At 37.6% G+C, this 57,671-nt stretch carries 54 protein-coding genes and 2 tRNA genes (1 of these 56 running past the window's edge); 25 read left to right on the top strand and 31 right to left on the bottom strand.

Annotated features, from left to right (window positions below; all coding sequences use genetic code 11):
* The 10 genes from FNN09_RS01065 to recO all read right to left on the bottom strand — a co-directional run.
* Positions 1-603 carry the beginning of a DEAD/DEAH box helicase family protein gene (locus FNN09_RS01065; protein ID WP_143299615.1) on the bottom strand. It extends 2,211 nt beyond the left edge of the window, so the window shows 603 of its 2,814 coding nt (coding positions 1-603); its start codon is at positions 601-603; its stop codon lies beyond the left edge, outside the window.
* 151 nt (positions 604-754) lie between these two features.
* Positions 755-1,069, bottom strand: coding sequence for a hypothetical protein (locus FNN09_RS01060; RefSeq protein ID WP_143299614.1), 315 nt, complete (start codon positions 1,067-1,069; stop codon positions 755-757).
* A gap of 92 nt (positions 1,070-1,161) precedes the next feature.
* Positions 1,162-1,809: an ATPase gene (locus FNN09_RS01055; RefSeq protein ID WP_143299613.1), complete on the bottom strand. Its 648-nt coding sequence runs from the start codon at positions 1,807-1,809 to the stop codon at positions 1,162-1,164.
* Positions 1,810-1,943: 134 nt separating this feature from the next.
* Positions 1,944-2,711, bottom strand: coding sequence for a transcriptional regulator (locus FNN09_RS01050; protein ID WP_143299612.1), 768 nt, complete (start codon positions 2,709-2,711; stop codon positions 1,944-1,946).
* Between the two features lie 312 nt (positions 2,712-3,023).
* Positions 3,024-3,320 (bottom strand): helix-turn-helix domain-containing protein, encoded by a 297-nt coding sequence (locus tag FNN09_RS01045; RefSeq protein ID WP_143299611.1) that lies wholly within the window; start codon positions 3,318-3,320, stop codon positions 3,024-3,026.
* Positions 3,321-3,474: 154 nt separating this feature from the next.
* On the bottom strand, positions 3,475-4,662 hold the full coding sequence (locus FNN09_RS01040; protein WP_143299610.1) for a hypothetical protein: 1,188 nt from the start codon (positions 4,660-4,662) through the stop codon (positions 3,475-3,477).
* Between the two features lie 146 nt (positions 4,663-4,808).
* Positions 4,809-6,068: a site-specific integrase gene (locus FNN09_RS01035; RefSeq protein ID WP_143299609.1), complete on the bottom strand. Its 1,260-nt coding sequence runs from the start codon at positions 6,066-6,068 to the stop codon at positions 4,809-4,811.
* Positions 6,069-6,389: 321 nt separating this feature from the next.
* Positions 6,390-6,461, bottom strand: a tRNA-Arg gene (locus FNN09_RS01030).
* A gap of 132 nt (positions 6,462-6,593) precedes the next feature.
* Positions 6,594-7,736, bottom strand: coding sequence for a methionine aminotransferase (locus tag FNN09_RS01025; RefSeq protein WP_143299608.1), 1,143 nt, complete (start codon positions 7,734-7,736; stop codon positions 6,594-6,596).
* A gap of 176 nt (positions 7,737-7,912) precedes the next feature.
* Positions 7,913-8,641 (bottom strand): DNA repair protein RecO, encoded by a 729-nt coding sequence (gene recO, locus FNN09_RS01020; protein WP_143299607.1) that lies wholly within the window; start codon positions 8,639-8,641, stop codon positions 7,913-7,915.
* A gap of 213 nt (positions 8,642-8,854) precedes the next feature.
* Here recO and FNN09_RS01015 point away from each other — a divergent pair, with 213 nt between their 5' ends.
* The 9 genes from FNN09_RS01015 to FNN09_RS00975 all read left to right on the top strand — a co-directional run bounded on the left by FNN09_RS01015 (position 8,855) and on the right by FNN09_RS00975 (position 16,235).
* Positions 8,855-10,252, top strand: a complete 1,398-nt coding sequence (locus FNN09_RS01015; protein WP_143299606.1) for an MFS transporter — start codon at positions 8,855-8,857, stop codon at positions 10,250-10,252.
* Between the two features lie 87 nt (positions 10,253-10,339).
* Positions 10,340-10,423: transfer RNA gene (locus FNN09_RS01010), tRNA-Leu, on the top strand.
* Between the two features lie 307 nt (positions 10,424-10,730).
* Positions 10,731-11,933 carry a site-specific integrase gene (locus FNN09_RS01005; RefSeq protein WP_143299605.1) on the top strand — a complete coding sequence of 401 codons (1,203 nt, stop codon included), beginning with the start codon at positions 10,731-10,733 and terminating at the stop codon, positions 11,931-11,933.
* A gap of 921 nt (positions 11,934-12,854) precedes the next feature.
* Positions 12,855-13,190: a MobC family plasmid mobilization relaxosome protein gene (locus tag FNN09_RS01000; protein WP_221932393.1), complete on the top strand. Its 336-nt coding sequence runs from the start codon at positions 12,855-12,857 to the stop codon at positions 13,188-13,190.
* Between the two features lies 1 nt (position 13,191).
* A complete protein-coding gene (locus FNN09_RS00995; RefSeq protein WP_143299603.1) occupies positions 13,192-13,713 on the top strand; it encodes a relaxase/mobilization nuclease domain-containing protein in 522 nt (173 codons plus the stop codon).
* Between the two features lie 395 nt (positions 13,714-14,108).
* Complete coding sequence (locus FNN09_RS00990; RefSeq protein ID WP_143299602.1) at positions 14,109-14,660, top strand: hypothetical protein; 552 nt, start codon at positions 14,109-14,111, stop codon at positions 14,658-14,660.
* 99 nt (positions 14,661-14,759) lie between these two features.
* The gene (locus FNN09_RS00985; protein ID WP_143299601.1) at positions 14,760-14,975 is read left to right on the top strand and encodes a type II toxin-antitoxin system Y4mF family antitoxin; all 216 of its coding nucleotides are present in this window, start codon (positions 14,760-14,762) and stop codon (positions 14,973-14,975) included.
* On the top strand, positions 14,975-15,307 hold the full coding sequence (locus FNN09_RS00980; protein WP_143299600.1) for a HipA N-terminal domain-containing protein: 333 nt from the start codon (positions 14,975-14,977) through the stop codon (positions 15,305-15,307). The genes FNN09_RS00985 and FNN09_RS00980 overlap by 1 nt, the downstream gene beginning before the upstream one ends.
* Entirely contained in the window at positions 15,300-16,235 is a 936-nt protein-coding gene (locus tag FNN09_RS00975) for a HipA domain-containing protein (RefSeq protein WP_143299599.1), read from the top strand. The genes FNN09_RS00980 and FNN09_RS00975 overlap by 8 nt, the downstream gene beginning before the upstream one ends.
* 227 nt (positions 16,236-16,462) lie before the next feature.
* On the opposite strand, the gene FNN09_RS00970 is transcribed toward FNN09_RS00975, so the two are convergent.
* The 15 genes from FNN09_RS00970 to FNN09_RS00900 form a co-directional block, all read right to left on the bottom strand.
* Complete coding sequence (locus FNN09_RS00970; RefSeq protein WP_143299598.1) at positions 16,463-17,578, bottom strand: serine hydrolase; 1,116 nt, start codon at positions 17,576-17,578, stop codon at positions 16,463-16,465.
* A 382-nt stretch (positions 17,579-17,960) separates the two neighbouring features.
* On the bottom strand, positions 17,961-18,425 hold the full coding sequence (locus FNN09_RS00965; RefSeq protein WP_143299597.1) for a nuclear transport factor 2 family protein: 465 nt from the start codon (positions 18,423-18,425) through the stop codon (positions 17,961-17,963).
* A gap of 219 nt (positions 18,426-18,644) precedes the next feature.
* Positions 18,645-19,175, bottom strand: a complete 531-nt coding sequence (locus tag FNN09_RS00960; RefSeq protein WP_185968806.1) for a nuclear transport factor 2 family protein — start codon at positions 19,173-19,175, stop codon at positions 18,645-18,647.
* 177 nt (positions 19,176-19,352) lie between these two features.
* Complete coding sequence (locus tag FNN09_RS00955) at positions 19,353-20,111, bottom strand: nuclear transport factor 2 family protein (protein WP_143299595.1); 759 nt, start codon at positions 20,109-20,111, stop codon at positions 19,353-19,355.
* 24 nt (positions 20,112-20,135) lie between these two features.
* The gene (locus tag FNN09_RS00950) at positions 20,136-20,432 is read right to left on the bottom strand and encodes a hypothetical protein (protein WP_143299594.1); all 297 of its coding nucleotides are present in this window, start codon (positions 20,430-20,432) and stop codon (positions 20,136-20,138) included.
* Positions 20,433-20,891, bottom strand: coding sequence for a hypothetical protein (locus tag FNN09_RS00945; protein WP_143299593.1), 459 nt, complete (start codon positions 20,889-20,891; stop codon positions 20,433-20,435). It lies immediately after the preceding gene.
* Between the two features lie 52 nt (positions 20,892-20,943).
* Positions 20,944-21,435, bottom strand: a complete 492-nt coding sequence (locus FNN09_RS00940; RefSeq protein ID WP_143299592.1) for a DUF4440 domain-containing protein — start codon at positions 21,433-21,435, stop codon at positions 20,944-20,946.
* Positions 21,436-21,909: 474 nt separating this feature from the next.
* Positions 21,910-22,743, bottom strand: a complete 834-nt coding sequence (locus tag FNN09_RS00935; protein ID WP_143299591.1) for a hypothetical protein — start codon at positions 22,741-22,743, stop codon at positions 21,910-21,912.
* A 346-nt stretch (positions 22,744-23,089) separates the two neighbouring features.
* Complete coding sequence (locus FNN09_RS00930; protein WP_143299757.1) at positions 23,090-26,059, bottom strand: DEAD/DEAH box helicase; 2,970 nt, start codon at positions 26,057-26,059, stop codon at positions 23,090-23,092.
* The gene (locus tag FNN09_RS00925; RefSeq protein ID WP_143299590.1) at positions 26,049-27,545 is read right to left on the bottom strand and encodes an RNA-binding domain-containing protein; all 1,497 of its coding nucleotides are present in this window, start codon (positions 27,543-27,545) and stop codon (positions 26,049-26,051) included. The genes FNN09_RS00930 and FNN09_RS00925 overlap by 11 nt, the downstream gene beginning before the upstream one ends.
* A 471-nt stretch (positions 27,546-28,016) precedes the next feature.
* Positions 28,017-28,502, bottom strand: coding sequence for a DUF4252 domain-containing protein (locus tag FNN09_RS00920; RefSeq protein ID WP_143299589.1), 486 nt, complete (start codon positions 28,500-28,502; stop codon positions 28,017-28,019).
* 41 nt (positions 28,503-28,543) lie between these two features.
* The gene (locus FNN09_RS00915; RefSeq protein ID WP_143299588.1) at positions 28,544-30,037 is read right to left on the bottom strand and encodes a PspC domain-containing protein; all 1,494 of its coding nucleotides are present in this window, start codon (positions 30,035-30,037) and stop codon (positions 28,544-28,546) included.
* 39 nt (positions 30,038-30,076) lie between these two features.
* Entirely contained in the window at positions 30,077-31,054 is a 978-nt protein-coding gene (locus FNN09_RS00910) for a PspC domain-containing protein (RefSeq protein WP_143299587.1), read from the bottom strand.
* Positions 31,051-31,395 carry a PadR family transcriptional regulator gene (locus FNN09_RS00905; RefSeq protein WP_143299586.1) on the bottom strand — a complete coding sequence of 115 codons (345 nt, stop codon included), beginning with the start codon at positions 31,393-31,395 and terminating at the stop codon, positions 31,051-31,053. Before FNN09_RS00905 ends, FNN09_RS00910 begins: the two co-directional genes overlap by 4 nt.
* 26 nt (positions 31,396-31,421) lie before the next feature.
* Positions 31,422-31,697, bottom strand: coding sequence for a hypothetical protein (locus FNN09_RS00900; RefSeq protein ID WP_143299585.1), 276 nt, complete (start codon positions 31,695-31,697; stop codon positions 31,422-31,424).
* Positions 31,698-31,899: 202 nt separating this feature from the next.
* Here FNN09_RS00900 and FNN09_RS00895 point away from each other — a divergent pair, with 202 nt between their 5' ends.
* The 7 genes from FNN09_RS00895 (at position 31,900) to FNN09_RS00865 (ending at position 37,759) form a co-directional block, all read left to right on the top strand.
* Complete coding sequence (locus tag FNN09_RS00895; RefSeq protein WP_143299584.1) at positions 31,900-32,343, top strand: YqaA family protein; 444 nt, start codon at positions 31,900-31,902, stop codon at positions 32,341-32,343.
* Between the two features lie 229 nt (positions 32,344-32,572).
* Positions 32,573-33,658, top strand: a complete 1,086-nt coding sequence (trpS, locus tag FNN09_RS00890) for a tryptophan--tRNA ligase (RefSeq protein ID WP_143299583.1) — start codon at positions 32,573-32,575, stop codon at positions 33,656-33,658.
* Positions 33,659-33,922: 264 nt separating this feature from the next.
* Positions 33,923-34,261 (top strand): helix-turn-helix transcriptional regulator, encoded by a 339-nt coding sequence (locus tag FNN09_RS00885; protein WP_143299582.1) that lies wholly within the window; start codon positions 33,923-33,925, stop codon positions 34,259-34,261.
* Positions 34,262-34,277: 16 nt separating this feature from the next.
* Positions 34,278-34,700, top strand: coding sequence for an arsenate reductase ArsC (locus FNN09_RS00880; RefSeq protein WP_143299581.1), 423 nt, complete (start codon positions 34,278-34,280; stop codon positions 34,698-34,700).
* Positions 34,701-34,704: 4 nt separating this feature from the next.
* Positions 34,705-35,736: an ACR3 family arsenite efflux transporter gene (gene arsB / locus FNN09_RS00875; protein ID WP_143299580.1), complete on the top strand. Its 1,032-nt coding sequence runs from the start codon at positions 34,705-34,707 to the stop codon at positions 35,734-35,736.
* Positions 35,737-35,827: 91 nt separating this feature from the next.
* Positions 35,828-36,208 carry a phospholipase gene (locus FNN09_RS00870; protein WP_143299579.1) on the top strand — a complete coding sequence of 127 codons (381 nt, stop codon included), beginning with the start codon at positions 35,828-35,830 and terminating at the stop codon, positions 36,206-36,208.
* A 123-nt stretch (positions 36,209-36,331) separates the two neighbouring features.
* Entirely contained in the window at positions 36,332-37,759 is a 1,428-nt protein-coding gene (locus tag FNN09_RS00865) for a sodium:solute symporter (protein WP_143299578.1), read from the top strand.
* Here FNN09_RS00865 and FNN09_RS00860 read toward each other — a convergent pair.
* A complete protein-coding gene (locus FNN09_RS00860) occupies positions 37,756-38,874 on the bottom strand; it encodes a CapA family protein (protein ID WP_143299577.1) in 1,119 nt (372 codons plus the stop codon). The two genes, FNN09_RS00865 and FNN09_RS00860, sit on opposite strands and share 4 nt — an antisense overlap.
* Positions 38,875-38,999: 125 nt before the next feature.
* On the opposite strand from FNN09_RS00860, the gene FNN09_RS00855 reads away from it, so the two are divergent.
* The 4 genes from FNN09_RS00855 to FNN09_RS00840 all read left to right on the top strand — a co-directional run bounded on the left by FNN09_RS00855 (position 39,000) and on the right by FNN09_RS00840 (position 42,745).
* Positions 39,000-39,341, top strand: a complete 342-nt coding sequence (locus FNN09_RS00855) for a MerR family transcriptional regulator (RefSeq protein WP_143299576.1) — start codon at positions 39,000-39,002, stop codon at positions 39,339-39,341.
* Between the two features lie 7 nt (positions 39,342-39,348).
* The gene (locus tag FNN09_RS00850) at positions 39,349-40,443 is read left to right on the top strand and encodes a Nif3-like dinuclear metal center hexameric protein (protein WP_143299575.1); all 1,095 of its coding nucleotides are present in this window, start codon (positions 39,349-39,351) and stop codon (positions 40,441-40,443) included.
* A gap of 4 nt (positions 40,444-40,447) precedes the next feature.
* Positions 40,448-41,215 (top strand): zinc ribbon domain-containing protein, encoded by a 768-nt coding sequence (locus tag FNN09_RS00845; RefSeq protein WP_143299574.1) that lies wholly within the window; start codon positions 40,448-40,450, stop codon positions 41,213-41,215.
* 81 nt (positions 41,216-41,296) lie between these two features.
* Positions 41,297-42,745, top strand: a complete 1,449-nt coding sequence (locus FNN09_RS00840; protein WP_143299573.1) for a hypothetical protein — start codon at positions 41,297-41,299, stop codon at positions 42,743-42,745.
* Between the two features lie 121 nt (positions 42,746-42,866).
* Here the strand turns inward: FNN09_RS00840 and FNN09_RS00835 are convergent, their stop codons facing one another.
* The 4 genes from FNN09_RS00835 to FNN09_RS00820 form a co-directional block, all read right to left on the bottom strand.
* Positions 42,867-43,211 carry an antibiotic biosynthesis monooxygenase gene (locus tag FNN09_RS00835; RefSeq protein WP_143299572.1) on the bottom strand — a complete coding sequence of 115 codons (345 nt, stop codon included), beginning with the start codon at positions 43,209-43,211 and terminating at the stop codon, positions 42,867-42,869.
* Between the two features lie 409 nt (positions 43,212-43,620).
* The gene (locus tag FNN09_RS00830; protein ID WP_143299571.1) at positions 43,621-44,457 is read right to left on the bottom strand and encodes an SUMF1/EgtB/PvdO family nonheme iron enzyme; all 837 of its coding nucleotides are present in this window, start codon (positions 44,455-44,457) and stop codon (positions 43,621-43,623) included.
* A 694-nt stretch (positions 44,458-45,151) separates the two neighbouring features.
* On the bottom strand, positions 45,152-45,652 hold the full coding sequence (locus FNN09_RS00825; protein WP_143299570.1) for a hypothetical protein: 501 nt from the start codon (positions 45,650-45,652) through the stop codon (positions 45,152-45,154).
* A 379-nt stretch (positions 45,653-46,031) separates the two neighbouring features.
* On the bottom strand, positions 46,032-48,038 hold the full coding sequence (locus FNN09_RS00820; protein ID WP_143299569.1) for a urocanate hydratase: 2,007 nt from the start codon (positions 48,036-48,038) through the stop codon (positions 46,032-46,034).
* 186 nt (positions 48,039-48,224) lie between these two features.
* Here FNN09_RS00820 and FNN09_RS00815 point away from each other — a divergent pair, with 186 nt between their 5' ends.
* The 3 genes from FNN09_RS00815 to pepF all read left to right on the top strand — a co-directional run bounded on the left by FNN09_RS00815 (position 48,225) and on the right by pepF (position 53,005).
* Positions 48,225-49,622, top strand: coding sequence for an aminopeptidase P family protein (locus FNN09_RS00815; protein ID WP_143299568.1), 1,398 nt, complete (start codon positions 48,225-48,227; stop codon positions 49,620-49,622).
* A gap of 80 nt (positions 49,623-49,702) precedes the next feature.
* Complete coding sequence (locus FNN09_RS00810) at positions 49,703-50,809, top strand: C1 family peptidase (RefSeq protein ID WP_143299567.1); 1,107 nt, start codon at positions 49,703-49,705, stop codon at positions 50,807-50,809.
* Positions 50,810-51,124: 315 nt separating this feature from the next.
* Complete coding sequence (gene pepF / locus FNN09_RS00805; protein WP_143299566.1) at positions 51,125-53,005, top strand: oligoendopeptidase F; 1,881 nt, start codon at positions 51,125-51,127, stop codon at positions 53,003-53,005.
* Between the two features lie 81 nt (positions 53,006-53,086).
* On the opposite strand, the gene FNN09_RS00800 is transcribed toward pepF, so the two are convergent.
* Complete coding sequence (locus FNN09_RS00800; RefSeq protein ID WP_143299565.1) at positions 53,087-54,067, bottom strand: M23 family metallopeptidase; 981 nt, start codon at positions 54,065-54,067, stop codon at positions 53,087-53,089.
* Between the two features lie 123 nt (positions 54,068-54,190).
* On the opposite strand from FNN09_RS00800, the gene alaS reads away from it, so the two are divergent.
* Complete coding sequence (gene alaS, locus FNN09_RS00795; protein ID WP_185968805.1) at positions 54,191-56,827, top strand: alanine--tRNA ligase; 2,637 nt, start codon at positions 54,191-54,193, stop codon at positions 56,825-56,827.
* Positions 56,828-57,021: 194 nt separating this feature from the next.
* Positions 57,022-57,474 carry a DUF2846 domain-containing protein gene (locus tag FNN09_RS00790; protein ID WP_143299564.1) on the top strand — a complete coding sequence of 151 codons (453 nt, stop codon included), beginning with the start codon at positions 57,022-57,024 and terminating at the stop codon, positions 57,472-57,474.
* The last annotated feature ends 197 nt before the right edge of the window (positions 57,475-57,671 follow it).

Here is a 57,671-nt window from a genome sequence, read left to right as displayed (position 1 = left end):
AAAAGTAGCTGCCGTAAATGTTTTACCCGCGCCAGTGGCCATTTGTATTAAAGCAAGAGGGCGGTTCTTTTTAAATGAATGCTCCAGGTTATTGATGGCCACAATCTGCGCTGGCCTCAAACCGGTTTCATCGAGGCCAGGAATATCCTGCAATCGCTGTCTGAGACTTGGCCCCATTCTTAACCATTCGGCAATGGTTTCAGGCCTATGAAAACTAAAGGTATTTCGTCCCCTGGCTTTTGGATCCCTATAATCGGTGAACTGGGTTATGAGGCCTGTACTTTCATAGACAAAAGGGAGTGGATCGTTATTCAGGTATTTGAGCTTTGCATCGGCATAATCTTTAGACTGTTCTTCAACAACGGTTAAGCGATGACCTTCTTCTTCTTTTTTGGCCTCGATAATGCCAACCGGCTTTTTATTTACAAATAAGACGTAATCAGCGGGGCCAACATCCGTTTGGTATTCGCGGACTGCCACACCACTGCCTGCTGAAAGGTTTACCTTTTTCCTAGACTGAACTAACCAACCGGCGTTGACCAGCATTTGATCGATCCGATCGCGTGCAATCTGTTCGGGATTTTGATTTATGTTCTGCGGCATTGTATGGTGTGTGTTATTTTGTTTGGTTTTTAAAAATAGTAAAAAAAGCGGATGTTATGTTAGAGACGTTAGACGGAAGGAAAAAAAGAAGTGAGAGGAGAGAAAAGAGTAATAAGATTAGAGTTGCGAATAGGGAGCTGTTCAATTTCTATTATAGGATAGGCATTTTGTCGGCCATTAGCCTGTTGTTTACAATTTGTGCGAGTTCATACAGCTCTAGGTCTACCAAATAGCTCTGAAGCTCCTGAAGAAAAAGCTTTTGACTTTTGTTTTCGATGTGAAATTCAATTGTTAGGTAATCTTCATTCACGTATATTGGAAAAACCCATTCCTGATCGTGATCAATCAAGCTTTCTAGCATTTCCACAAAGCGTTTGTGTTTACCACCGATATTTGGGAGTAAGTTTCTTAAAAGGATATCAAAGCCGTGTGGTTCTATTGTTAGGCGTAAAGGTTTGTTTGGCATGTTTGTTTGGTTTAAGAATATGAAAATAGTACTTTTTTTTATAAAGCTTAACAAAAAAGCGGCGAGCTGAATTTGTGAACGAATACAAGGTTTTATAATCGTTTATCCATGGAATCAGATGGAAAGATAATCACATTCATCATTTCTCTCAACCTACTTCGTACACGTTGTCCATATAGCTTTTCAATATCCTGGGCATTGAGGTTGGTGGTGACGTGGGAAATGAGCCTATCTGAGATGAACAGATCATAGCGACTGAGAATGATTTCGGCTAATACATTACACTCTGAGCCAAAATGTTTAATGTTGGATTCGGCACCGAGGTCATCGAAACAAATTGGGATTGGCGTCTTTTGTCCTGGAGCAATTTTAAAACTTCGTTTGCTGTAGCGGTGAATAGTTTTATATCCGTCATTTTGAAATTCAAAGCTGATGTCGCGACAAGCTTTAACAGGAAAATGTTGATGTTTGGGCAGAATGGAAGGGATTAGTTTCATTAATGCTGTTTTACCACAACCAACCGGGCCGAGCATCAAGATTCCTTTGCGAAGATTCATACCATTGGCTTGTGCGGCTTGTTCGTCACGGATAAAGTAGGTAAATAGTTTTCTTATAATGGGCATATCTTCGTCATAAAGCTTAAAGTGGTGCCCATATATGTTTTTGCCTTTTTGAGTGATTAAATCGAGGGATTTTTGAAAATCGAAGTAGATAATGTTGTTTTTGATTTGGTAGTGCATTGAAATAGTATCAAGAAGTTAGTATCAAGATGATTTGCAGTTTGGTTAAAAGAGAGGTGAGATTTGAGATGATTTGCAGCGTGATTAATTTTTGCCCGCAGATTACGGGGATTGGCGCGGATTAAATAATGAATTTATAGGGGTTCATCGTAGTTGGAGGAGGAGGGTTGTTGGGATGTTGGACGGAGTTTGGTGCTACGACCATGATTAGCAAGCTGTTTGTTGGGTTTTTCAGCATGACTTCGCTCATTGGCCGATACTTCAAATTGCTTTTTGCGGGTGTCGTTGGCTTTTTTTTCGAACTTCTTGATGTTGAGCATCCAGTTGCGGGCGGCTGCTTTCCAATCTTTCATGGGTATTTTGCCGCCGATGAGCCAACCATTGGATTCGTAGTAGTTGAAGAAGCGTTCGGCCTCGGATTGGTGATGGCCTTTTTCCTGGAAGTAGATTTGGATGTGTTGGAAAGGGGGATGTGCGATTGTTGATTTGTGATTTTGGATTGATGATGTCTTTTGGGATTGGCTTTTCATATTTTCATTTTTAGAATTAGAACTTGAATTATTTTCCTCTTTATATAGTGTGTTAGTTTGTTTACTGTTTGTATTGTTTATAAAAGGGGGCATTTTTGACCCAACTAGGGAACAAGTAACTTGTTCATAAGTGAACAAGTTAATGAGGCTTCCAATATTAGGATCGTGTGACGGATCGTATCGGACAAAGCCATGTCTTTGCAAATCCTTCAGTGCTTTTAAGTATGTTTTTGGAGAGCCTATCTTTGAAAGTCTCATCATGTCATCTCGTGATATGCTAATAGGATTTTTAAAACGTTCGTAATTCCACCTTCTGAACAGTGCCAGGTATAAACTTATGTGATAGGGTTTGAAGTTATCTACCTGGTCCATCAAGGCTAGTATTTGATTTAGGTGCTTGATGTAGTTCATGGTGGTGTTTCGAATCGGTTAATTGTCGAGTTGATGAATTGTTTAGTCCTACCGGACGGGTTCGCTCGAGCCGCGAAAGCTTTTACTTTCTTCCTACAGCCGAAGAAAGTAAACAAAGAAGACCGCCACTAAGCTCCTCGCTGACCTTTCATGTTTCATTCACTGAATTAAAAGAACTTGCTACGCTTCGAACAGCTTTTAATTCTACGTTCATTTCAACAGAAAGGTACCCAGCTGTGGAGCTAAATGCGGATGCTCTACAGCTTGGTTACTTTAATAGGATTGTTTGTTTTCGAGGAGCATCTTTTGGATGTCGTCGTGATTATAGTAGATGACACCACCGATTTTGGTAAAAGGTAGTGATCCATTATTGCGCATATTCTGCAGCGTGCCACTGGAGACTTCCAGTAGCGCTTTTACTTCGTTGGATTTGAGCCAGGTCTTGGGTGCTGGCTTGACATTTTCCTTGAATAGGTTTTCAATATCACCTAAGAGTGTTTTTCTGAATTCGATGAGGTCGCTTGTAGTGAGTAGTTCATCGAGTAGCTTTTTTCCTTTTTCTGTTCTCATGGTTAAAAATTTAGTGTTACTGAAATTTTGATAGATGATTGATTTTGAACGAGAACAAAGGAAAGTAATAATCAAATACGAAAACACTCCCTGGGCTACCGGTAGCCCCCAGGTAGCCCTATGATTATCAGTTAGATAATTTTTTGAAAAAGTTTTATTTCAATGTGATTTGTATTGTTTTTAACCACTCAAATAACAATCGCTTAATAAACTTAATGGCATGTTGTGGGGGTTTAGAATAACTCGTTTTTATACCACCAGGTGAAACTTCATCTTTGCATATAGTTGAAAAATGAGCTGCAAAAAAGCGGAATGTTTCTTCTTTATTCGTGGTAATTATAATTTTTGAACTTATCAGTAGTTTTAAGAAGTAAGCTAAAGCCGATACCGAAATAGACAGCTTTACTTTATATCTTTGTGGTAGTGGCACGTCATTCGCGACGCATGATTGAGTCTTTTCACTAATATGGCAGCTACTTCCTATGTAATCAATTTCAAGCACAAGCCAGTCTATGAGCTTTTTATGAAGAGGATCTTTTGCTTTTATATAACCTGAAGCTCTGATAATATCTGTTTGTCGAATACATTTTAAGAAGTGTTTTAACATTTGTAACTGGTCCGCCCTAGTTTCCTCGAGCTTATACTTCTCAGTAAAGTAAGAGGTGAAGAATTGAATGCACTCTTCGGAGTTGATATTATATGAGATCATTAACCGACACAGAAATTCAGAATCCTCCTCATCGCTTGATAATGGGATAAATGGAGCCTCTAATCGCTCCAACCAATCATATAAAAAGTATTTATCATGAAAAGTATAGTTCTTTTTCTTTTTATTAACGAAGTCGACTAAGGGATGTAGTAAGATGGATATGGCTTCAGGTGAAAAGCCATGTAAGGAAAGATGCCCCATCAGGTACTGATTACTTTCCCTGATAATAGCACGATGCTTTAACTCACATACAAGAGGAAGTGTTGATTGATGATCGATAAAATCCTTAAACTGTTGATTGATGAAAATAAGAGTATCAGTCAACTTTTCAATAAGAGGTTCTAGGTTGGCTGCATGGCAAGTTTCCTTTTCTTGACAGCTACACTTCTTATTGGCCAGCTCATCAATGAGACGTATCAGGTTCGATTGATGAAAAATAATAAAGTTTGAAAGCTTCTTCTTTGAATTTTGTTTTGCAGATTTCTGTAGTAACTTCTCTTTAATTGTGAAATGCAAGTGTTCTATCTCTTCAGAGAAAGAAATTTGAGATTTAGCATCTCTTTTCAGCAAGCACCGGTCGGTATCCCGAATGCCAGATATGAGGGCTTCTACCGGTTCTAGTAAATAGGCCATTGTTCGATAAGGTATAGTTTAGGCTTTAAAAAAGCAGTCCCAAATAATTCGGAACTGCCAATGCTAAATTATAAACCAGATACTCTAACACAAAATGATGTTTGACTAATTGTCATAAATTTTAGATGAATATCAGTTAATCTGATTTAAACGGAAGCCGAATGTTTATTATCATTTGTGCCTGAATTTAATTTATCTCGTAAAGTGTTCATGTCGGCACTTATCTTGTTTTCAAGTACCTTGGCATAAATCTGTGTGGTAGCAATTTTAGTGTGTCCCAATATTTTACTAACGGTTTCGATGGGTACACCATTGGTTAAAGTGACTGTTGTGGCAAAAGTATGTCGCGCCATGTGAAATGTGAGATGAGCATTGATATCGCAAAAGTCGGCTATCTCTTTCAAGTATCCATTTAGTCGTTGATTTGCGATACCTGGAAATAAACTACCTTTATGGATGGACTTAGGGTGTTCTTTGTACTTATTAATAAGGAGCTCTGCTTTTTCCAAAAGTGGTATCCGGACAGCAGTATCTGTTTTCTTACGTTTTGTGATAAGCCAGTTGAAACCATCAATACCTATATGGATATTATCGGGTGTTAAAGATTGAATGTCGGCATATGACAGACCTGTGTAACACGAGAAGATAAAAAGATCTCGTGTGTATTCTAATCGATGGATGCTGAAATCTTTTAACTCTATTTTATCAAGTTCATCTTGGGAAAGGAATTTCCTATCTGTCTGCTTGTATCTTAATTTATATGTATCGAAAGGGTTGCGACTGATCCATTCCATTTTCATTGCTAAATTGAGTAAAGCACGCAACCACGACAGGTGTTTCATAATGGTGTTTTGTGATAACTTCTTATAGCTATCTAACAGTTGGTAGGTGTTTAAAAAGGCCTCATAATCCATTAAAAAACGATAGTCAATCTGCGATAGATAGATGTCGGAGGTTTTCTTTTTATTCTTTAGAAAAGCCTTGATGTACTTATATGTGACTCTATAAAGCTTTTGTGTGTTTGGACTGAGAAGATGAACTTGTGTTGAAGCATGATAATCAATGAGCTTTAACATGGTATTTGACTCTTCCTTATTACCCAGGAACTGATTTTTTATTATTTCTGGAGTTATCAGCTGCTCTTGTATTCGAAGGTCATGATAGATACTTTGTACTTTGGCTCTATTCTCTTCGATGAGTCTATTGATATGTCTAAAATTAAAATCAGGACTTGATTTTACCTTCTCTTTTTTAGCATCCCAAAGGTCAATGGGGCAGAATAATTTTGTGGATAATTCCGTTTTACGACGATTGACAGTAATGCGCAAGTAGATACCTGCCATCTTCGTCGTTTTGCTTTTGTGGCGCACAATAAATTGCAAACCAAATGTTTGTGTGTTGTTCATGCTGTTGATTTTGGTTGATAATGCAAATGTTTAATTCTGTTTGTCCTCCTTTGAGGTCACAATAGGTCACAGAAATGTTCAAAAAGCACCAAAATCAATCATCTATAATTATTTTAGCAATTGGCCGTATGCCTTGCTGGGTCTAATATAGCAAAAATCTGTGACCTCATGTGTTAAATAGACTATGAGGTCACTGAATAGGTCACAAAAAACATGCATTTGAATGGTTTAATTTGATTTACTTCGTTTTGTGCCAGAAAGCAAAAAGCCTGTAAATCAATGGATTTACAGGCTTTTGATGTTTTTTAGTAAGGTAAAAAGTAGTCCCTACGGGAATCGAACCCATATCTACAGTTTAGGAAACTGCTATTCTATCCGTTGAACTAAGGGACTGTTATTGTGGCCGCAAATGTAATTGTTTCAATGAAAAGAAAAAAATCCCTTTGCGTATTCTCTAGGGTTCAGTTGAAAATATTATAATAATAGGACAAATACAGGTACACCTTAATGATTTTTTAAACAACACTAAAGCTCACACAAGCGCTTGGCCGCTTCCTCCAATTCAGCATCGGGCTTGGCAAAATTAATGCGAATATGGTGTCGCTGTTGACGCTCTTTAATAAATGCCGATATTGGCATAGTCGCCACGCGGTGTTCTTTAATCAGCTTGAGCACAAAATCACGATCTTTCTCTTCACTTATTCGGCTATAGTCAAATAGTTGAAAAAAGGTTCCTGAGCATTTAAGAGGTTTTAATTTGGAACCCTGCATCATGCGCAAAAAGGCGTCTCTTTTATCCTGATAGAATGTAGATAATTTCTTGTATTCCTCTTTATAATCCAGGTAATCGGCAATGGCCAACTGAAAAGGCGAATTAACACTGTACATCATGGCTTCATGCACTTGACGAAATTCGCGCATGATCTCTTCCGGGGCGGCACAATAGCCAATTTGCCAACCCGTTACATGGTAGGCTTCACCAAAAGACGATACAATTACACTTCGTTCGGCAAGCTTAGGAAAGCAAGATATACTTTGGTGTAGGTTACCATCAAATATGACATGCTCAAATGTCTCTTCACTCAGAATAATTATTTTGGTGCCATTAATAATCTTTTGCAAGCGCAACATATCAATCTCCCCCATGGTCCACCCTGTTGGCGAGTGCGGTGAGTTAATAATAATCATGCGCGTTTTATTATTCACCACTTGCTGAACTAATTCCCAATCGATGTGATACTCCTCTCCTGTCATTGGAACCGTTCTTACCTGACCACCATTCATTTCAATGGCTGGTGCATAATATTCATTGGCCGGTTCAAAAATAATAACCTCATCACCCTCCTTTACTAAGGCAGCAATAGCCGTATACACCCCTTGGGCGGCCCCTGCTGTAATGGTCACTTCGGTTTCAGGCTTATAGTAACGATCGTAAAGCTTATTGAGTTTGTCAGACACCTTGGTGCGCAGTTCCAGCTCGCCCGCCGATTGAGCATAGCGATTCAATCCCTCACGCAAATGCTTCTCAACCAACTCTATTAACTTGGGAGCACAATGAAACCCGGTATATCCCGAAGCCAAATTAATGGCCTGATACTCATCAATGAGTGGCTTTATCTTGGTTAAGAAATTGGACTCCAGATTATGAAACTTCGAACTAATTTTCATGATGTTTTTTAGTGTATGTCGGCCTGTCAAACTTAAAGGCTATCCAATTTAATCATTAAGTTTATAAATTGCGACTTGTTTTGTGGAAATGAAGCTTTTATTAAACCAACGGTGGTATTTATTTGACCAAGGGATATTTTGCTGTTCTGCGACGTCTATAGCTAAATATTTCAGTACTAGTCTTCGTGAAATAATTGATGAACAATTGGCAATGATTTCAATTCGCCAAGTGAGTCGATATGTAGGTTATAGAAATCAATAAGGTTTTTCAAAAGAGCATAACGCTCAGCTCCAGATAGCTTAAGAGAATCCAAGTTTTCGGTATGAATATGAAACAACTTTTTCCAGTTATCCAAAGCCTGATGGCTCAAATGAAAGCCATGCGATGGTTCTGCATCGGTAAAATATCCGTTTAATAGATCGAAATAACTCTGATCACCAGTACTCTCTTCTGGTCCAAAACCCAAAAAACGACTAAGCTGGAAGATAAAAAACAAATGAAAATTATAATCTCCTTTTATCCCAACATCAAATACCTCAATACTATGGTAAATAAAATTAAATAGTTGAGTATTTTCCTCCTCCTCGCGCAAAGCCTTACTCATTAATTCAGTCAGAAAAAACGATACAGCTCGTTTCTCTTGCTTAAAAGGAATGCTTAACAAAGGATGTGTAATTTTAAAATCTTTAATGCGCTGTATCTCCTTTTTAGGATGATGATACACTTCCATATCCAACAATGTTAGTGGCTGCAGCAAAACAGCATTGCCTTTGTTTTTTTTGGTACGCACTTTGTTAACCAGGTAGCTCTGTCGGCCCAATGCTTGGGTATAAACATTAACTATAATACTGGTTTCTTTGTATTTAATATGATTTAGGACGATGCCCTTGGTTTTGTGAATCATTATAATGAGTACTTTGTGCCGACTTAATAAGTAATAATTTTACACATAGGGATGATGGCACTTTACATGTCTTTGATATATAACTTTTGCATCCATGATGCGTTTACATAAAAATTATAGCCTTGAATTAAATAAAGTATCTATTTTTGTAGATGGTAGTATTACTATTATAGTTCATTAAGATATCAAATATAAATTAATATTATTTCACTTATGACAGTACTTGTCAATTTTTTTAAGCGATTCAGTCAGGCATTCTGGGTTGCCAACTTCGCCGAGCTATTAGAGCGAGCGGCATATTATGGTGTTTTTATTGTAATTACACTTTATTTATCGCGTATACTTGGTTTTACCGATGTGCAAGCAGCAACAGTAGCAGGTACTTTTAGTGCATTATTGTATTTTCTGCCAACCTTTACGGGCGCTTATGCCGATAAAATTGGTTTTAAAACTTCGCTAATAGTTGCCTTTGGTTTATTAACTGTTGGATACGCTGGACTAGGTGTTTTACCAACATTCCTTGAGGGAGCAGGCTTGGCAAAGTATGGCATTACCACCGAATTTACTGGATTAAAAGAATCCAATAGCAAATACATTATCCTGCCAATTATGGCCCTGATAATAATTGGGGGTAGTTTTATCAAATCGGTAATTACAGGTACTGTAGCCAAAGAAACCTCTACAGCCAACCGTGCTACTGGGTTCTCAATATTCTACACCATCGTTAATATCGGTTCATTCTCTGGTAAAACCATTGTTAAGCCTTTGCGAGAAGCCATGGGTAATGTTGGACTAATCAACATTAGTTACTTCTCGGCTGGTATGACATTATTGGCTTTGGTGGCTATTATCTTTTTCTTCCGTCCGACAGTACGTAGCGGAGAAGGTAAGTCGATAAAGGAAATATGGCATGCATTTATAAAAGTGCTTGGTAACGCCCGTTTAATTATTCTAATTATTATCATCACTGGTTTCTGGATGGTTCAGCACCAACTTTATGCCACCATGCCTAAGTACGTATTGCGTATGGCTGGCGAAGGCGCATCACCATCGTGGTATGCCAATGTTAACCCATTAGTGGTATTTACAACTGTTGGATTAATTACCGCCCTACTGCGCAAACGCTCGGCACTATTCTCCATGACTATTGGTATGTTTATTATGCCTGTATCTGCCTTTATGATGGCCGCTGGTAATATGATAGGTGGTGAAACAATGGGTTTTATTAACATGCACCCTATTGCGTTTATGATGATCATTGGTATTGCATTCCAAGGTTTAGCAGAGTCATTTATCTCACCACGCTTTTTGGAGTATTTTTCACTTCAGGCACCCAAAGGAGAAGAAGGCTTATATCTTGGATTTAGTCACCTCCACTCCTTTATATCATCGTTATTAGGTTTTATTTCTTCCGGATTTTTATTGGAAAGATACTGTCCTGATCCTTTAACATTAACTGAAACAGAGAAGCTGACGGCCTACGACCAGGCTCACTATATCTGGTTCTTCTTTGTTGGCATTGCTTTGGTTTCGGCTATTTCCTTAATTATATACGGGTTTGTAACAAAGAAGCTCGATGCTAATAAAGAGATAGTTAGTGCAGATGCCTAAAATATTTAAAAACATTTTATTGAATTTTCTTGCAAAAAATAGGATTTGACTTATCTTTGCAACCGCAAAAAAGCTCAATAGAGTGTTGCCCAGATGGCGGAATTGGTAGACGCGCTGGTCTCAAACACCAGTGATAGCAATATCGTGCCGGTTCGATCCCGGCTCTGGGTACAGAAAGAGAAATCAAATGATTTCAAAAAAGCGCTTAAAATATTGATTTTAAGCGCTTTTGTTCTTTTTGCTAATCAAATTACCTCAAAAAACACCAGATTAGCCGAGAACAAATCGAGAACAATGCGTCATTTTTTTCTAGTTTTTTCCATTTTGTTCTCGGTAAATGCTGTAACTAATTCATTTTGACCTGTTTTGATTTATCTTGCTGTTGTAAGAGTTCAGTTTATTTCTCAACTTTAACAATGAAATAATTGTCCGACATGCAACATGCACAATTACTAATCATGTTAAAGGAGGTTTTGAGATGCGGTTAACAATTAATTTTTTACTGAAGAATTCGAGAAAGAACAGTGCTAATTCTCCTATTTATGCACGGCTGACAATTAACGAAGTGCGTACTGAGTTATCAACAAAAATTCATGTGGGTCCAGGTTTATGGGATAAGAAAACACAGCGTTGCATTGGCAAAACGATGATAGCTAAGAGTATCAATCAGCAGTTGCAGCAGATTGAAATAAGACTTCGTGATATTTTTAGCCATTTTATTTTTCTTGATGTGTATTTTGATGTCAATGATATCAAGCAAGAGTTTCTTGGGGTTAAGAAGAAGCCTAAAGGTTTGTTGGAAGTTTTTGACTATTATCTTGAAACTATAGAAAAAGGTATTGGAAAAGGCTATGCTTATAGAACCCTAAAACACTACCGAGTTACTTACAAAAAAGTACAGTTATATATTGAATCATTAAAGCGGAATGATTATCCGGTTCAAAAAGTGAACTATGAGTTTTTGAATGGCTTTGATACTTTCTTAAAAGACAATTATCCAATCAGTCAAAATACAGTTTGGAATTACCATAAACATGTGCGTCGTGTATTAAATCTGGCGGTATCTTTGGAGCATATTACAATAAACCCCTACAATCGATTTAAGGTTAAATTAGAACCCACCCATCGTGAATTTATCACTTTGAAAGAGTTAGCGAAAATAGAGAAAAAGAAGTTAAAAGTTGTTCGCTTGGAAGCTATTCGTGATGCATTTGTATTTGCATGTTATACAGGATTATCATATGCTGATATTTCACAGTTAAGCGAGCAGCATTTGCATCTTGATGATAATAATAAAGAATGGATAATAATCAACCGGTCTAAAAACAATAATCGTTGCATGATACCACTCTTTTCAAACGCCAAGGCAATAATTGAGAAGTATAAGGAATTTCCTGAATCCATGTTGAAAGGTCGGTTGTTACCAATCTTGTCCAATCAACGAATGAATGCATACCTAAAAGAGTTGGCTGATATATGTGGTATTGAAAAGGAATTAACAATGCACGTTGCACGTCATACTTTTGCAACCACAGTTACACTTTCAAATGGCGTACCCATTGAAACAGTATCAAAAATATTGGGTCATACTTCATTAAAAACAACACAAATTTATGCGAAAGTCATTGCTAATAAAATAGCGAGTGATATGGATGTATTGCAAGAGAAGCTAAATTTATAATTTGGGGATGTTCGTTGCTTTTGCCAATAGTCAGAGCTCCCTCCCAAAAGAAAAAAAACATAGCGGGAGCAATGTTCTGCTTCTCTCGTTTAATCATTTCTGCCGTATAGTGTATCGCTCCTCCGTAAGAATTGGAAATAGAACTATCGCTCAATGCAAGGGCGACATATCTGGATGTCGTTTATATACCCTTGCAAGAGAAGAAAGGACTATTAAATTTTGAAGGAGGAGAGAGGAATGGGCGGTAGAAATTTGAAGTTATTCACTTCAATTTTTTTGAAAAAATAATTGTCATTTTTCTTCGTGCGGTTTGCGAAAAATGACGTCCAAATTCGGAAAATAGCACCATTTGATTCGATTTGATGGATTTTGCTTATTGTTTAGTAATAAATGAGTTGGTAATTTAATAAGACAGAATAACACCCAAAAATTACCAACATGAAAATCAAAGAAATTTTTAAGAGCCATGCTTTTTTATACATGCTTCAGCAAAGGTGTGAACGCTCATGGTTTGATGCAAAAGTGTTCGGCATAAACGCGCCAGAATCATTCCAACACATTTTCTTTCCCACTGCACATGCCCAACAGCAAAAAGCTTGTTATTATTGCGTCCCGCAAAATACAAGCCCATTGCTTTGTCCGCTCAAAATCTGTTTGAACTGATTCTTCTTTCCATCGCACAAGGCTTTTTATTCCGCTTCCTTTTGCCAAACCATGACCATTAAAAATGGGTGGCTTACGCATGTAAAAAAGCCCCAATGTATGTATTGGAATAGAGAAAAAGTCAAATGATATGAGTTTCGAAATATCTAAAGAGATATTAATGTCTGTCTCTTAAGCGAAGCTATTAGCAAGTTTATGTTTTGGTGCGACCAAAACCCAGAAAAAGCATCCCGATGGTCTAAAAAAGCAAAGCTAAAAATGACAAATAAAGGTGGACGGCCTCGATTAAGTGCTTCTCAGAAGAAGAAGTATAAAGTGGATGTAAAAATGTCTACTGAGGATTATTATACCCTTAAGTCAAAGGCCATGAAAGCCGGCATGACCAAGAGCGAATATATTCGCCAATGCATTAATAATAGTTCAGTGCGCGAACGTCTCAGTCCAGAACATCAAAAACAGATTCGCCAATTATGTGGCATGGCCAATAACCTGAATCAAATTGCCAGAAAAGCCAATGCTCAAGGTTATAGTAATGCAAGAAGTAAATACTTGCATTTGGCCAAGCAAATAGACCAACTTTTAAACCAACTCTAATATGATTGCGAAAATTGTGAAAGGCAAATGTTTTCGAGGAGTCGTCAACTATGTTCTGGATGAAAAGAAGGGAACAGAGTTGCTAAGCTCAGATGGTTTGCGCTTGAAAGATACCGAATCCATTATTCAGAGTTTCCAAAGTCAGGTTGAACTCAATCAACGCATCACTAAGCCCGTCTATCATATTTCACTGGACTTTTCGGCCAATGATAAAGCCAAACTCACCAATGAGTTAATGGTAGAAATCGGCAAATCCTATATGGAGAAAATGAATATTGATGAAACCCAATACCTGATTGCCAGGCATTACGATAAAGAACATCCGCACATTCATCTGGTGATAAACCGTGTGGATTTTAATGGCAATACCATCACAGATAAAAACGACCGGATTAGAAGTGAACGCATCTGCAAGGAATTAACCCGGCAACATCAACTCTATTGGGCTAAAGGAAAAGAACAGGTTAAAACACACCGATTAAAAGGAGCTGATAAGACCAAATATGAAATCTATGAAGCCTAAAAACATGCCATCCCAGAATGCAAGGATTGGCAGGAGCTAGAAAATCAATTAAGTGAAAAAGGAATCTCCATCAACTACAAATACAAAGGTAAAACGAATGAAATTCAAGGCGTCACCTTCCGAAAGGATGAGTTAAGCTTTAATGGTTCCAAAGTTGACAGGCAACTTAGTTATTCCAAAATCAATTACCAGCTCTATTGTAACGCGCAAAAAGTAGCACAATCAAGCTATGAAAAACTGGACTATAAAACCTTTAATGCTTTGAAAGTAGGAGCAGAATTACTCCATCCGGATTATGTGCACAGCATGCATGAACAACAACAAAATAGAAAGCAACAGAATAAATTCAAACACAAGAAACGCCGCTTTGGCCCCAAATTATAAACTAAACAGATATGACAAAAAGTGAAATGACTACAGCCATGTTTGAAGAAATCAAAGAGATGATGGCTTCACTGAATAAGAAGTTAGATACAATCACCTCTGGTTATGAAAAATCAGGGTTGGTATTTCAAAAAGAAGCAGAAGAGCAGAAGATAAGCATTACAAGGGCAGAACATCAGGTTTGTCTCTTAAGAGACTCAATCGAAGATACTATGTCTTTCGTAAAAGATGAATCCAGTCAGTTTATAATGGAAACTAATAAGAAGGTGAGTGCATGGGAATCATCTATAGATGAAGTGAAACAAAGCCTTAGAAAGCGTAGGGTTCTAAAAATTAAAATCTTTGTATTCCAGGTGCTGTTTGCAATAGCAGCTTCCTTCTGTACCTATCTGATTTATGAGAATAAAGGATTAAAAGAAAATGGTCTAAAGTACAATTACTTAAAAGCTATAAATGTCGAAACGCCTGAAGTTTCAGCTAGGTTGGATACAGTTTTTAATATTCAGCGAAACGAAGAGGAGATTGAAAAGATAAAAAGAATAGTAAATGATTTCAACAACTAATTATATGCATTAAAATATAAATTTATAATAAAGTCGATTAATTATATTATTTTGCATATAATATTGCTATATTTCAGTTTTTATATCTCAAAGCATATAATGAAGACATTAGCTGAATTTGTAAAACAACGTCGAAAAGAGGTGAATTTGACGCAAGAGGAATTTGCTGAACGGGCAGGAGTGGCCTTGACGGTCGTTCGAAAAATAGAACAGGGCAAAACTAATATGAACCTTGATAGAGTTAATCAAGTATTGGCCATGTTTGGTCATGAACTGGCTCCCGTTAATTCCAGGGAACTTCAAACTAATAAATGATGAGACAAGCTAAAATATATTACCAGGATATCTATGCCGGTTTATTAGTTGAGACTGACGATGGAGATTACTTATTCACTTACGATGAGCAATATGTGGAACAGCGCCCTCAGCAGTTTTTAACCTTTACTATGCCAGTTATCAAGCAGACCTATAAATCTAGCCGGTTATTCCCATTTTTTGAAGGTCTGATTCCTGAGGGTTGGTTGTTGGAGATTGCTTCAAAAAGCTGGAAAATAAATCAGAATGACCGCATGGGACTTTTATTAGCCTGCTGTCAGAATTGCATTGGTGCAGTGAGTGTTGAACCGATACCTGAAAAAGATGAATAAGTGTATATATTGTTATCAAGCAATAAATGGAGAAGGCGACTTTCATGAGGCATGTAGTCAGAAATTCTTTGGATCAAATGTCCCACCTGAGTTACTTTATTCAATCGACCAAATGTCAGAATTGGCTAAAGACGTAGTGGAGCGAAGCGTTGCTGTTCCAGGTGTACAACCTAAATTATCTATGAGTTTGGTTGAAGAGGCAGGAAAGAAGACTGATAAGCGTTTAACAGTTGTTGGCGCTTTAGGTGGAAACTACATCTTTAAGCCACCATCAGCAGACTATCCCGAAATGCCAACCAATGAACACCTGACCATGCGAATGGCGGAAGCATTCGGAATAAATGTGGTGCCATCAAGTTTGATTCGTTTACAATCGGGTGAGTTATCCTACATTACCAAACGCGTTGACAGAACAGAGAAAGGAGAAAAAATACACATGCTGGATATGTTCCAAATCACCGAAGCCTTTGACAAGTATAAAAGCTCAATGGAAAAAGTGGGAAAAGCACTTGGTGCCTATTCTGCCAATCCTCTTTTGGATAAACTATTCTTGTTTGAGCTAACATTGTTTAGTTTCCTGACAGGTAATAACGATATGCACCTGAAGAATTTTTCAATGATACTCGCTAATGATAGTTGGAAGCTGGCGCCCGCTTATGATTTGCTTAATGTGTCCATCGTTTTACCGGAAGATACAGAGGAACTGGCTCTTACACTTGGAGGAAAAAAGAAGAAACTGACCAAAACCTATTTTGATGCATATGGACAGAGTCTTGGTTTGAATAAAAAGCAAGTAGAGGGCGTTTATAAGCGCTTTATAAAAAATAAATCTTTGGCATTGAAGTGGATTGAAGAATCGTTTTTGAGTGAGGAAATGAAAGTGAAATATAAGTTGGTTTTGGAGGAGAGGTATATACTTTTAGTTTGATTTGAAGGGTAGTCTTATAAAACCTGGGTTTGCTGAGACTATTTCATTTTTGCCCCAAATTGGTCTAAAGCCGCGATGAGATTCTTTAGAATATCGGTTCGGCCAAATGAACTGGCTCGTGTGAAGTATGGCATATCTGCTTTCTTGTTTTTGCGTCAGCTCGTGCGTCAGATTAACTTCCGAACTCCTTCATAGCTAGGGCTACTTTATGATGGTTTGTTTGCCGTTTATATTTTAGATTTTAAAATACTTATTATTCTTTTAATTACATCATGATTTAGTTCTCTTTTAGTTGATTCTAAAGGACAAAGCGCAATTGAAGTATTTAATTCAGGAATATAAAAATTAAAGGTCCCCCAGGCTCCTCCATGTCCATAGCCTTTCATTCCTCCAATGTAAAATTCTTCAATGCCCAGATAATAATTATTCCCAGTACTATCAGGAGTTTCAATTTTAGTAAAAATAAGATTAAAAACAGCAGGATTCTTTACGACTTTCATATTATATAAACTCGATGTGAATTTTGCAAGATCATCCATTGTACAGGCTATACCACCACCTCCATATAAATCCATAGAAGGATCAATATCATAAGAATCCATGTTCATCGGTTTGTAATATTGATGTGCTAATGATTTGCAATTTACTGGCACTTTCTCAAGGGTTATCTGCCAAGTCTTATCAAGTCCTAATTTCTTATACTTTAGCAACTCACGCATTGCTGTATAAAATGGTAGATTACTTATCTTTTCAATAATCTCTGTCAGCAATAAGTAATTTGCATCTGAATAATTGTAGCATAAACCCGGTTTACAAAGAGGATCGTACTCTCTAATTGTCCGCTCAAGTTGCTCATCTCTAGTCCATCTGTATTTAGGATTTTCAGAAACAAATTGATAATACGCATCATCATGATAATAAGCAATCCCGCTTTTGTGAGATAATAAGTGTACCACCTTAATCGAATCCAATAAATACCCATCTAACTCAAACAATTTTCTTGTTTTTGGAGAAATCAGTTTTTTTATCGGTTGTTGAAGTTTTATCAAATCTTTTTCCACTAACCTTAAGATTGTTGCAGAAATATATGTTTTAATATTACTGGCAATTAATACTGGTTGATATGGATCAAGCTTTTGTAAACTATCTATACTTGAATACCCAATGGCTCCAGTCCAGGAAATATTTCGGTCCGGTGATTCAATTGCTAAAATATAACCGATTGCATCAGGATTCTTTTGATAGATGGAGTCTATTGTTCTCTGAAAATTTTGTTCTAATGTTTGACCATATGATGTCAAAGTCAATAAAAGAACTGTTGTAACAATCGATATTGTTTTCATCTTTTTCCCTTATAGAAACAAGTTAATGCTTTTTAGCAAAAACCTCATTATAATCATGTACTTTGATCCCATTTAAATTTGCAGATTAGCTGATGTAATACTTTTGGAATTTACCGAGTGGTATACAACTCGTCAATAAGATGACAATGCTTGTTATTTGTCTTTTCCTAATTATTATTTAACTGGGTTTGCTGAGACTTTTGATAACCTCACCTTATGGTGACATAAGGTGAGGTTATAATATCAATCTTTTCAAACGATCAGAGCCAAAGATATATTTTGCTATACATTTTTAGAAGAATCATTTGGCGCTGGTAACCATACCAAACTTGAGGATTGTTCTAAATATACCATATGTACTATTATGGGTTTTTTGTGGTCATTATTTAATTGTATCCGAATCTATAGAGATATTATCTGAAAAGTAAAATTTGATTTTCAATTTTTCTCCATCCTTCACTAAATATGCACTTTCAAGCCATTTATACTTTTGTTGGATTTTGAAAGAATCAATTTGCAGCAAAAAAATTCCTGTATTAAATAAACTGACATGAGCTGAATTCATGTCTGTTGAAATTCTAAAATCACTCAACACCCAATCACTTTTAATCATTGGAAATCCTGATACTAATTCTAAAAATTCATCTTTATTCATCTTTTTCCCTACTTCATAAAGCATAAAATCCTGAGTTATATAGCTATCTATTAAGTCAGGATTAGAATTATCCGCATCTAAAGCCGCAAAGAATCCTTCGACAGTTTTAATCACATCTGATTCAGAGATGCCCTCAGGATGAGGGGAGCAACTCATAAAAATTACAAATAATATAACCATTAAATTTTTCATGATTAAATATTTAAGAAGTACATTATAATTTATTGAATTATTGCTGGTTATTCTAATTTACAATCAACTAAAAACCTTGAATATTAATAAATAAATTCTGTGAATTGGTCATGTAGACCTCCCTGAAAATCAGCTCGGAGGCTTGGTGTATCTAGATTGAAACCAAATCAAATGAACACAATTAACTTATACATTTTTGCAGCCATTTATAAATAGGAACTATTGAAGCGGTAATTCTGTTACCGGGGCATCCCATACGATTTTCCAGGTCTCATCAAATTTCTCCCATACAGCAATGTAATTCCCAGAATCTATTTGAGCAGGAATAGGAGATTGTTCATTAGGTGTAAAAGAGAATTGATACTTTCCTCTCTCAACTGCCATTTGTCCAGATAATTTAACTTCTTCAGTTGAGATTACAAAATCCCATTTTCCCCAAGACATTTGTAATTTGCTGTTTTTAATTAATTCGTCCAGATTCTTAGTAGGTGACTGATGAGAAATGTATTGTTTTACATTTTTGTCAAATACTAGTCCCAGAGAATCGGCGTGTCCATTCAAATAAAATTTTTCAAATCTTTTATTCTGTTTCTTTATTTCTGAAGTCACGTTTTGTAGTTCTTTTTTTTGAACCCCATCTTCAACAAATTCATTATTCTTATCAGCATTTAAACAACTGATGGTTGAGAACATTAACCCAAATATTAATGGATAAATTAAATTTTTGTAAACAACATTTTTCCTTTTCATAATAATTAAAGTTTCTAATAAAAACATTGACAATTATAAACTCTAACATCTATAAGTATTGATCCGAATGTTAGAGTTTATTGGGACTTTTAATAATTTACTTACATCTATTCAATTCTGGTTTTATGATTATTAACAAACTTCTCTTCTGTTTTTTATACACAGCGAGATGATTTTTTATTCTTTATTGTGGGCTTTTACATATATCTGGTCTTTAAAATAACCATTGAGAGATTCAGGCAATGCCTTGTGAACGTTTGTGTAACTTTCATGTTCGTGAATGACATCATAAGTTTCCTGGTTTTTCCAGTTGCCTTTCATCACATAGTTATAGTGTTCATTGCTACCTGGAACTACAGGCATAATTTTGTAGCCACAATCCATATATCCAATTGAAGCAATTGCTTCATTAAATTTGCCAACCACTTCTTCAAGTCCGCTTAAAGGAAGTTCCTCGGATATTTTCATCAGGTGAATGCTTGAATAGGCTTTGTCATCCGGATCAGCTAAGTGTGTACTGTGACAATAGTGCAATAACCACTTGTTGTTTACCCGCTTTAAAATATAGTTTTCATAGGTCTGAAATGCTATCTTAACCGCACCTTTTGTAAAGGATGCGTCAAATTCTACGATCGAATGCGCTATATCTCCAACAATCTCAGTTTTAACAAAATTAAGATCAATATCAATAGCCATTCCTTCCATAGATTTCAAAGTATTAATGTACCCATCTATGGTACCAAAGTCGAAACCTTCTTCAAAAGCACTGAATTCATCAGTACAAAACCCTGGCAATTCATCGTAGTTAAAATCAACAACGGCCGTGTAAAATCCTTTGATCGATAATTCAGCATTTTTAATATCCTGCTGAGGATCAATTGTAGAGCACGCCATAATATGCGCGGCAATACCTAAAAGAATAATAAGTTTTTTCATGATCATTTTATTTAAAGAAGTGAGTTATCTGATTTTTAAACTATAGCCATGCGAAGTTTTTTGTTTGGCATCATTAATCACTGCCCAAACAATGGTGTCCTCTTTCATGTTACCTACCCAGCACAATTCAGGGTTTATGGTGGTATTCAGGTTGTAAAGACGCTTGTTGGTAAATGTGTCTTTATTCTGAATGTAAGTGCCGCCATGGCCCATATTATTACCTATACTGTCGTTTGCCATATACACATAATATCCCTGAAGCATTATACCTTGTCCGGTAAGAGGAGGCGTATAATTAAATGTTCCTTCAAATTCGTTCATTTATTTAATTAACTGGTCATCTGCTACAACTTTTTGAAGTGACCTTACCTTATGGAGGATGTTTCCATCAGCATCTAAAATGGCAGCTAATAAGGTTTTACCTGACAGGCTGAGTACTTTCCATTGAAAAGAACGTCCGACATCTTCTGCCTTTGGTGCGAATAGAATCGTATTTGTAATTATTTCACCCGAAGTTTTATAGATTCCTGAGTGGCAATACATGCTATCGTCAGATTCGCCATATATGTAAATGTATCGGCCTTTTAACATGATGGCAATTCCTTGATTCGGGGCGATATATTCAAATACACCTTCGATTTCAGCAATCTGGTGGTCCTGTTGAGGACTGCTTGTTTGGTTCTTTTCAGCTTTATTTGAACCAGGGTTGCAGGCTGCCAGGCATATGCTTGTTAAACAGATGAGGAATAGAAATCTCCCTGCTGACAATTGTTCTTTCATAAGGCTTAATTATTTGTTTAAGAAATAACTTTACTTTCAGAATATACGTGGATTAGTCAGAAAGCTCAGCGCTTTTTTCTTTCCGAGTATCATCATTGCTATTGAAAATATTACGATACACAAGCCACCTGCCATCTGGCTGTTTTTTATAAATGGCAATCATTTTATTGTTGAAATCTATTGATTCACCTCCAATCCGAGTTGATGAACCAACCCAATTTGCCATTACATATCCATAATCACCAAAAACATTGATTTCACTGATTGATTCAGTAACACTAAAAGTAAATGCGTTAAACGATTCACTGTAGATTGACTTTAGCGCCTCAATACCTTTAATAGAATGGGCGGCCGGGGGCATTACAGAGGCATTGGCATCCAGGAATCCGATAAAGGCCTGGTAGTCTCCTTCATTCCAGGCATTGACAATTTGTTCTGAGACTTCTGTTATCGCTTTGACATCATCTTCTGTATTAATTTTGTCAGGTGCACAGGCAATGCCCAAAAAAATCAAGCTAATTACTACTATTGAATTTGTTTTCATGACAAGTTGATTTATATGAAACTAAAGAATGTGCAATAAATCCTCAGCCTGATAAGCTTCTTTAATCAAAGCTTAAAGCCGGTCAATAGTGGTTAAAATGTCAGGTTATTTTAAAAAAAGTAGTAAAAAGGAGTTGTGCTTGTTTTTCCAATATAGTATATATTTACAAGCAAAGCAACCTGATTGTCACTAGCATACAAATGTTCTAAAATAATTTCAGTGTTTTTTTAATTCAAATATCTACTACAGATAAGCTTTGTTTGTAAACTCCCGAAGATGAGCACTATAACATGATTAGCTATTATTTATGAGAGGTGAAGCCATAACTGTCAATTTAAGGCGCTAAAAACTATTTTAAACACCAAGTAAAGTTGAATATGACGTTGTAGAAAATGTAATACTTTGTTCACAACTTACCATTATTCAATAAATGCTTATCATCTAGACCTGTGGTTGGTGAGACGATCCTTATTACTATTTTGATAATTTGAATAATTCATTTACAATAATAGAAAATTGACTTAAGCCTCGTCTTTCAATTTTTTCTATTAACTTTTCTAATATTTCTACCTTGCCTAATTCGAACGAAGTAAATATTCGTTTTAAATAATCCGGATACTTACCATCTTGAACATTTAAATCTTTACTATAAATGAATAATGCCACATCATGATGTTCTTTATTATTTAGAATTTCGATCCATAGCTCTTCTAAATTATATTTAGGAATCAATCGAAACTTAAATATATATTTATCTATCTTATTACAGTCAATATAGGAAATAGAGACAGTATACGCATCATTATCAAAAATATTATGAGTTGCGTTCATTTTTCCGATCACATACTTAATTAACTGTCTTTTAGATGAGTTGAATATCTTTTTCTGAGGGTATAATGTATGAACTATTCTTGAATCTTTGTATAATATCAAATTATAAAGCTCACCTCCAAAATATCCCTTATATTCATCAAATAAGCCTTTTACTATTTTTTCATTGTTGAGATATACTTCATCAACTATTTTTTCATAGTCCAATAAACTACAGGATTTTAGGTCGAAGAGGCTAGGATTGGTGACTTTCCCTTTTGTTAATTTATAATTGCCATTAGAGTGTCTGTGTCGTTCGTTAATGTGAGTTAGTCCTGTATCATTATTTCCATTAATGAATATTAATCCCTTTGGTGTGACACTATTAATTGACTTATAATCTTCTGGGATTATTACTAAATTTTTAAGCCTATACCAAGGGTTCTGGGCCTCCTTTTCAATAACTATGATTTCTTCTCTACTAAGGAGCTTTTCCATAATATTAAAATAATTGCTAGTGATAAACTCTATAAATAACACAAGAACATAAAGTTAGTGTAAGTCATGATCTACATATAAATATTTAACTAGAAGTTATTAACATTATATAGTATCATTTTAATTTACAACTAACTACAAGCATGACTCACTTTCATAACTGTCTCTTTTAACGCTAAACCGTGAAACATATTAATAAAACCAGTTTTTGAGACTGTCAATGACAGTGTAGGTTACGGAACTAATAATACTCTCAACAAACGGTCGTTTTATGACTATTAAATTCCTTAATAAAATGGAAGCAAATTAGTGTGTTAGGTTAAATTGCAGCATTTCACATGATGTTTCAAACCAGTCTTTCGTTTAAAATACTCTTCCACATAAAATACCCCTTGTCTTCTTCACTGTAATCATGCACAATGCGGCTAAAATTATTAGGTGCATTATGAATAAAGAATTGTCGACCTTTGTTTCTAATAATTGATAAGTCGTTATTGATAGTTTTTAGCTGGTCGTGCAAATTGTTTTTATCAATATGCCACAGATAGGTAGCCTCTTCAGTATCTAAGGTTTCAAGTACAATATGATATTGCTCTTCACCTTCAAGTAAAAATACAAAAGTAAAAGGACTTAAAACAAAACGGATTTTTAAGATTTGGGCTTGATGGCGCTTGAGTAGGAATCTTAATTGTTTCTCATGTTTGATATCTTGATTGCCTAGTAATTCACTAACAAAATCTTCTTCATCAATATCAGGCAATAGGTTATTGGAAATATTCTGTAAGCCTAGCATTTCTTCTTGAAAATCATGAGGTCTGCCTCCAATAATTTCTTTCTGAACAAATCTAAACTTTACACTTTCAATTAGCTCGTCATTTATTCTTTCAATATCAGTAGACTGTACCTCTTGAGCGATTAATATATCATTCTCAAATTCAGCATAAATGTCAAGAGTGACCTTTCTAAGTCCAAGCTGTTTAGCAAAGTAGGGCTTAAGTATCGTGAATTCTGGTCTGATGATATCATTTTCAATTTCAAACTCAATCAATTCGCCAGTCTGTCTATTGACATAGTTGAAAGCAACTATTCCATATCTGAACTCTAGTTCTTTAAAATCTAGCTTTATCTGCTTTCGAATGTTATATGTACTTGGCTTTTCTTCCTCTTTATGAGTATTGTTAAAAAGTGTATGTTGATTCTCCAGTTTACGATAGTAGGTATTTCTTTTAAGAAATAGTTTATTTAAGTAATCAACTTTGTAGTCCCGATAATCGTATATAACTGGTGTGTGATCAGAGCGTTGAACACGTCCCATATATTGAATTAACTTGCCCTTAAATGAGAAAGGATAAACCAGGAAAAGTCGTGAAACATTCTGCAAGTCACTACCCTCTCCGAAGAACTGACCAGTCGTAATTAATGCCTGAAAATTGCCTGCCTTCAATAGATTCCACTTGTTCGTTCTATCTTTTTGAGAATCATCACCAGAAAGGCAAATAGTTTCGAAACAATGTTTCAGAAACTGATTAAGTGTATTGATATGCTCTTTGCGCTCTGTAAGAATTACAGCTCTATTTCCATCATTTAGCTCCTTGATTATATCTTTAATGATCAGGTTATTCCTGGCAAGGTCGTGTATTAAAATTTGCGATACCGTTTCAAATGGATCTGTTTTTGGATTGTACGGAACATTAAATTCAGTATTTCGAACAATTATCTGGGCATGTTTATGGTTTTCTATTTGCTCAGGTTGTATTTCGCAAATGACATCGCCAAGATGAATGAAAATGAGTTTGCCTTCATTGTGCTTTCTAAATGGCGTCGCAGTAAGTCCATATAGAAAATAAGAGTTGAGTCTGCCAATTGTATTGCTAAATGACTTAGCTGGAATGTGATGACACTCATCAATGATAATTGTTCCAAACGCATTACATAATTGAGCATCCTTAACCAGGTGTTTAGATAAGGATTGTATCATTGCTACAGTTACTTGTTTGCTATGTTGTGCTTTCACCTGGCCAATCTTTCCGATTTCATGATAAGGGATTCCCAGAAATGATTCAATACGCTCAAGCCACTGTTCCATTAATTGTTTGCGATGGACTATAATTAAAGCGGGTTGTTTTCTGTCAGAGATTAGTTTAAGGCCAATCACAGTTTTGCCGCTTCCGGGAGGAGCAACAATAACACCAAAATCTTTTTTTGAAATGCTGGCAAGTGCATCTTTCTGATGGGTTCTGAGTTCAATGTTACAGTCGTAGTTTATGGTAGGAAGTTTATTTCTATTATCCTTAAAGTCATATCCTATGGATGTTTGTTTGCAAAATTTTAAAAAGCTTCCTGTCGTTCCTCTCGGAATGCTAATGATGTCATCTTGTTCTTCGATGAAGTTAAAGTAACGCTCCGTTTTATAGGTACTTCGGTTTTGCTTTTTCTTAATAAAGAATTCTGGGTTTGCAAAGTTGAGTTTATCCTTTAGAAAATTAACAATAGGGGGAGTTAGTCCATTGCGGTTAAAAGACAACTGATTACATAGTTGAATGATTAATTCTTCCGAAGATGATTGAAGGAGAAGCTCATTATTTTGTTTAGGGGTATCGCTAATTTCCTTGTATAAAGAGTTGAAGTTAGTTATTGATAACCTTTGAACCGATTGAAGGAATGAATATTGATTATCGAATGGAGTAAAATTTTCAGTATCAATAAAACAACTATTGTCGTTTTTTAGAGCCATACCATTAATTGGAAGTGCTATTAAGTTGCCTAGCCCTTTGCCGGAGAGGTAGTTTTGATTTGGAAATATCCTGTCAAAACTCGAACCTTTATCAAAAACAGAAAATGCACCACATTTTTGTAGAATGCTAATAAATAGTTTTCGAGTTTTAACAGCTGGCAAATTCTCTTCAAAGAATATCCAAACATGTCCACCATTGCCTGAACGAGACCGTTCGAGATAGGCAGGAATCCCATTTGAATGGCAAGCTGCAATAAAAGAAAGACATTGTTCTTTCCAATCTTTTTTATCAAAATCAGCAACTAAGAACCAGCTTGTATTGTCTATGAGAAGAGGATAAATACCTATAAATTGATTTCCATTCAAATGCTTAATCAGCTCATCATTGGTTAGTGGCTTGTATGTTTTATCAGGAAAATTTGAAAATGTTCCTCCATTATTTTTATGCAAGCGGTATTGATAAGGATCGTAAATATATGCAGGGGTGTATCCTGATTTTGCATTTTTCTCCCACCTAACGGCAAAAACATCCTGGCGACCTTTGAACAGGTTATTTATGATGGATAACTCTCTACTGTTCATTTTTAATAATTTCCCATCTACCAGTTCTGTCTCCACCAACCCTTCTTATAATGTTTTTCTTTTTAAGACTTGCAATGTTTTTGTCTATCGCAGTTGTGCTGATATCCAGTCTTTTCGCCATTTCTGATTTAGAAATACTAGGCTCCGACAAAATGAATTTGACTATCATCTTTTGACTATCTACCAACCCATCTACCAACCCATCTACCAACCCATCTACCAACTTTGTTTCAAATTTTCTATTTACAGGCAATTCACATACGAAATATCGTCTATCAGGCTCATCAGTTTCGAATTTCGGTGATGGTGAATTATTATTCTTCATAGAACTTATAATTGTTGGCACACCTGTTCCTCTGCCTTCAGTTAATTCAAGCTCTTTAAGAAATTCACCAATTCGCCGATTTCTATAACGCCTTATTCGAATAACACCCTTATTGAAATCAGTCTGTTTAAGTGAGGGGTCAACACCATTATAGCTAATGATTTCAATAGCCTCAGGTAGCACCCTGACTTCAATAGGCTCTCTTAATTCATAATTTTTGTGGTAAACGGCATTGGCTAAAGCTTCCTCAAGCGCATTATAAGGATAATTACTAATAGAATCGGCCTTTTCTCTATCGGCATATTTAATTACTTTGCCTTTGATAATATTTGCTTTAAGATATGATAAAGCATCAGTTAACTGCTTTTGAATCGGACCTTCAAATATCTTTTCATTAAATGCTTTTGCACCGATGCCATTTGGAAACTCAACAACATCAATCTGGACAGTAGGGAAGTATTTCTTAGGTTCGTTGGAAAACATTAATAATCCTACATTTTTAGGAAAACGATGTTCTTTGGCGCCTTCACATAAGTTCATAGCTTCTGCCAATTCTTCTATCGACATATTAATACTTTCACTGTGAAGCTTACTCTTTGTCTTGTATAGATGTTCTCGCATTAGACCAAAATCCAGGTCATTAACACTGGCCTGCGTATTTACCCTGTCATCAAATGGAATTTTGGCAGTTAACTGTATTAGTTCTGCTTCTTGCTCAGGGTTGGGGATTACTGTGCTAGAATATTGACGGATCCTGTAATTATAGGTCTTGTTCTTTTTGATTTTTACATCATCAGGAACTCTATATGGTCTAACGCTTCCGGCAGGAACCCAGATCACCAGGATATTACGGTCATCAATTTCCTCAAGAGATAACCTTGGCATATAAGGTGGCTGAATAAGATTAGCGTATCCAATCATTTCTTTCTGAACTCTCTCTAAGGCATCCGGATTAAAGCCACTTACGGGACGCAACGGTTTACCATTTTCTTCTTTAACCCCTACAATGATGTAGCCACTACCTTCATTTTCAAAATCATTAGCAAATGCACAAACTGTACGCATGATGGTCGTGGGATTCCAGTCTTCCTTAAACTCAATTCTGCTTCCTTCTACTAGTTTTCCAGATAAAAGCTCTTCAATACTAATCAGTATGCTCATTGCATTTTTCTTTAGTTTTAAACCTTGAAATTACTTGTAATTGTTAATTCAAACAAAATCTACACTTGTTTTTAATAGAAGCCTCTAAAGTTATTATATGAATTTTAGAGTTTATTTTCTACTATGAAAAATCAGGACTCCTAGAAAGTAAAAAAAAGAGTTACTTACTATTTCTTAAAAATCAACACCATTTCGTAATAAATTTATTCTTGGCTAACTAAATATTTTCAAAAACCCTCCAAAATACCCTAAAAAACAATTCAGCATTTGAATGATGCTATTAATTTATTAACTTGCAAGTAGTCAAAATATTAGGTACTAATATTTACCGAGAACAAATCGAGAACAAGAAAAAATAGATATTTAAAACATCCGTTTAGAGCGCATTACAGAGCTTTGGAGGAGTCCGGCTCTGGGTACAGAAAAAGCCTGATAGTTTGACTATCAGGCTTTCTTTTTGCTATTAAGCGCCTACTTGTAGCTATCTAACTTATCGGCTAATTCATCAACGTCATCGATTTTGAAATCACCAAAAAAGGATAATAACACGCCGTTGGTTTCTCCCTGAAACAGCACATGACATTCTGTTACCTTTTTTCCCTTGCGATAAATACGAATATCAACATCCTCATCCGGGTCATCATCCTCAACCTTATCGTATTTACTCAACGACAGATAACTCAAAGTCTTCTCTCTGAAATCCATCGACTCTTCACCTTCTGAAGCCTTGTAAATAACAAGCTTCACCTCGTGCAAATCGCCTGATACATTACTTTCATCTTCGCCGTCATCATCAAAATTGAGGTTAACAGCATCCAACATCTCTTTCGAGAAAGACATCATCGTCACACCTTTTTTCAAGGCCATCTTTTCAAATAACTTATCCGACGGACGGCTTTGTGCCTGCATTGAAATACCAAATGCGATAATCAATCCGAGTGCTAATAATTGTTTCATACTATTTAGGTTTAATGTTGTTATTAAAGTTCTAACTCTTTTTAATATTCGTCAATAAATCGGTCGAGATAAGGACTTACTTCCAACTTTTTCCCATATGGAATCTGGATATTTATATACACCTTTTGATTACGAACCAAGGCCTCATCTGCAATCACAAATTTCTTATCCAAATAAATAATAGAATCGTTCTGCGACCAATAATAGACTGTTGTTTTAGCGTTAAACTCAGCATCGTCATCATTCAATCCCCTGGCCTTTTTATCAATGGTCATCTGCAATATATCGCCTCTACTGATATTGATAACGGGTGCACCTTCAACCTGCAATTCTCCATCTTCCGAAAATAATTCCAAGTGGTCAAGGTCCATCAAGTATTCACGATCATTGCTTATGCTTTCCACCTCAGAAGCTCTTAAGTAAATTGTTTCTGCCTGCGTTGGTTTTAAATATTGCTGCTCAGAAACTGAGCCCGATTCTTCAAAACTTTTGGCAATGCGTATACCTGTAAAAAATACCAATACAATTCCTGACAACCACAATATTAAAGCCGTCATTCCGATAAATTTACCATGACTTTTAAAGCGGAAAATTAATTTCAAACCAAGATAAAGAATCACTAAAAATGGAATTCCAATAACGAGCAACACAGCTGCTGTTAAAAAGCTTTGATCAATATAGGCCAAAAACCGATCGGGTACAGACGCAATAAAATGACTGCCATCGGTAACAGCTAACCCCATAATGGTGTCTTTAAAAGCAAAGAATCCTACAAGGCCCATAATAGCAAGTACACTCCAAATCACAATACCAATTCCCAATAATATTCCTAGAATATTTAACACCTGATAAAGTGCATTGGCCATGGCATCACCTGTTTTATTCGCTCTGGTTTGCATACGTTTATAATTTGGTTTGTTTTTATATTCTTTAAACTTGGACGAAACGGCTTCGTATTCCTCCTTGATATTATCGCCTACTTTACGAAAGGTAATGCCTCCGCGCATAGATATACGTTGCCCCAGGGTTTTGGCCTTAGGCATGGCAATCCATAAGATAACATAGATTAATGCCGTAATACCCAATGATGCAAATGCAGAAACAACTGCTATCACTCGAAATACCAAGGGATCAACATCGAAATAAGCACCTAAACCAGCACAAACACCTCCCAACACCCGATCATCAGGATCGCGAAAAAGGGATTTCTTTCCCACATAAGTAGATGATGTTGATGAGCTGCTCTTACTTCCCGTTTCAGATTCTTCTGCATCCTCTTCATCCACGATCTCGGCTGGCTCCCCTATCGTATGAATAATCTCTTCAACAGCATTTAGCTGAATGGTACAGCCCTTACAGTTAACCTGAAACAACTCAGCAATGCGCGATTCAATATCTGCTATTATTTCTTGTGCTTCTTCGTTATTTCCTAAGCGCTTTTTAATGGTATCCAGATATTCATTTAATCGTTCATAAGCCTCCTCTTCAATTTTAAAGGCTAGTCCATCCAGATTTATATTTATTGTTTTATTCATGACGGTTCGTAATTCAAATTAATAATCGACAAAATATCCTTAACACATTAACATAAAGCCACCAAATAGCCACATAAACACTTTAATGGCTAACGAGCCCAAAAGCAAAAAGGCAATCAGATACAGAATAATCTTTAAAAAGGTTTTAAAAATTAAACCAACAACTAACAGCACCAATACAAAAGTTAAAGCTCCAGGAAAAAAGATGTGACCAAACATGGGAGCGACATGCACAGACATGCCTGTGAAAATAGCTCCTGGCGCATGCCATATGCCATTAAATCCGTTTGCACCAAAAATTAATGCAGCTCCGATAATAACAGCAATAATTAAGAATGTTGATTTATCACGTCGTGAGAAACGACTAAAAAAGCTTTGTCCCTTTTTATAGGTATCAGATTCTTTAAAGTTTCCGAATTTCTTTTTAACCTCGTCGTATTCATCGCGGATACTTCGCTCAATGTTCTCAATGGTTATGCGTTCTCCGCGCATGTGCAATTTCTGAGCAGTGGTACGTGCTGGCGGTAATGCTATCCAAAGTATTAAATAGATCAAACCCAAGGTGCCTGAAGTGATAAAGGTAAATATCACAGTTAGCACACGAACAAGTACTACATCAATGCCAAAGTAAGCCGCTATACCTGAACAAACACCGCCAAATACGCGATTATCCACATCACGATAAAAGCGTCGGTTTGGTCGTTGAAAAACCATGCTCGTTGGCGGAGTATAGCTTTTCTTTTCGCTAGCACCCTCTTCTTCAAATTGCTCAGGTTCACCCATGGTTGCCACAACATCCTCAACCATTTCCAAGGTCACAACACCAGTCTCACGATCAATTCGTTCATTAAAAATCTCTGCTACACGACTTTCAATATCCGTAATAATCTCATCACCACTCTCCTGTTTTCGAAAAGTCGATTCAATTTTATCCAAATAAGTACGTAGGCGCGAGTATGCATCATCATCGATGTAAAACATGTGCCCGCTTATATTGATTGTTACAGTCTTTTTCATTTCTCGTCGGCGTTTTTGGTTTGATGAATCAATTCTACAGCGTTAACTAAATCCTTCCATGAAGTATCCATTTCGCCTAAAAATGTACGTCCCTCGTCGGTAAGTGCATAGTATTTTCGCGGTGGTCCTTGTGTTGACTCTTCCCAGCGATAGCTAAGAAGTTTCGCATTTTTTAATCGCGTTAACAGCGGATATAAGGTTCCTTCCACAACAATCATCTTCGCTTCTTTCAATTGCTTAATAATATCTGAAGCGTAGGCATCGTTGTTGGACAAGATGAGTAATATACAATACTCCAAAACTCCCTTCCGCATTTGCGCTTTTGCATTTTCTACATTCATTCTCCTGGTTTTATAGAGTTATTATTTTATAATTGACTTATAGAATGACGTTTGATAATAAAGTCATTCTCAATACTCGCTATATTTCTGTTTGCGTCTCTGTCATCTTTTTTCTTTCCTTTAAGCGTTTTCTTAAGCTCAGGCTTTTGCCTCTTCTCTTCCACTTTTGCCTTTTCCGTTTCAACAATTCGGCAACTATCCACTTTTTCTTCCTGAGCAAAAAGCGCTATTGAAAAAGTAAAACAAAGCCCTACTAAAAGAACTTTAATAAATGAACCCGATTTTGATTTGAATAATTTCATGACGAGAATACTATCTTAAACAATGAATTATGCATTACAAATATACGGTCATAAGATGGTACTATGCAATACAAAGTACCATATTTTTTTTAAATATTTTTCACTTAATCATTGTATCGCCCATAAATAAAGAGATACAGCGCCTAAAAAAAATCAATGCAAATCACTTATTTTCTTACATTTGTGCTTAAATTGATATAAAATGCTATTTGAATCAGGATACTTTGCCTTGTTTCTAGCTTCTTTTTTGGCAGCTACGGTTGTTCCTTTTAGCTCCGAAGCACTACTTTCTGGAATGTTAGTTGCCGATTATAACCTATATTGGTGTCTTGGACTTGCCACTTTGGGCAATTGGTTGGGCGGAATGAGCTCCTACGGCATTGGCTGGCTTGGCAAAACAGCATGGATTGAAAAGTACCTGAAAATTAAACATACACAGATTGAAAAAACCAAAAAGCTAGTTAAAGGAAAAGAATTGTGGATTGCATTTTTTTGTTGGTTGCCAGGTGTAGGAGATGTTATTGCAGTGATACTCGGCCTGCTAAAAGTCAATATATGGTTATCAGCAATAGGAATGCTAATTGGTAAATTACTTCGCTACATCGTATGGGCATTAATTACATTGCAAGTCATAGATCTTTTTTAAGCTTTCATAGCATAAAACAAAAGCACAATTAACTTCCAATTAGCCTATTTCTTCAGCTTAAAAATAAATTCTTATTCTGCTTTTTGAGGAAGTATACTTATTTTTTATCATTTTTGTGCCTCCTTTATTACTGATATATAGTGATAAATGAATTGGTCGCTTACTAATTATTAGTTAAGCTCTATTGAAGACCAAAAAAATACAACTGTTTATAATTTGATTGAGGAATATGACAACTGAAAAAGTCGAAGGAATTAGTAATGCATCATTTGACAGAGCTGTTGAAAAAAGTAATGCATTAGAGGCGGATTTACAGATTAACCCTGGAAAACACAGAGTTTTAACAGGAGACAGGCCAACGGGAAACCTACACATTGGTCATTATTTTGGTTCTCTTCAAAACAGAGTACGCTTGCAAAACCTGGGCGTTGAAACATTTATTGTTATTGCAGATTACCAAGTACTTACTGATAGAGATGTTTTCAAAGATATTTCTAAGTTCGTATTAGAATTAACCATCGACTACCTAGCATGCGGATTAGATCCTCACAAATTTAAAACGCACATTTTTCCGCACAGTCACATTCCTGAATTAAACCAACTCTTGGTTCCTTTCTTGTCTTTAGTATCTAACTCTGAGCTTAGCAAGAATCCAACTATTAAAGAAGAAATTCAAGCATCAGGTCAGAACGTAATTAATGCAGGTATGTACACCTACCCTGTTCATCAGGCTGCCGATATTCTGTTTTGTAAAAGTGATGTGGTTCCAGTTGGAAAAGATCAATTACCACACATTGAATTAACCCGAAACATTGCCAAGCGTTTCAATAAGAAATTTAAGGCGCGTGTTTTCCGTGAGCCAACTGGCTTACTAAGCGAAACACCTATGATTCTTGGTCTTGATGGTGGTCAGAAAATGAGCAAGAGTAGAAATAACACCATCATGATTAAGTCAACAGCTGACGAAACCATGAAAGCGGTAAAGTCTGCTAAAACCGATTCGGAACGCTTCATCACTTACGATCCTGATAACCGTCCTGAAGTGGCCAACTTATTACGCATTGCTGGTCTTTCATCGGGTGTTGCTCCAGAAAAATTAGCTGAGGAAATTGGCGACCAAGGAGCAGGTAAGTTAAAAGCTGTTGTTACTGAGTCAATCAACGAGCATTTTAAAGCTATTCGCCAAAGAAGAACTGAGCTTGAAAATGATATTGATTTTGTAAAAAGCATTCTTCGCGAGGGTATTGCTGATTCGCGTAATGTAGCACAAGCAACATTAGAAGAGGTTCGCCAGGCTATGAATATGCATATTTAAGTAGAAACAATATACGATTTAAAGGGAGGCATTTGGCTTCCCTTTTTTTGTGCTTATACCAATTACTATTCAAAATGCGCCTTCAGTTCGTTTCACTCCTAAAAGCACTATGAATATATTTCGGCATTAACCCATGATATAAGCAAAATGCTTTATCAATCATTTTGTTATTCATTTGGTATTAAATGTTAATAATTTATTAAAAAGTAGATTGACGTACTTTTACGTCAACTATTTGACGTATTTTTACGCCAAATAAAAGATATGCCACAAGCAAAAACAAATTTATTTGAGGATGACTTACAGGAATTATCACAACTTTTTAAAGCACTGGGACATCCTGCCCGCTTACAAATCCTAAAGTTTTTGAGCAAGCAGAACACCTGTTTTTCGGGCGACATCAACGACATTGTTCCCCTTGGAAGAACAACGGTTAACCAGCATATTGCTGAATTAAAAAAAGCAGGGCTGATAAAAAGCTCCACACAAGGAACTAAAACAAACTACTGCCTTAATAACGATGGTATCAGCAAACTTAATCAATTGGGCATCTCTTTTTTGTCTGAGATACAATGCAGTAGCTGTAATACAAACGAATGTTAATATAAAAATAGATATAATGAGAGTATTGATTTTATGCACAGGCAATAGCTGTCGAAGCCAAATGGCTCATGGTTTCTTGCAATCTTTCGACAAAAACATTGAGGTTTATTCAGCTGGAACAGAAGCTTCGGGAAAATTAAACACCAAAGCCGTTGAAGTAATGAACGAAATTGGTATTGACATTAGCCAGCACAGCTCCGATTCAGTTCAAAAGTATTTGGGCGAAAAATGGGACTTTGTTATTACTGTTTGCGGTGGCGCCAACGAAGCTTGCCCTGCCTTTATTGGCGATGTAAAGCACCGTTTGCACATTGGTTTTGACGACCCATCACACGCGGTAGGTTCCGATGAATTCATCATGAGTGAATTTCACAGGGTAAGAGATGAAATCAAAGACGGATTCTATAAGTTTTATCAAGAAAACATTAAAGAAGCATAAGCGCATGACTGAAGAAAAAAAGCAAATTGGTTTTTTCGAAAAGTACCTGACTTTATGGGTAGCTCTCTGCATTGGCGGGGGTATATTAATAGGTCATTTCTTTGGCGAAACAGTAACTGTATTAAGCCAATTAGAAATTGCTGGGGTTAATTTTTTAGTGGCTATTTTAGTTTGGTTGATGATTTATCCAATGATGCTTCAGGTTGATTTCTCAAGCTTGAAGAATGTTGGTAAACGCCCTAAAGGCATCATCCTTACCTTGGTTATCAATTGGATCATCAAGCCTTTTACCATGGCCTTTTTTGCCTGGATATTCTTTTCTAAGTTGTACAGTGCTTTTATAAGCCCCGATTTAGCAGGAGAATACATAGCAGGAGCAATTCTATTGGGCGCTGCACCTTGTACTGCAATGGTTTTTGTTTGGTCTTACTTAACCAATGGAGATCCTAATTACACCTTAGTTCAGGTATCGGTTAACGACCTAATTATTTTGGTGGCTTTTGTGCCAATTGTTGGTTTACTTTTAGGTATTACCAATGTGGCCATCCCTTATGACACTTTAGTAACCAGCGTCGTTATTTTTGTGGTAGTACCTTTATTGGCAGGTACGCTTACCAACCGCTATCTGATTAAAAAGAAAGGTCAGCAATGGTTTACCGAGGAATTTTTACCAAAGTTTAAGCCAGTAAGCATTTTTGCCCTCTTGGCTACTCTGGTATTGTTATTTGCTTTCCAAGGCCACAACATTACCGAAAATCCGCTGATTATTCTTTTGGTGGCAATACCTTTAACCATACAAACCTACTTTATCTTTTTTATCGCTTGGTTTAGCGGTCGGAAACTAAAGTTACCACATGCTGTTTGCTCGCCAGCCGCCATGATTGGTGCCAGTAACTTTTTTGAGTTAGCTGTAGCAGTGGCAATTGCATTATTCGGACTGCAGTCTCCTGCCGCTTTAGTAACGGTAGTTGGTGTTTTGGTTGAAGTACCAGTTATGTTATCATTAGTTGCATTAGCCAACAAGTGGAAATATTAAACCGAAGATATTTGGCATAAAGGCAGAAGCTTATTTAAACAATCTTCTGCCTTCTTCCTTTTAACTTCTAACTATTTTTTATTTTTGCAGCATGATTTATTTATTGGCAGGCATTGTTGTAGCGTTGGTGTTGGCTTTTCTTTTTTCAAAAAGGTCAACAAGTGGGGATGAAGAGCAAACACAAGTGGCAGATGATTGCTGTGGTGCTCACGAGGTTTGTGAAACAGATAGCCTCCTTAGTAGTAGCGATAAGGCAGAATATTACGAAGACGAGGAGTTGGATGCTTTTAAGGAAAAAACAGCTGATAGCTATAACGACGACGAAATAGAGCAATTTCGTGAAATACTATTTACTCTTAAGGAACGTGAAGTTGCTGGTTGGTTAAAAAGTCTTCAAATTCGCCAGATTAATCCACCCGAAATAATTCGCGAAGAGGCTTTAATGATTGTTGCCGACAGACGTGGATTGTAAAAACAGACACAAAATTCTGTACTAATCCAAGCGAAACAATCCCAAGCAAGCAATAGCTTTTTAGGTATACTTCTGCACTTTTCAACTTATCCGCTATCTTAGAGCTGAAAAAATCACAATCAGATGAGTCCGGTACTTACAGCATCCATCATAGCAGGCTACTTTGGTCTTTTAATTTTTATCTCCTTCTTAACGAGCAAAAAGTCTGATAACGACACCTTTTTCAGAGGCAACAAACAATCGCCCTGGTACATTGTGTCCATTGGCATGATTGGAGCCTCTCTGTCTGGCGTTACCTTTATTTCTGTGCCTGGCTGGGTGGGTTCAACAGGACTCTCCTACATGCAAATGGTGTTGGGATATTTCTTGGGCTATCTGGTAATTGCTCATGTATTATTGCCTCTTTATTACCGCTTAAACCTTACTTCCATCTATACTTATTTGGATGAGCGTTTTGGTTTCTGGTCTTACAAATCAGGTGCTGTACTATTCCTCCTTTCGCGCACCATTGGAGCTTCTGCTCGACTTTACTTAATGGCCAATGTATTACAAATTGCCGTTTTTAATGCTTTCAACATACCATTTAAAGTAACGGTAATTGTAACCATATTACTCATTTGGCTCTACACCTTTAGAGGCGGTATCAAAACCATTATTTGGACCGATACACTTCAAACACTCTTCATGCTTTTGAGTGTGGGCATTACGGTTGTTGTTATCTCCAAATCAATGAATCTCTCTTTCTCAGGGATTATCAATACGATATCAGATAGTCAATATTCAAAAATATTTGAGTTTGATGATTGGTCATCAAAACAGCACTTTGCCAAACAGTTTCTTTCTGGTGCTTTTATTACCATTGTAATGACTGGCCTTGATCAGGACATGATGCAGAAAAACCTGACCTGTCGCAACCTTAAGGATGCCAAGAAAAATATGTATTGGTATGGCTTCTCATTCATCCCTGTGAACTTGCTATTTTTAAGTTTGGGTGCTTTACTATTTATATTCGCCGCCAACCAAGGCATTGCCTTACCCGAACGTTCTGATGATTTATTTCCGATTATTGCAACAGGAGGTTACTTACCCAAGATAGTTGGCGTGTTTTTTATGCTCGGTCTGGTAGCTGCAGCTTATTCATCGGCCGATTCGGCACTCACATCTTTAACCACATCTTTTTCGGTAGATATTTTAAACGTTGAGAAGAAGCAGAACAGCGATGCCAAACGCACACGATTTAAGGTACACATAGGCTTTAGCATACTATTAGCTGTGGTTATTTTACTCTTTAGGGCTTTTAATAACGATAGCGTTATTAGCACGGTGTTTAATTTGGCAGGTTATACCTATGGTCCCCTATTGGGACTTTATGCCTTTGGCTTGTTCAGCAAACGAAATGTAAAAGACTCCTTGGTTCCAATTATTGCACTGGCTTCTCCTATAATAATCGGCATTTTGGATTACAACTTATCCATGGGATTTGAGAAACTTATTTACAATGGTGCCATTGCATTTTTTGGCTTACTATTAATCAGCAAACCAAAAAATTAATCCAGTTCCGCTGGCACTTCAATTCGTGCATTACTCATTGAAAATCCTTTGCTTTCAATTGGTTTTTCAAATGGCATGTAAAAGTCTCCATCATCATCAATTACGAGACGGTGGTTTAATTCGGGAAAATCAATTTTCGTAAGATCACTCATTTTGTATACCACCGCATTACCATGATCTCGTACGGTTCCTACACCTTTTACTTGTTTAAACGAATGGATTTTACCACGAACAAATGAGCCATCTTCATTGGTCCATATTTGAACAACAGGCGATAAGCCATTAGCTCCTGTAAGGTTAAATCGACTGAAAGTGCAAAAATTACCAAGACTGTAGGCAATGAATCGATCTTTGTATATTTCCATTGAGCGAGGCACATGTGGGCCATGGCCAAATACAATATCGGCACCCGCATCTATCATAGCATGCGAAAATCGATGTACATTACCTCTGTTCTCGCCATAGAAAATTTCTGTTTCACGCGTTACATGCATGTGCTTTTTGCCTTCGGCCCCACCATGAAACGACACCAAAACATAATCACACTCATTATTTAACGCAGCCACAATTTTAGCGGCACCTTCAATATCTGCAATTTGCGCAGTACCAGTATTTGGTGCAAAAGCACACATTCCAATTTTTTTGCCATGCAAATTAACCACAACCGATGCTTTGTTATACAGGCCAGCATAGGCAATTTCCAAACTATCCAATAACTTACGGGTCGTTTTTAATCCCTCAGGACCAAAATCACGAATGTGGTTATTGGCAATACTCAATAAATCAAAACCCACCTTTTTTAGTACTGGTGCATATCGCGTTGGTGTTTTAAAAGCATAACACTTTGTGAGGTCTTTACAGCGCTTATAAACGTCACCTTCATCTAAAAAAGCACCTTCTAAATTACCAAATACAACATCCGCCTCAGCAAATACTGGCGCAACCTCCTTAAGTAAGGGCCATGGGTCATCGTTTGGAGGCAAGTAATCCTCCGATGGAAAATGTGTACCTAACATCATATCGCCAACACCAATAAATGACAGACCGTTTCCGTTCTGTGCCAGCGTTAATGATAGAAAACAAGAAAATATGAGGGTAATGATGTATTTTTGCATGCCGATAAATTTGTGCTTAAAGATACTATTTTGCCCCAATGCGAGCTAGGCTCTATTTGTCTTTTCGCCAAAATACAGTTAATATTGCCTTACATCTGTCATTCACGGAAGCAAAAAACACTATCATGCCATACAAAGAACAAAAAGTAGAAAGATTGTTCTATTCCATTGGGGAAGTTGCGGACATGTTTAAAGTCAACACCTCACTTATTCGTTTTTGGGAAAAGGAATTTGACATTATTAAACCCCACAAAAACAAAAAAGGGAATCGGATGTTTACGCCTAAGGATGTGGAAAATTTCCACCTCATTTTCCATCTGGTCAAAGAAAAAGGAATGACCCTTAAAGGCGCTCAAAAAAAGTTAAAAGAAAATCATGACGACACCGTTAATAATTTCGAAGTGGTTTCTAAACTCAAAGACATCAGAGGTTTATTAGTGGAGATTCGTGATAACATAGAAGAATAAGATAAAAGTGCAGATTCAGGATATAATTAATGAATTGGAGTTATTTGCTCCATCAGCCCTCAAAGAAGATTTCGATAATGTAGGTTTATTAGTTGGCGATGCCAGTCATCAAGCCACTGGCGTACTTATTACGCTTGATTTAACAGAAGCGGTTATTGATGAGGCCATTGAAATGGAATGCAACTTAATTGTTTCGCATCATCCAATAATGCTTTCGGGCCTTAAAAAAATAATTGGTAAAAATGCCACAGAACGCATGGTGATTAAAGCCATACAAAATAACATTGCCTTATACGCATCACACACTAATGCCGACTCGGTGATTAATGGCGTAAGCGGTAAAATGTGCGAAAAGCTAGGCCTAGAGAATTGTGAGATTTTATCGCCGAAAAAAGAAAGCCTGCTTAAATTGGTGACTTTTGCTCCAACCGAGCAAGCCGAACAGGTTCGAGAAGCTATTTTTAATGCTGGAGCTGGCCATATAGGCAACTATGATGCCTGCAGTTACAACACCCATGGCGAGGGTACTTTTAGAGCAGGTGAAAATGCCAATCCTTATGTTGGTGAAAAAGGCAAAATTCACTCGGAACAAGAGGTACGCATAGAAACAGTACTACCGAGTTATTTAAAAGGTCGGGTGCTTAGTGCCTTATTAAAAGCTCATCCGTACGAAGAAGTAGCCTATGATTTATATCCTTTGGCTAACGATTGGCACAATACTGGTATTGGCATGGTGGGCGATTTGCCCGATGAAGTGGATGAAGCTACTTTTCTTAATCGCTTAAAAAATACGTTTAAGACAGGATGCGTTCGCTACACCAACTTATTAAATAAACCTATTAAGCGAATTGCTTTATGCGGAGGTTCGGGAAGTTTCTTATTAAACAAGGCAATTTCGGCAAAAGCAGATGTGTTTGTTACCGGAGATTTTAAATATCATCAGTTTGCTGATGCCGAAGATCGCATAATTATAGCTGATATTGGACATTTTGAGAGCGAACAGTACACTAAAGAAGTTTTTTTTGAGATACTTACAAAAAAATTCTCTAATTTTGCAATCCATTTATCAAAGGTGAATACGAATCCCGTAAATTATTTATAATAGCATGGCAAAAGCAAATTCTAAAGCAAAAGCACAAGAGATGTCGGTAGAAGAGAGATTAAAAGCTCTTTACGACCTACAAAGCGTGGAATCGTCAATTGACAAAATTCGCACACTACGTGGTGAGCTTCCTTTAGAAGTTCAGGATTTAGAGGATGAGATTGAGGGGCTTGATACCCGTCTGGGTAACCTTAATGCGGAGGTTAAAAAATTAAATGACGCCATCCTGGGTAAAAAGAACGAGATTAAAGAAGCTGATTTACTCATTAAAAAATACGAAGCGCAACAAGGTAATGTGCGTAACAATCGTGAATTTGACTCTCTTTCGAAAGAAATTGAATTTCAGAAGTTGGAGATTGAATTATGCGAGAAGCGTATTAAAGAGTTCACAGTTGAGCTTAAAAATAAAAAAGATTTAGGTGAATCATCAAAAACTCTTGTTGAGGATCGCAAAGCTGATTTAGAGGCTAAGCGTAAAGAGCTTGAAGAGATTGTTGGTGAAACACAAGTTGAAGAAGAGCGTTTGAGCAAGAAATCTGATGAAATTTCAGCGATTATTCCTGAGCGCTTATCAGTTGCATTCAAGCGTATTCGTTCAAATGCTCGCAACGGATTAGCAGTTGTGCCTGTTGAGCGTGATGCTTGTGGTGGTTGTTTCAACAAAATTCCACCTCAGCGCCAGATGGATATTGCTTCTCGCAAAAAAATTATCGTTTGTGAGTACTGTGGTCGTATTTTAGTTGACAACGCTATTGGTGGCGAAGACGAATAAGTAACTACCAATTACAATATTAAATGACAGCCGGACTTGTTCCGGCTGTTTTTGTTAATAGCTTTTGTTACTTTTAATCCTATGAAGCATCTTTTGTCCTTATTGTTTACCCTTAGTGTTGCGGCTACAGCCATTGGACAGGGAAACAATTTTTTATCCTCTCAAGGACAAGATGAGCTATTGAAATACTATCAGGCATCCGAATCAAATACGATTAAATTACTTGCACCGCAAACAAACAAGACTATAGAAGCGGCCTACCTTAATCTATACGGCTTATTCCTCAGCTACCAAGCCAATGAACAGTACCTATTGGCAGAGATATTTCACAAGCGAATAGTTGAATTTAAAGAACAGCATTACAATAAAGATCGCTTTCGGCTGATGCATTCCACACTACTGATTCAGCAAACTTTATTGTATTGGACTGATGAAGAATACGGCAAAGGCATCCAATCATTTTTCAAAGCTCACCGCCTGATCAAGCAAGAGTCGAACCTTACCTTTAAAGCCGAACAGCAAAAGACAAAAGCCCTCATGACCATTTTTATGAGTCAGATACCGGAACAGTATCAATTTTGGGCTTCTCTATTCGGACTTGAGGGCAATCTCTCCGAGGGCTTTAAGATGCTAGCAGAGTATCAACAAAAGGTTAAAAACCAAAAAGCATTGAGCATTGAGGCCTCTTTAATCAATGCCTATTGTCAATTAAAGTTTAGCCAAGCCAATGACGAAGATGTTCTAAAACTAATGCAAGCATCCAAAGACAACGCTTCTCCCCTGCTGTCCTTTGTAATTGCTTCACTAGCTATAAAAAACCAAATGGGCGATGTTGGCCTAAACTATCTTAAAGATATTGATGAACAAGCAAAGCACTCCTTTCCGCTATTAGCTTATTTAAAAGGTCGGCTACTTCTGAATAAACTTGATAGCTCCTGCATTCAACACCTTCAATTCTTTGAGCTCAACTACAAAGGAAACTCGTTTAAAGCCGATGCATTGATGCGACAGGCCTGGTGGTTTCATATTAATGATCAACATGAGATGCGGGACAGCCTAATGTCACGGGTAAAAAGTCAATCAAAGGCTCCAACAGCCAATGATAAACAAGCCCAGAAAGAAGTTACCACATTACAGAACGAGCCAATCACATTGCTTAAAGCGCGGTTACTTTTCGATGGCGGTTACTTTTCACTTGCTAAAGAATTATTAGCTGAAATGGACGCAACAAATCTGAACCAATATGATCAGTCAACTTATTTCTATAGAAATGGTCGAGTTTTGCAAAAGCTAGAGCAGCACCAAGAAGCCATTAAATCTTTCGATCAGGTTATATTGCTAACGCAGGATGACAAGCGTTACATTGGCCCCTATGCAGCTTTGGAAGCGGCTAAAACTTCATGGTTCCTTAAACTGAAAAAGCAAACGATTAGATACCTGGATATAGCAAACGAACTAAACACAGGCGAGTACAAGTCTGATGTGCAGAAAGAAATAAACCAGTTAAAACTGTTGCTTCAGGACAAATAATACCAATTGTATTTTAAAATTAGTATCAAGACGCAAGACTGATTTACAGAACACATAATAAGGTTTGGTCTGTTTGTTTGGCTCTAACTCCCCTTTGCTTATTGTAGCTTGTTGCGTGATTTTATTTATGATACGCATTACTATCATTAGGGGCTTCTTCTCGTATATCCATCCCATAGTCCCGAATGATTGACCCTACCCTAATTCTGTAGTCGGAGAAGATATGCCCTAATCCATTTGCTTGCCCCTCTCGGTGCATGGTTTCGTTTCTCCATTTTTCAATAGCTTCCTCACTTTCCCAAAACGATAGTGATAAAATTTTTCCTTTGGTTTGAAGACTCTCAAAACGTTCTACAGATATAAAACCGTCAATGTTTACCAGCATCGGCTTTAATTTTGCTGCTATATCAAGGTATTCTTGCTTGTTTTCTTCCCTCGGGAAAACTTCAAATATTACTGCTACCATATCATTTTTCAAATTTGTAATCTCGTTCTACTTTGTGAATTATTGTTTTACACTTCCGATACCATTTTTTCGCCCTTTGTCTCTGGCTGTTTGTAAATCAACAAGGTGTGGTGGTCGATTACCCAACCTTATCTCCGAAAACTAACTAATACAATTATAATTGCTAAATATTTATTGGTAATATTCATCTGTTTAAAATTAGTATCAAGAATCAAGACTGATTTACAGAACACATACAAAAGTTATTTCAATCATTGCCCTGTGTATTAAAGCTTAATCACAATCGTTTCATATTATTTCCCCTACCTAACGCATTGAAATCCTTTTGTCAAATAATTGGAGTGAGCTGCGAACAAATCTAGATTCACGGAATGCCTTATGCGCTCTTGCGGTTTGTTGGTAGGTGTTATTATTTTAAACTATATGGCCTAACGACTCTAAATCCAATATATCTTTTTGTTGCATGTTCTTCGAATGTTTTACGGTCATAAATTCCTTGATTACCAAACCAAGAGCCGCCTTTGACTATTTTTTGCTGAGTATCACTGTTGAAAGTATCTGTTAAAGTCCATTCAGAAACATTATCGAGTAAATGATATATTTTCAATATGTCAGCTTTTCCCTTTTTTGATGCAACAACATTTCTTGGATTGTAATCTTTATGAATTACTTGTATTTGACTTGCTAAGTATATCCATTCATTTTCAGTCGGAAGTCTGTAACTATTGTATACAGGTTTTCCTTTTGATGAATGCTTTTTAAATTCCATTTCAGTTTTCCAGGCACAATACCATTGAGCAGCTTTGTTGGATATACCAACAACTGGATAATTCGCATACTTTTTATTGAAAAAATAGTCTTCATGCGGAAGTTTATTAAAATCAATCAGTGCATCGCTAATCTCTGAATACGTTACAGTCGTTAAATATTCATTCATGTCGACAACACTTGCTGGTATGCTTCTATATTTATGTGCATCTGAGATATTCAAATTCACCATTTTCAACTCTTCATTAGGATTTGCATTTGCATACTCTACAAATTCTGCATACTCAGAATTTGTTACTTCATTTCCAACCCAAAATGCATTGACTGTGGTTGTATCAACAGGTGTTATAGTGTAATTTAAAAAAGTTCCCTCAGGCATATAACTCATTCCTTTAGGTCTTATTTCTTTTGGTTCATTCTGCGCTGTAAGATTAATAAATAATGATAATCCTATAAAAACTAAAAGTTTGTGTTTCATTTTATCGATTTTGCGTGTTTTTAATACCTCCCAACTTGTCAATATACACCACAAATCTACCCTCTCCTATTTTCTTCATGCGAATTCAAGCATCGCACCACATAAAACTACTTAAAATAATAACAAGTAAGCGTGGGTAAAAGTAGCAGAGGCTGCCCGAATCAAAGGCATTTCGATATCAAATCGGTATAATGCCAAAGGCTTCGCCCCAAGGGGCGAGGCTTTATCCCCTTGGGGCGCACGATTATCCCCTAGGGGCACAACGTTCGCCCCTTGTTTTTTAGAGTTATCCCCTAGGGGCACATTATCATCCCCTTGGGGATTTCTATTCGCCCCTAGGGGCGCAAGGTTCTTTTGTTGGGGCAAAGCTATATCCCCATGGTTCCATGGCTGCGCCCCTTGGGGATCATGTCTCGCCCCTTGGGGATGGTGAGTATCCCCAAGTTATTTTTTACTGAAGCATTAAACCGGATCACATCTGGATAAGCAGCCTTCGCTGCCGCACGAGTCCTCTCGTGTGGATTCTTATTTCAAATGTCACGCGAAAGGATTGACTCCGTCGAACATTGTTTCGCGCGATAGCGGGGTAATTAAAAATGCGATCTTGATAACCATCTCGCTCATCAAGATCGCATCCTTAAATGCAATAATCCACACTCTTGCTACAACCTATTTAATATCGAAAAGAATGATTTTATCTTAATCGAATGGGTGTAGTGAGCATAGCAAAATCAAACTTTAAATTTTCATCCAGGTAACGCGTATCTATTCTACCCCATCTTGATGTATCTAACTTGCTTTGCATAAGCAGGTGATAGAGTTTCTTTAATGCATCATCGCTAACAATTTCGCGGGTCTTTTCTAACATGCTGAAATCAAGACGTAAAATATTTCCTTCTATGTCAAAATAGAAGCTCAGATACATTTTATTTTCTCGTTTATTAAGCAATTGCAATTGCTCATTGCTAAAACATTTTTTATAAATCGCATTAAGCAACTCAGCATAGTAATCATCATTAGGCTGCAAAAGGCCTTCTTGCTTGCCATCAATATCAAATGTCGAGGTTTCTCTGGCGCTAACAGTCATGTAACTGCCGTGCTCACGTTTTTTATACTCAAAAAAAGTGCTGTCGCTTTGTGCATGTGCGGCTAGCAGGGTATGCACTAACAGGGTAAGTATGAATAGCTTTTTCATAGCGATAGTTTTTAAATCCTCAGTTTGCTGTTTATGTAATAGTACAAGAATTAAATCAGAAATACACCCCATTCATATCATATATACAAAGTTCAAGCTTTTGCCAGATACTTCCCTACCGAACTGATGATTGAGCTTCATCGGGAAGTGACGAATTAAGCCCCTTGGTAGATGCGATTAAACCCTTGTTCGTGTTACTTCGTTACAGGACGTTTGATGTTTGCTTACAAGGTGGGCAGAGCGGCACCACAAAGTCGGGATGTGGCAAATTAAGGATACGATCTTGATAACCATCTCACTTATAAAGATCGCATACAGAAATACAAAAAGGGCCTGCCAATGAAGACAAGCCCTTATCGTTTTATATCTGTTGTTGCTCTTAAAACAATTGGTCAATCAATTGGTCGTTGGCCATGTTTGGAATGGTCACCTTTAAATTAGGGTTAGCTTCCATAGCACGTTTAATGGCGAATACAGCTCCCTCGTTACGGGCCCAGCTACGACGTGAGATACCGTTATTCACATCCCAGAAAAGCATGTTGGTTAAACGACGATGTGCATCATCAGAACCATCTAACACCATACCGAAACCACCATTCATCACTTCACCCCAGCCAACACCACCACCATTGTGGATTGACACCCATGTAGCACCTCGGAATGAATCACCAATCACATTCTGCACGGCCATATCAGCTGTAAAACGAGAACCATCATAAATATTAGAAGTCTCACGATACGGGCTATCTGTCCCTGACACATCGTGATGATCGCGACCAAGCACAACAGGCGCTGAAATGCGTCCATCGGCAATGGCTTTATTAAAAGCGGCAGCTATGCGTGTACGGCCCTCTGCATCGGCATATAAAATACGTGCTTGCGAGCCAACCACCATCTTATTTTTACCAGCCTCTTTAATCCAATGGATGTTATCTGCCATTTGTTGCTGAATCTCTTCCGGCGACTCCTGCATCAATTCCTCAAGAACATCAGTAGCAATCTTATCAGTTACTTCCAGGTCTTTTGGATCGTTGCTGGCACAAACCCAACGGAATGGTCCAAATCCAAAATCGAAACACATAGGTCCCATAATATCCTGAACGTATGATGGGTATTTAAAATCTCCCTTATCATTCATGATGTCGGCACCTGCACGGCTCGACTCCAATAAGAAAGCATTACCATAATCGAAGAAATACATGCCATTGTTGGTACACATATTAATAGCGGCCACATGGCGACGTAAACTTTCCTGTACTTTTTCTTTAAACAAATCAGGCTGTTCGGCCATCATTTGGTTCGATTCTTCAAAGTTCAAACCTACTGGGTAATATCCGCCTGCCCAAGGGTTGTGTAAGGATGTTTGGTCAGAACCCATATCCACCTTGATACCATCTTCGGCAAATTTTTCCCATACATCAACAATGTTACCCTGGTAAGCAATTGAAACCACCTCTTTGGCAGCCTTTGCTTTTTCTACTCGAGCAACTAACTCATCCAAATCAGCAATTACTTCATCAACCCACCCTTGCGAATGGCGTGTTTCGGTTGCTTTAGGGTTCACTTCGGCTGTGATACTAATAACACCAGCTATATTACCAGCTTTTGGCTGAGCTCCTGACATACCACCCAATCCTGCAGTTACAAAAAGCTTACCTGCCAAATCAGTTTTACCACCTGAAATTTTACGTCCTGCATTTAGCACCGTAATGGTTGTTCCGTGCACAATACCCTGTGGGCCAATGTACATAAAAGAACCAGCGGTCATCTGACCGTATTGTGTTACGCCCAAGGCATTGAATTTCTCCCAATCATCAGGTTTTGAATAGTTAGGAATCATCATACCATTGGTTACAACCACACGTGGTGCATCTTTATGCGATGGATACAATCCCATAGGATGACCTGAATACATCACTAAGGTTTGCTCATCAGTCATAGTAGCCAAATACTGCATGCACAAACGGTATTGTGCCCAGTTTTGAAAAACAGCTCCATTACCACCATAAGTAATTAACTCGTGAGGATGCTGTGCCACTGCATAATCCAGGTTATTTTGAATCATCAGCATAATAGCTGCTGCCTGACGCGACTGGTGTGGAAAGTCATCTAAATGACGAGCCTTCATCTCATATGTTGGACGCAAGCGATACATATATATACGACCATAAGCGTTTAGCTCCTCTAAAAATTCAGGTGCCAACTCTGCATGGTCATTCTCAGGGAAGTAACGCAATGCATTATGCAAAGCCAATTTCTTCTCCTCATCGTTTAAAATCTCTTTACGCTTTGGTGCGTGGTTGATGCTTTTATCGTAAGCTTGAGGTGTTGGCAACACTTCGGGAATTCCCTCAAGTATTGCTGCCTGAAACGCTTTTATATCCATGGTAAATCAGTTTGTGTTTTTGTTATCGATGCGAAAATACAACCATATCAATGCCATCTACATGACAAAATGCAAATTGCGCAAAATCAGGTTTTTTCATATTTAAGAGCTGACTACCTGACAAATATCGTTTCGCATTGCCATTTAAAGCTGTATATTGGAATCCAATTTTTAAAATTCAACCACATGTTTTCAAAAGAGACGTATATAAACAGACGTAAAAGACTTCAGAATAAAGTGGAGTCGGGTTTGGTATTAATGCTTGGAAATAGCGATGTTCCAATGAATTACAAAGATAACGTGTACCATTTCCGTCAGGACAGTACATTTTTGTATTTCTTTGGTATTGACTTGCAAGACCATGCAGCCATTATCGACATTGATAACAACAAAGAGTATTTATTTGGGGATGATGTCTCAGTGGGACATATCATTTGGATGGGACCTCAGCCTACCATGGTTGAAAAAGCGGATCGTGTTGGTGTTGAATACACAAAACCAATGGCTGAGTTATCGAAAATGATTAGTGATGCACTTAAGTCAGGTCGTCCAATTCATTTTAACCCTCCCTACCGAGGCGAAAACATAATGTGGCTTGCCGATTTATTGGGTTGCCACCATGGCGAAGTAAAGGACAAGACATCTTTAGAGTTAACGAAGGCTTGTATTGAAATCCGCTCAATTAAAGAGGCGTGTGAGATTGAAGAAATGGAGCGCCACATGGCTGTTGCCTATAAAATGCATACAACAGCTATGCGCATGGCTCAAAATGGTGTTTCGGAACAAGAAATTACAGGTGCCATGGAAGGTATTTCAATGAGTGGCGGAGGAATGGTTTCTTTCCCGATCATTTGTAGCAAGCGAGGCGAAACATTACACAACCACGATCATAGCAACATCCTTAAAACAGGCGACTTACTATTGGTTGATGGCGGTAGCGAATCTCCTTTACATTATGCCACCGACCACACTCGCACATCGCCTGTAGGAGGTCAATTCTCACAACGTCAGAAAGAGATTTACCAAATAGTGGTAGATGCCAATAACATAAGTCGTGAGGCCACCAAGCCAGGCATTACCTATAAGGAAGCTCACTTGGTAGCAGCTCGTGTTATTGCTTCGGGTCTTAAAGATCTTGGCTTGATGAAAGGCGATGTGGACGAAGCGGTTGCCGCTGGTGCTCACGCCATGTTCTTCCCTCACGGATTAGGCCACATGATTGGTTTGGATGTTCACGACATGGAAGACTACAACGACACCTTAGTTGGGTATATGGATGAAATGGAGCGTAGCACGCAATTTGGTTTGGCAGCTCTACGCTTAGGTCGTACGCTTCAACCTAACTGGGTTGTAACCAACGAACCTGGCATTTACTTCATCCCAGCTTTAATTGATCAATGGAAAGCCGATGGCACCAATGCTGACTTTATTAACTTCGATAAAGTTGAATCGTACAAAGACTTTGGTGGCGTACGCTTGGAAGATGACATATTAATAACAGACGATAGCTGTCGTATACTTGGCGAGCGTATTCCAATTACGGTTGACGAAGTGGAAGCAACAGTTAGCGAAGGAAAGAAATAAATTTAAACTCAGTTAGTGGTCAGTAGCGGTATATCTACTGACCACTCATTTGTATTCGTATTATATATTAAAAGTAAATCATGAGAAAGTTACAATTGTTAATGCTGGCTATGGCCATTGCAATTAGCGCCAATGCACAAGAAGAGAAAACCAGCAGCATTGAATTCACCCCAGTAATCGACATTAAAACATCGCCTGTTAAAAGCCAGGACAGAACGGGTACATGCTGGTCGTACAGCACCACCTCGTTTCTTGAAACAGAGGTAATCCGTCAGGGAGGTCCTGTATTAGACTTATCGGAAATGTATTTTGTACGTTATGCCTACCCTGAGAAAGCTCGATTATACATCATGGCGCATGGCAAAGGTAATTTCAGCGAAGGTGGTCAGGCGCACGATGTAATGAATGTGGTACGTGAGTTTGGTATGGCAACAGAAGAAGCTTATCCTGGTCGTCGCGATGTATCCCAGCCTCATAATCACTCTGAGTTAGCTTCAACACAAAAGGTAGTAATCGACAATTACATCAAAGGCCGTAATGCTTCGCCAGCACCAGTATGGTACGAGGTGCAAAGTGCCATTCTTGACCTTTATTTAGGCGAAGTGCCTGCTGAAGTAGATGGTAAAACGCCACAGCAATTCACCAAAGAAATGAAGATTGTTGCTGATGACTATGTTGAGTTAACATCTTATACGCATCATCCGTACTACCAAGCCATTAACCTTGAGGTTCCTGACAACTGGAATGACGGTTTGTATTACAACCTGCCTTTGGATGAATTAATGCAAGTAATGGACAATGCCCTCGAGAATGGCTATTCTTTTGTTTGGGATGGCGATGTAAGCGAAAAGTTTTTCTCTCATAAACTAGGTGCTGCAATTGTTCCTGTAGACGAAGAATTAGGATTTGCTCCACAGGAAGAGCAAAAGATTACACCAGAAGTACGCCAGGAAGCATTCCTATCATGGCAATCTACTGATGACCATTTAATGCACATCACTGGTACTTCAACTGATCAGAACGGTACAACCTACTACAAAACAAAGAATAGCTGGGGAACAGACCGAGGTGCTTACGAAGGATATTTATACATGTCGGAAAGCTACATGCGCTTACACTCTGTGGCTATTTTAATACATAAAGATGCTTTACCAAAAGCAACTAAAAAACAATTAGGCATTAAGTAATGCTCTTTAACAAAGCACATTAGAAACAGAGGCTCAGAGTCATTAGTGTATTAAACCACACAATGCCACTGAGTCTTTGTAATTTTTATACACACTAATACGAAGATACCCCCATGGAAATTGCTTTTAAAACTAATTACACCACCCCGCCTGTCGGCACCCCTCCTAAAATTCAGGAAGGGACGGTTTTTCATCCCTCTACTCCTTGCCAAGGAGGAGTACCACGAAGTGGGGAGGTGGTTAAAATGCTTAAAAGCGAATTCCCCGAGATAAGCCCCATTTATTCTTTCCACTAATCAATAAAAACAAATCCAAATGAAACACTTAGTACTATTGTGCATTTTAGCAGTTACCGGTTTAACAACTGTGGCACAAGTCAATTACAAAACAAGAGAAGAAGTTCCGGAGAAGTACAAATGGAATTTTGATGACATTTATACAAACTGGGATGCCTGGGAAGCCGATTTAGAAGCTATCAACCAGGACATGGAGTCAATTCAGGCCTACAAAGGAAAGTTAGGTGAAAGTGCGGATAACCTTATTGCATTATCGCAGATTCAGGAAAGCTTGATGAAAAAAGCCTATAAAGCCTATCAGTTCGTTTCGTTGCAGAGCACTGTTGACAACCGCAACATGGAACTGCAAGCCAAATTACAAAAGGTACAGTTAATGTTTGCTCAGTTCGGAGTTGAAACAGCCTGGATGTCTCCTGAAATGCTTCAAATTCCGGAAGCAACCATGAAAGAATGGATTGCCAGCAACGATGAACTAAAAGTTTATCAATTCGACCTGATGGACATGTATCGCCTACAAAAACATGTACTGAGTGAAAAAATGGAACAACTGATGTCTTATTACTCAAATGTAAAAAGCACACCAGGTAAAGTCTTTACTGCTCTTTCAACAACCGACATCGAATTTCCTGAAATAGAGCTATCCAATGGCGAAAAAGTAAAAATAACACCTGGCGGCTATTCTAATGTGGTAACCAATAATAAAAACCAGGATGACCGTAAGGCTGCTTATGAGGCCTTTTACGATTTGTATTATAAGAACAAAAACACCTATGCGGCCATTTATAATGGCATTGTTCAATCGGATTGGGCTTCGGCTCGTGCCCGTAAATATCCTACTTGCCTGGATGCTGCATTGGAAGGCAATGCCATACCAACAGATGTGTACCTTAACCTGATAAACACAGTTAAACAACACACGGAACCTCTTCAAAAATATGCCAAGCTACGTAAAAAAGTTCTCGGCCTTGAGAAATACTATGCTTTTGATGGTTCTATCAGCCTAGTTGACTTCAATAAAAAATACCCATACGATGAAGCGCTTGATATTGTAACAGCATCTGTACTTCCTTTGGGAAAAGACTATCAGGCTAAGCTTAAAACAGCCACATCAAGCGGATGGCTGGATGTATATGAAAATCCGGGCAAGCGCTCAGGTGCTTTTTCATCAGGCGTTTATGGTGTTCACCCATATATGCTGTTGAACTATGACGAAACATTGGATTATGTATTCACTCTGGCACATGAGTTAGGCCATACAATGCACACCACACTGTCAAATGAAACACAGCCATTCGCGACTCATAACTACACCATTTTTGTTGCCGAAGTAGCATCAACCTTTAACGAGCGTTTATTGCTAGACTACATGATGGAAAAAACAAATGATCCACTGGAACGTATCGCCTTATTAAACCAAACCATCAGAGGTATTATTGGTACATTCTATGCGCAAACTATGTTTGCCGATTATGAATACCAGGTACATACGCTAGCAGAGCAAGGCCGTCCGATTAACGCGGATATCCTGACAAATGTTTGGAAAGAGTTAGCCGATACCTATTACGGCGATGTTTCAGAGGAAACCATGTACTCAGGTTATGCCTGGACACGTATTCCTCACTTTTATAATTCACCTTTCTATGTATACCAGTATGCCACTTGCTTTGCATCATCGGCCAAGTTATACAAAGATGTTACTGAAGGTAATAAGAAAGACCGTAGAGCTGCAATAGAGCGTTACATCACCTTATTACAATCTGGTGGAAACGATCACCCGATGGAACAATTGAAAAAAGCTGGTGTTGATTTATCAAAACCTGAAACCATTCTGGCGGTTATTAACCAACTAGACACCCTGGTAGATCAACTGGAAGAGGAAATAAATAAGCTAGAAGATTAATTTAGTACAGACGAAACAGCTTTCATAATACAAAAAAGGTGGCTCATGGCCACCTTTTTTTATGCTTAACATTATCGTATCCTAATCAAATGTTTGATTGGAATTAGTCGATATTTGAATCATCTTATCATACTGTTCTGCTGTAAAATCCTCTTTAAAATAATAATGATGAGGATTTACTTTCTTTCCTTTTACATGCACCTCGTAATGTAAGTGAGGAGCCGTGCTACCACCTGTACTTCCTACATAACCAATCACATCCCCACGTTTAACTTTCTGGCCTTTCTTCACATTAAAATCATGCAAATGGGCATAGAGCGTTTTATAACCAAAACCGTGGTCTATTTCAATTCTCTTTCCATAACCGGAGCTTATCTTACCGGGCGAAACACGCGTTACAACACCATCTCCTGCTGCATAAATATCAGTACCTGTTGGCGCTGTAAAATCCATGCCGTAATGGAAACGTTTATCTTTATATATCGGATGAATACGGTAACCCCATCCCGATGCCGTTCGTCGTAAGTCACGGTTCGATATTGGCATAACAGCAGGTATGCACCTCAACATTTCTTCTTTACGCATGGCCAAAGAAATAACCTCATCAAAGGAGGTGGACTGCACATACAGTTGCTTCATCACAATATCCAAACGCTTGGCTGTGGACATTACCAGCTCTGAGTTATCCATGCTTTCAAGGTGCTGATAACGGTTTACTCCACCAAAACCTGCACGTCTGATGCTGTTTGGAATGCTATCGGCCTGAAAGATGGTACGATATATATTTTCATCACGTAGTTCAATATCATCAAGCACCAACTCCAACTGGTCTAGCTTCTTATTCATGATATCATATTGTGCTAACAGCTGTTGGTTCTCACGTTCTAAACGCTTCTCCACCGGGCTTTTAAACACATGTGGATAAATCAGGTAAGAAAGCATTCCTACCAGAAGAACAAACAAAAAATAGATGGATATGCGGGATATATAATATTTTAAACCTTTATCTATTTTATCGTAGCTAAGCGTTTCTGAATTATAACGATACTTAACCTTTGACATACTTTGGGTGTTTTACTTTTAATTAGAAAAATTAGGGACTAATCGCCCCAAAATTACTGAAATAATCTAACTTTGCAAGGCATTTTTTGTTTACATAACACCGAAAATATAAAACTACGTATTATGATGACGGCTTCTGAAGTAAGGAAGAGCTTTCTGGATTTTTTTAATTCTAAGCAGCACAAAGTGGTTGCATCGGCACCAATGGTGGTTAAAAACGACCCTACATTGATGTTTACCAATGCCGGTATGAACCAATTTAAAGATATCTTTTTAGGCAATAATCCGGCCGAAAGCACACGTGTCACCAATTCACAAAAGTGCTTACGTGTATCTGGTAAGCATAACGACCTGGAGGAAGTTGGACATGACACCTACCACCATACCATGTTTGAGATGTTAGGCAACTGGTCTTTTGGCGATTATTTCAAAAAAGAAGCCATTGCCTGGGCTTGGGAATACCTAACCGAGGTATTAAAAATGGATAAGGACCGTTTATACGTGAGCGTATTTGAAGGTGCCAAAGAAGATAACGTGGGCCGTGATGATGAAGCGGCCAATAATTGGTTAGAGTGGATTTCAGAAGACCGTATTATCAATGGCAATAAGAAAGATAATTTCTGGGAAATGGGAGAAACAGGACCTTGTGGACCTTGTTCAGAAATTCATATTGACATGCGCCCAGATGATGAGCGTGCCAAAGTAAGCGGTAAATCCTTGGTTAACATGGATCATCCGCAGGTAATTGAAATATGGAACCTGGTATTTATCCAGTACAACCGTCTATCGAGTGGCGAATTGGTCGCACTACCGAATAAACACGTTGATACAGGAATGGGATTTGAACGCCTAGTGCGTGCCATTCAAGGTAAGACATCCAATTACGATAGTGATGTATTTTCGCCCATCATCAATAAAATTGCTGAATTATCGGGTTTTGAGTATGGTAAAAATGAAGAGTTGGATATCGCCATGCGCGTAGTGGCCGACCACGTTCGTACCATTGCCTTTTCAATTACCGATAGTCAATTGCCATCGAATAACAAAGCTGGCTACGTTATCCGACGTATTTTACGCCGTGCTGTTCGTTACAGCTATACGTTCTTAAATAGCAAATCGGCCTTTGTGTACAAACTAGTGCCGGTATTAATTGAGACTATGGGCGATGCATTCCCTGAGTTAAAGGCGCAGCAAACGCTTATTGAAAAAGTTATTAAGGAAGAGGAAGAATCATTCTTACGCACATTGGCAACAGGCATAAATATGCTTGAAAAAATTATGGCCGATACCAAAGCTAAAAACTACAATGTGGTAAGCGGCTCTATTGCGTTTGAATTATACGATACATTTGGCTTTCCATTGGATTTAACTGAGTTAATCCTTAAAGAGAACGACTTGGTGGTTAACCGTCAGGAGTTTGAAGCTGAAATGGAGAAGCAAAAGCAACGCGCTCGAAATGCTTCAGCTATTGAAACAGATGACTGGGTTGTTTTACAAGAAGACGATAGGGAAGAATTTATCGGTTACGATTATTTAGAATCGGATGTATTCATTACCCGTTACCGCAAAATAAAACAAAAGAACAAAGAGTTATACCAACTGGTATTTAACATCACACCTTTCTATGCCGAGAGTGGTGGCCAGGTTGGCGATACAGGGTATATTCAGCAAGGCGATGATAAAGTATCCATCATCGATACCAAAAAAGAAAATAACCTGATTGTACACATGGCTAAAAAGCTACCAGCGGAGTTAAATGGTACGTTTAAAGCTGTTGTCAATAAAACGGTACGCCAGAACATAGCCAATAACCATACAGCTACTCACCTAATGCACGAGTCATTACGCGAAGTGCTTGGTAACCATGTTGAGCAAAAGGGCTCCTTGGTACACCCTGACTACTTACGCTTTGACTTTTCTCATTTCCAAAAGGTAAGTGATGAAGAGATTGCAAAAGTTGAATCAATGGTTAATGCACGCATCCGCCAAAATATGCAATTGGAAGAAATGCGCGAGATACCACATACCAAAGCAGTTGAAATGGGCGCTATGGCCTTGTTCGGCGAAAAATATGGCGACTTGGTGCGTGCCATTAAATTCGGATCTTCAGTTGAATTATGTGGTGGTACTCATGTTGATGCTACTGGTCAAATGGGTTTCTTTAAAATCATTAGCGAAGCTTCTACTGCAGCTGGCATACGCCGTATTGAGGCGGTAACAGGGGCCAAAGCTGAGGAATTCATCAACCAGCAATTTGGTTTAATTAAGGAGTTGGGCGAGATGTTTAAAAACCCTGCTAACCTAAAGAAGAACATTGAAAACCTAATGGCCGAGAACAGCAACCTTAGCACACAAGCGGAGGGCATGCGCAAAAATGTAATGGCCATGGAAAAACGCGACCTGGTAGATAGTGCAAAAGATGTTGCTGACATTAAGCTGATTGCCTCTCGCGTAAAACCAATTTTAGCTGGCTCATTAAAAGATTTAGCTTTTCAGATAAAGCAAGACTTGGACGATGTAGTAGCTGTATTAGGTACTGATGTAGGTGGAAAACCACAACTAGCAATATTAGTTGCCGATAATCTGGTAAAAGAAAAAGGCTTAAACGCAGGTGCTATTGTGCGCGAAGCGGCTAAAAAGATGCAAGGTGGCGGAGGTGGCCAACCTTTCTTCGCAACAGCAGGTGGTAAAAACATTAACGGATTAGATGCAGCCATTGAAGAAGCAATAGCCATAATTAAGAATCAGTTGGAAAACTAAGAGTTTATCCTTAATAGATACAGAAAGCTCGCCTAAAGGCGGGCTTTTTTTGTTTTTGTCCATAAAAACAACTTTAGGCCCCTAACTTTTTATTCTCTACATATTGAGCTAATGGGAGTATTAGCTGAGCCAAAGCGAGTAAAAACACTCTATTTAAAGCACCACCTTTGTATCAAACATTAAAGTATTGAGTCATGAAAAAGTTATTATTTGTATTACTGGTATTACCATTATTAGTAGGATGTGCTTCAACTAGTAAAGCCCCAATTGAAACTAGCGAAGCTGCTAAAAAGTTTGAAAAGCACACCCAAAAAGCAGTTGTATATGTTTACCGAACTGGAAGAGTAGTTGGTGCTGTAAGTCAGATTCAGGTTAAGATCAATGGCATTGAAGCTGGCGGCACAGGACCCGGCACTTTCTTCAGGTGGGAACTAAAACCCAGTACTTATTCATTTATGTGTTCAACGGCAGAAAGCTCAAAGGTGGTTGAGTTAAACGTAAAAGCAGGTGAACATTATTTTCTAAGACAAGATGCCCGCGTTGGTATCAGTTCTGGTCGTGTAACACTGGTAGAAAAAGACGAAAAAACAGGGATGAATGAAATTGCCGATTGCCAACTCATTGTAAGTGCTTATCGTCAGAATTAGACTATTATTCTATTTGATGAAACAGAAAGCTCGCTCAAATGCGGGCTTTTTTATTCAGATCATACACATATGTCTTAGATTTAAGCAAGCATGATACTGAAATGATTGGAATTGATTATATTCATCGTGAATTAACCATTCCAACCAACTATGAAACAGACATATTCCCCCCATATATTGGCGTATTTGCTAATAAA

Source organism: Carboxylicivirga sp. M1479 (assembly GCF_007097485.1).
In the GTDB taxonomy this organism is placed as follows: domain Bacteria; phylum Bacteroidota; class Bacteroidia; order Bacteroidales; family Marinilabiliaceae; genus Carboxylicivirga.
The sequence above is the reverse complement of the archived record's forward strand: the minus strand, read 5'-3'. Positions and strand labels throughout refer to the sequence as shown.

Coding starts and splice junctions, on each gene's coding strand:
- FNN09_RS01025 (WP_143299608.1), bottom strand. CDS start 7,736: ATGAAAATTAGTTCGAAGTTTCATAATCTGGAGTCCAATTTCTTAACC.
- FNN09_RS00910 (WP_143299587.1), bottom strand. CDS start 31,054: ATGAAAAAGACTGTAACAATCAATATAAGCGGGCACATGTTTTACATC.
- FNN09_RS00815 (WP_143299568.1), top strand. CDS start 48,225: ATGTTTTCAAAAGAGACGTATATAAACAGACGTAAAAGACTTCAGAAT.
- FNN09_RS00790 (WP_143299564.1), top strand. CDS start 57,022: ATGAAAAAGTTATTATTTGTATTACTGGTATTACCATTATTAGTAGGA.
- trpS (WP_143299583.1), top strand. CDS start 32,573: ATGACAACTGAAAAAGTCGAAGGAATTAGTAATGCATCATTTGACAGA.
- FNN09_RS00915 (WP_143299588.1), bottom strand. CDS start 30,037: ATGAATAAAACAATAAATATAAATCTGGATGGACTAGCCTTTAAAATT.
- FNN09_RS00810 (WP_143299567.1), top strand. CDS start 49,703: ATGAGAAAGTTACAATTGTTAATGCTGGCTATGGCCATTGCAATTAGC.
- FNN09_RS00800 (WP_143299565.1), bottom strand. CDS start 54,067: ATGTCAAAGGTTAAGTATCGTTATAATTCAGAAACGCTTAGCTACGAT.
- FNN09_RS00995 (WP_143299603.1), top strand. CDS start 13,192: ATGATTGCGAAAATTGTGAAAGGCAAATGTTTTCGAGGAGTCGTCAAC.
- FNN09_RS00860 (WP_143299577.1), bottom strand. CDS start 38,874: ATGCAAAAATACATCATTACCCTCATATTTTCTTGTTTTCTATCATTA.
- FNN09_RS00965 (WP_143299597.1), bottom strand. CDS start 18,425: ATGAAAAATTTAATGGTTATATTATTTGTAATTTTTATGAGTTGCTCC.
- FNN09_RS00825 (WP_143299570.1), bottom strand. CDS start 45,652: ATGAAAAAGCTATTCATACTTACCCTGTTAGTGCATACCCTGCTAGCC.
- FNN09_RS01060 (WP_143299614.1), bottom strand. CDS start 1,069: ATGCCAAACAAACCTTTACGCCTAACAATAGAACCACACGGCTTTGAT.
- FNN09_RS00985 (WP_143299601.1), top strand. CDS start 14,760: ATGAAGACATTAGCTGAATTTGTAAAACAACGTCGAAAAGAGGTGAAT.
- arsB (WP_143299580.1), top strand. CDS start 34,705: ATGACTGAAGAAAAAAAGCAAATTGGTTTTTTCGAAAAGTACCTGACT.
- FNN09_RS00935 (WP_143299591.1), bottom strand. CDS start 22,743: ATGGAAAAGCTCCTTAGTAGAGAAGAAATCATAGTTATTGAAAAGGAG.
- FNN09_RS00975 (WP_143299599.1), top strand. CDS start 15,300: ATGAATAAGTGTATATATTGTTATCAAGCAATAAATGGAGAAGGCGAC.
- FNN09_RS00835 (WP_143299572.1), bottom strand. CDS start 43,211: ATGGTAGCAGTAATATTTGAAGTTTTCCCGAGGGAAGAAAACAAGCAA.
- FNN09_RS01055 (WP_143299613.1), bottom strand. CDS start 1,809: ATGCACTACCAAATCAAAAACAACATTATCTACTTCGATTTTCAAAAA.
- FNN09_RS00980 (WP_143299600.1), top strand. CDS start 14,975: ATGAGACAAGCTAAAATATATTACCAGGATATCTATGCCGGTTTATTA.
- FNN09_RS01005 (WP_143299605.1), top strand. CDS start 10,731: ATGCGGTTAACAATTAATTTTTTACTGAAGAATTCGAGAAAGAACAGT.
- FNN09_RS01050 (WP_143299612.1), bottom strand. CDS start 2,711: ATGGACCAGGTAGATAACTTCAAACCCTATCACATAAGTTTATACCTG.
- FNN09_RS00840 (WP_143299573.1), top strand. CDS start 41,297: ATGAAGCATCTTTTGTCCTTATTGTTTACCCTTAGTGTTGCGGCTACA.
- recO (WP_143299607.1), bottom strand. CDS start 8,641: ATGATTCACAAAACCAAGGGCATCGTCCTAAATCATATTAAATACAAA.
- FNN09_RS01035 (WP_143299609.1), bottom strand. CDS start 6,068: ATGAACAACACACAAACATTTGGTTTGCAATTTATTGTGCGCCACAAA.
- FNN09_RS00970 (WP_143299598.1), bottom strand. CDS start 17,578: ATGAAAACAATATCGATTGTTACAACAGTTCTTTTATTGACTTTGACA.
- pepF (WP_143299566.1), top strand. CDS start 51,125: ATGAAACACTTAGTACTATTGTGCATTTTAGCAGTTACCGGTTTAACA.
- FNN09_RS00895 (WP_143299584.1), top strand. CDS start 31,900: ATGCTATTTGAATCAGGATACTTTGCCTTGTTTCTAGCTTCTTTTTTG.
- FNN09_RS00950 (WP_143299594.1), bottom strand. CDS start 20,432: ATGAACGAATTTGAAGGAACATTTAATTATACGCCTCCTCTTACCGGA.
- FNN09_RS00845 (WP_143299574.1), top strand. CDS start 40,448: ATGGCAAAAGCAAATTCTAAAGCAAAAGCACAAGAGATGTCGGTAGAA.
- FNN09_RS00955 (WP_143299595.1), bottom strand. CDS start 20,111: ATGAAAAAACTTATTATTCTTTTAGGTATTGCCGCGCATATTATGGCG.
- FNN09_RS00870 (WP_143299579.1), top strand. CDS start 35,828: ATGATTTATTTATTGGCAGGCATTGTTGTAGCGTTGGTGTTGGCTTTT.
- FNN09_RS01045 (WP_143299611.1), bottom strand. CDS start 3,320: ATGAGAACAGAAAAAGGAAAAAAGCTACTCGATGAACTACTCACTACA.
- FNN09_RS00820 (WP_143299569.1), bottom strand. CDS start 48,038: ATGGATATAAAAGCGTTTCAGGCAGCAATACTTGAGGGAATTCCCGAA.
- FNN09_RS00960 (WP_185968806.1), bottom strand. CDS start 19,175: ATGAAAAGGAAAAATGTTGTTTACAAAAATTTAATTTATCCATTAATA.
- FNN09_RS00990 (WP_143299602.1), top strand. CDS start 14,109: ATGACAAAAAGTGAAATGACTACAGCCATGTTTGAAGAAATCAAAGAG.
- FNN09_RS00905 (WP_143299586.1), bottom strand. CDS start 31,395: ATGAATGTAGAAAATGCAAAAGCGCAAATGCGGAAGGGAGTTTTGGAG.
- FNN09_RS00925 (WP_143299590.1), bottom strand. CDS start 27,545: ATGAGCATACTGATTAGTATTGAAGAGCTTTTATCTGGAAAACTAGTA.
- FNN09_RS01000 (WP_221932393.1), top strand. CDS start 12,855: ATGACAAATAAAGGTGGACGGCCTCGATTAAGTGCTTCTCAGAAGAAG.
- FNN09_RS01040 (WP_143299610.1), bottom strand. CDS start 4,662: ATGGCCTATTTACTAGAACCGGTAGAAGCCCTCATATCTGGCATTCGG.
- FNN09_RS00865 (WP_143299578.1), top strand. CDS start 36,332: ATGAGTCCGGTACTTACAGCATCCATCATAGCAGGCTACTTTGGTCTT.
- FNN09_RS00940 (WP_143299592.1), bottom strand. CDS start 21,435: ATGAAAACAAATTCAATAGTAGTAATTAGCTTGATTTTTTTGGGCATT.
- FNN09_RS01015 (WP_143299606.1), top strand. CDS start 8,855: ATGACAGTACTTGTCAATTTTTTTAAGCGATTCAGTCAGGCATTCTGG.
- FNN09_RS00880 (WP_143299581.1), top strand. CDS start 34,278: ATGAGAGTATTGATTTTATGCACAGGCAATAGCTGTCGAAGCCAAATG.
- FNN09_RS00945 (WP_143299593.1), bottom strand. CDS start 20,891: ATGAAAGAACAATTGTCAGCAGGGAGATTTCTATTCCTCATCTGTTTA.
- FNN09_RS00930 (WP_143299757.1), bottom strand. CDS start 26,059: ATGAACAGTAGAGAGTTATCCATCATAAATAACCTGTTCAAAGGTCGC.
- FNN09_RS00885 (WP_143299582.1), top strand. CDS start 33,923: ATGCCACAAGCAAAAACAAATTTATTTGAGGATGACTTACAGGAATTA.
- FNN09_RS00900 (WP_143299585.1), bottom strand. CDS start 31,697: ATGAAATTATTCAAATCAAAATCGGGTTCATTTATTAAAGTTCTTTTA.
- alaS (WP_185968805.1), top strand. CDS start 54,191: ATGATGACGGCTTCTGAAGTAAGGAAGAGCTTTCTGGATTTTTTTAAT.
- FNN09_RS00855 (WP_143299576.1), top strand. CDS start 39,000: ATGCCATACAAAGAACAAAAAGTAGAAAGATTGTTCTATTCCATTGGG.
- FNN09_RS00920 (WP_143299589.1), bottom strand. CDS start 28,502: ATGAAACAATTATTAGCACTCGGATTGATTATCGCATTTGGTATTTCA.
- FNN09_RS00830 (WP_143299571.1), bottom strand. CDS start 44,457: ATGAAACACAAACTTTTAGTTTTTATAGGATTATCATTATTTATTAAT.